The organism is Escherichia sp. E4385 (assembly GCF_963883145.1).
Lineage (GTDB): Bacteria > Pseudomonadota > Gammaproteobacteria > Enterobacterales > Enterobacteriaceae > Escherichia.
Genome location: NZ_CAWOOJ010000020.1, coordinates 1 through 57,671 on the forward strand (window position 1 = coordinate 1; position 57,671 = coordinate 57,671).

Below are 57,671 nucleotides of genomic sequence, written 5' to 3' on the forward strand. Positions count from 1 at the left end.
TTTCCGAATGCGCGTTTTTTATTCTTTATGCTTATTTCGACGCCGATCTGTTGGTTAATTGAGCGATTTCTCGGGCGAAATTCGCGACCTGCTCCCAATCGGTATAGACAACCTCTTTGCGCGTATCTGTTTCTCCGCCTGACATCTTCATAATCAGCTTGATCATAAAGCGGTCGTACCAACGATAGCGTGGATAACGCAGCGCCCCGGCAATAACGGCACAGCGATCGGGGCGCCATTGTGAACTCATCAGAAACTTTCGTGCGTAGCTGTTGGTCTGCACAGTCCGCTTCTCCGGCTTGCGTGCCACCAGGTTGACGGAGTAAAAGGCGCTCGGCATTGAGTTCAGCCGGGTGGCATGCTTTTTGACAAATGCCTGGAACGCAGAATGGTAATGACCGTAGCGAATAGAAGCGCCAATCACCACGCGATCGTAGTTTTCCCATTGTGGTTCTTCAATGCGGTGCACATTGGCGACATCCGCCTGGATCCCCAGTTCTTTCAGTTCCGAAGCCAGGTAGGAGGCAATCTCGCGCGTTTGTCCGTCCCTTGTTGAGAAAAGAATTAATGTTTTCACGTATTACTCCATCATTCACGCCAGAAAGTCGGGGTAAAGAGCACCAGCAATGTAAAGACCTCAAGACGACCAAACAGCATGTTGGCAATCAGGATCCATTTAGCCACCGGGTTCATGCTGGTAAAGTTATCAGCAACCACGCCAAGCCCTGGCCCCAGGTTATTCAATGTCGCAACAACCGAGGCAAAGGCAGAAAAGTCATCCACGCCAGTGGCGATTATCGCCAGCATACTGACAATAAACACCAATGCATAGGCGGAGAAAAATCCCCAAACGGCTTCGAGGATACGTTCCGGCAGTGCGCGATTCCCCAGCTTAATGCTATAGACGGCGTTCGGATGCACCAGTCGTTTCAGCTCACGGTTCCCCTGTTTGAACAGCAGCAGGATGCGGATCACTTTCAGGCCACCGCCCGTTGACCCGGCGCAACCGCCGATAAAAGCTGAACATAAAAGCAGTACCGGCAAAAAGAGCGGCCAGCGGGCAATGCTATCAGTCGTAAACCCGGCGGTTGTCGCCATCGACACCACCTGGAAAAATGCCTGGTTAATTGTCATCAGCGCCGAACTGTAGACATTATGAAACCACAGCACGAGGGTACAAATAACCACCAGCGTAAACTGTACGCCGATAAACATGCGAAATTCCGGATCGCGCCAGTAGACCTTCAGACTACGCCCACTTAACAGTGAAAAGTGCAGACCGTAGTTACAGCCGGAGATCAGCAGGAAGATAGCAATGATAGTGTTAATAGTCGGGCTATCGAAATAGCCAACGCTGGCATCATGCGTCGAAAAGCCGCCAATAGCGATTGTCGCAAAGCTATGACCGATGGCATCAAAGGCATCCATTCCAGCAAACCACAGCGCCAGTGCACAGGCGACGGTCAACAAGACATAAATCAACCACAGGGTTTTCGCCGTTTCCGCAATTCGCGGACGCATTTTGTTATCTTTCAGCGGGCCGGGCATTTCCGCGCGATAGAGCTGCATCCCACCAACGCCGAGGATAGGCAGTATCGCAACCGCCAACACGATGATCCCCATCCCGCCAAACCATTGCAGCATCTGGCGATAAAAGAGGATTGCGTGAGGGAGCGAATCCAGCCCCACCAGCGTAGTGGCCCCCGTGGTGGTCAGGCCGGAGAAAGATTCAAAAAACGCATCGGTGATCGTGAGGTTCGGGCTTTCCGAGAAGATAAAAGGGAGCGCACCGACGCTACCCAGCACGGTCCAGAACAGCACCACGATCAGAAACCCTTCACGGGATTTCAGTTCGCCCTTCTCTTTACGGTTAGGCCACCACAACATGGAGCCAATAGCGAGGGCGACAAAAAAGGTCTGGGTAAATGCGCGGCCCGCCCCATCCCGGTAGATGAGTGCTACCAGCCCAGGGATAATCATTGTCCCTGAGAATAAGATGACCAGTAGTCCAACGATTCGGGTAATGGCGCGAAAATGCATCTCTGCCGCTTCCTTAGTTCTGCAAAACGAAGTGGGGATTATTCTTCAATCGCTAACAATTGCAATGAACCACGGCTAAAATCCGCCAGCTTTGCGGAAAATTCAGCCAATTTCGCTGCTGGAAGCGCCACCCGCAGCAGAACGAATGCCTGATAATCACTGTTGATAATTTTGCCGTCACACTGCCCCAGCAACGCTTCAATGCCGGTTAACTGACTATATTCACATTGCAAAGTATATTCGGTTAATGGCGTCTTGCGTTGGGTCGTTAGCTGGCGCAACGCCTGATTCACGCCGCCGCCATACGCTTTCACTAACCCACCGGTGCCGAGCAATATGCCGCCGTAGTAGCGCACCACCACAGCGGTAATTTCCCCGACGCCGCTGCCCATCAGTTGGGCGAGCATCGGTTTACCTGCCGTTCCCGCCGGTTCCCCGTCGTCAGAGAAACCCAGCTGTTGAGAATCATCCGGCGCCCCCGCCACCCACGCCACACAATGGTGGCGGGCATCGGGGTGTTCTGCCCGCACCGATTCAACAAACGCTTTCGCCGCCTCAACGCCATCGGTATGCGCCAACATCGTTATGAAGCGGCTCTTTTTGATCTCTTCAACGACCGTGACCGGTGCCGCAGGAATTAACCAGCTTTCCATCACGCCAGTTTCAGATCCCGGGTCATGTTTTCCACGTTATTTTCGTGGATCACCACGTTGTCTTCGATACGAATGCCGCCGAACGGTTTCAGTGCTTCAATTTTCTGCCAGTTGAAGTGTTTGCTGAACTGCCCTTCACGCCACGGTGCCAGCAACGATTCGATGAAGTAGATACCCGGCTCAATGGTTAACACCATGCCCGGCTGGAGAATACGGGTGCAGCGCAGGTACGGATATTTTGCCGGTGCCGCGAGGTGCGTACCGCTATCATCCTGCATAAAACCTGCTACGTCATGCACCTGCAGGCCCAGCGGATGGCCGATACCGTGCGGCATAAACGGTCCGGTGAGATCGTTTTCGACCATCGCTTCTTCACTCATATCGGTGATGATTTGATGTTTACGCAGCAGTTTGGCAATGCGCTGATGGAACTGGATGTGGTAATCCACATAGCTGACGCCTGCTTTCATGGTGGCGATCAGCGCCAGTTGTTCATCATTAACGTCTTTCACCAGCTGTGCGTAGTCGTTGTCGCTTTTTGCCGACCAGGTTCGGGTCAGGTCAGCCGCATAGCCGTTATATTCTGCCCCGGCATCCAGCAGGAAGCTACGCATCTCTTCCGGTGCCTGATGGTCCAGTTTGGTGTAATGCAGCACCGAAGCGTGTTCGTTGAGCGCCACAATGTTGCTGTAAGGTACGTCGGTATCACGATGACCGGTCGCGGTCAGATAGGCAATGTTGATATCGAACTCGCTCATGCCAGAACGGAACGCTTCTTCTGCCGCGCGATGACCGTTGACCGCCATTTTCTGCGCTTCACGCATACAGGCCAGTTCGTACTCGGTTTTGAAGGAGCGGTAGTAATGCAGGTAGTCGATCACCCCTTTCGGGTTGATATTGCTGGCCTCAATGCCCAGTTGCAGCGCACGTTCCGGCACCGGACCGATATAACCAATATTGCCGCGCGCAGCAGGCAGCAGGCTACCAATGCCATCGGCTTTCGGCAGCGCGATCACGTCCACATCTTCAGTCCAGAAGGCGGTCGGCAGCGGTTCGACGTTGTGCCAGTAATCAACTGGCAGATAGAACCACAGTTTCGGCTTGTTCACGCCATCCACCAGCAACCAGCAGTTTGGCACCTGAGTTACCGGCACCCACGCTTTGAATTGCGGGTTCACTTTAAACGGATAGGGATGATCGTCGAGAAAAACATTGAACAGCTCGCCGGAGTGAATAAGTAATGCATCCAGCTTGAAGCGCGCCAGCGCATCGCGAGTCCGTTCTTGTAAGGTAGCTATATGATTTTTATAGAGCGAGGCCAGTGATTCCATTTTTTACCCTTCTGTTTTTTTGACCTTAAGTCTCCGCATCTTAGCACATCGTTCATCCAGAGCGTGATTTCTGCCGAGCGTGATCAGATCGGCATTTCTTTAATCTTTTGTTTGCATATTTTTAACACAAAATACACACTTCAATGCATCTGGTACGACCAGATCACCTTGCGGATTCAGGAGACTGACATGCTTTACAAAGGCGACACCCTGTACCTTGACTGGCTGGAAGATGGCATTGCCGAACTGGTATTTGATGCCCCAGGTTCAGTTAATAAACTCGACACTGCGACCGTCGCCAGCCTCGGCGAGGCCATCGGTGTACTGGAACAGCAATCAGATCTAAAAGGGCTGCTGCTGCGTTCGAACAAAGCAGCCTTTATCGTCGGTGCTGATATCACCGAATTTTTGTCCCTGTTCCTCGTTCCTGAAGAACAGTTAAGCCAGTGGCTGCATTTTGCCAATAGCGTGTTTAATCGCCTGGAAGATCTGCCGGTGCCGACCATTGCCGCCGTCAACGGCTATGCGCTGGGCGGTGGCTGCGAATGTGTACTGGCGACCGATTATCGTCTGGCGACGCCGGATCTGCGCATCGGTCTGCCGGAAACCAAACTGGGCATCATGCCGGGCTTTGGCGGTTCTGTACGTATGCCACGTATGCTGGGCGCTGACAGTGCGCTGGAAATCATTGCCGCCGGTAAAGATGTCGGCGCGGATCAGGCGCTGAAAATCGGTCTGGTGGATGGCGTAGTCAAAGCAGAAAAACTGATTGAAGGGGCGATGGCGATTTTACGCCAGGCCATTAACGGCGACCTCGACTGGAAAGCGAAACGTCAGCCGAAGCTAGAACCGCTAAAACTGAGCAAGATTGAAGCCACCATGAGCTTCACCATCGCTAAAGGGATGGTCGCACAAACGGCGGGGAAACATTATCCGGCACCCATCACCGCAGTAAAAACTATTGAAGCTGCGGCCCGTTTTGGTCGTGAAGAAGCATTAAATCTGGAAAACAAAAGTTTTGTCCCGCTGGCGCATACCAACGAAGCCCGCGCACTGGTCGGCATTTTCCTTAACGATCAATATGTAAAAGGCAAAGCGAAGAAACTCACCAAAGACGTTGAAACACCGAAACAGGCCGCTGTGCTGGGCGCAGGCATTATGGGGGGCGGCATTGCTTACCAGTCTGCGTGGAAAGGCGTGCCGGTTGTCATGAAAGATATCAACGACAAGTCGTTAACCCTCGGCATGATCGAAGCCGCGAAACTGCTGAACAAGCAGCTTGAGCGCGGCAAGATCGATGGTCTGAAACTGGCTGGCGTGATCTCCACGATCCACCCAACGCTCGACTACGCCGGGTTTGACCGCGTGGATGTTGTGGTAGAAGCGGTTGTCGAAAACCCGAAAGTGAAAAAAGCTGTACTGGCAGAAACCGAGCAGAAAGTACGACCGGATACCGTGCTGGCGTCTAACACTTCAACCATTCCTATCAGCGAACTGGCCAAAGCGCTGGATCGCCCGGAAAACTTCTGCGGAATGCACTTCTTTAACCCGGTACACCGGATGCCGTTGGTAGAAATTATTCGCGGCGAGAAAAGCTCCGACGAAACCATCGCGAAAGTCGTCGCCTGGGCGAGCAAGATGGGCAAAACGCCGATTGTGGTTAACGACTGCCCCGGATTCTTCGTTAACCGCGTGCTGTTCCCCTACTTCGCGGGTTTCAGCCAGTTGCTGCGCGACGGCGCGGATTTCCGCAAGATCGACAAAGTGATGGAAAAACAGTTTGGCTGGCCGATGGGTCCGGCATATCTGCTGGATGTCGTGGGCATTGACACCGCCCATCACGCCCAGGTGGTGATGGCTGCAGGTTTCCCGCAGCGGATGCAGAAAGATTATCGCGATGCCATCGACGCGCTGTTTGATGCCAACCGCTTTGGTCAGAAGAACGGCCTCGGTTTCTGGCGTTATAAAGAAGACAGCAAAGGTAAGCCGAAGAAAGAAGAAGACGCCGCCGTTGACGATCTGTTGGCAGAAGTCAGCCAGCCGAAGCGTGATTTTAGCGAGGAAGAGATTATCGCCCGCATGATGATCCCGATGGTCAACGAAGTGGTCCGCTGCCTGGAAGAGGGCATTATCGCCACTCCGGCAGAAGCGGATATGGCGCTGGTCTACGGCCTGGGCTTCCCTCCGTTCCACGGCGGTGCGTTCCGCTGGCTGGACACCCTCGGCAGCGCAAAATACCTCGATATGGCACAGCAATATCAGCACCTCGGCCCGCTGTACGAAGTGCCGGAAGGTCTGCGTAATAAAGCGCGTCATAACGAACCGTACTATCCTCCGGTTGAGCCAGCCCGTCCGGTTGGCGACCTGAAAACGGCTTAAGGAGTCACAATGGAACAGGTTGTCATTGTCGATGCAATTCGCACCCCGATGGGCCGTTCGAAGGGCGGTGCTTTTCGTAACGTACGTGCGGAAGATCTCTCCGCTCATTTAATGCGTAGCTTGCTGGCGCGTAATCCGGCGCTGGAAGCGGCGGCCCTCGACGATATTTACTGGGGCTGTGTGCAGCAGACGCTGGAGCAGGGTTTTAATATCGCCCGTAACGCGGCGCTGTTGGCTGAAGTACCACACTCTGTCCCGGCGGTTACCGTCAATCGCTTGTGTGGTTCATCCATGCAGGCACTGCATGATGCAGCACGAATGATCATGACTGGCGATGCACAGGCATGTCTGGTTGGCGGCGTGGAGCATATGGGCCATGTGCCGATGAGCCACGGCGTCGATTTTCACCCCGGCCTGAGCCGCAATGTCGCCAAAGCGGCGGGCATGATGGGCTTAACGGCAGAAATGCTGGCGCGTATGCACGGTATCAGCCGTGAAATGCAGGATGCCTTTGCCGCGCGGTCACACGCCCGCGCCTGGGCCGCCACGCAGTCGGGCGCATTTAAAAATGAAATCATCCCGACCGGTGGTCACGATGCCGACGGCGTATTGAAGCAGTTTAATTACGACGAAGTGATTCGCCCGGAAACCACCGTGGAAGCCCTCGCCACGCTGCGTCCGGCGTTTGATCCCGTCAGCGGTACGGTAACGGCGGGTACATCTTCTGCGCTTTCCGATGGTGCAGCTGCCATGTTGGTGATGAGTGAAAGCCGCGCCCGTGAATTAGGTCTTAAGCCGCGCGCCCGCGTGCGTTCGATGGCGGTCGTCGGTTGTGACCCGTCGATTATGGGTTACGGCCCGGTTCCGGCCTCAAAACTGGCGCTGAAAAAAGCGGGGCTTTCTGCCAGCGATATCGGTGTGTTTGAGATGAACGAAGCCTTTGCCGCGCAGATCCTGCCGTGCATTAAAGATCTGGGGCTGATGGAGCAGATCGACGAGAAGATCAACCTCAACGGTGGCGCGATCGCGCTGGGTCATCCGCTGGGCTGTTCAGGTGCTCGTATCAGTACCACGCTGCTGAATCTGATGGAGCGCAAAGATGCCCAGTTTGGTCTGGCGACGATGTGTATCGGTCTGGGTCAGGGTATTGCGACGGTGTTTGAGCGGGTTTAACCACTTGCCGGATGCGGCATAAACGCCTTATCCGGCCTACGGTTCAGGACTATTTGTAGGCACGATAAGACGCGCTAGCGTCGCATCGGGCATTGTTTGCCGGATGCGGCATAAACGCCTTATCCGGCCTACGGTTCAGGACTATTTGTAGGCACGATAAGACGCACCAGCGTCGCATCGGGCATTGTTTGCCGGATGCGGCATAAACGCCTTATCCGGCCCACGGTTCAGAACTATTTGTAGGCCTGATAAGACGCGCAAGCGTCGCATCAGGCATTGTTTTCCGGATGCGACATAGATCCAAATGCCACTGTATAAAGTTTTAGTTGCCGTTCTTCCCGCCTGTCAGGGGCGGGTTTTTTATGGCTTAGATAAACGCAAACGCATCGCCAAACAGGCGATCTTCCCGCGCATTACGCTCATTGCAGAACAGGTCACGGGCGATTTTCGCCATCTCAAAGCGGCCAGCGATATAGATATCATGCTCCGCCAGCGTACCGTGATCCTGCAATACCGCCGTTAACACGGTGCCAGTACGTCCACGCCAGCCCGCTTCCGGTTGTTCAACTACCGGCACCACACGCAAACCAGGATGCTTCAGAGAAAGCGCCTCAAGCTCGGACAGATCATAAAGATGTTGCTCTTCACGCCCGCCCCAGTAAATGGTGATATCGCGATTGGGATTACGTGCCAGCGCTGTCAGCAAAATCGAGCGCGCATAAGAGAACCCCGTGCCGCCCGCAATCAGAATCATCGGACGTTCTTCATCATCGCGCAGCCACGCTTCACCGTGGGGAATATCCACCACGATTTGATGATCTTTAAGGATGCGATCCATAACGGCTTTGGCGTAGAGATTGATCTCCGAAGCGCCAATGTGCAGCTCAATGAAACCTTGTTCATTCGGCGTCGAAGCCATTGAAAACGGGCGTTTGTCGCGCTCGTCCATCACCACCATCAAATACTGACCAGCACGAAAAGAAAAGGCCGCGTCTGGCACAATGCGGACACGATATACGGTATCCGTGATAGCTTCTACCGAGGTCACTTTACAGCTTAAGGTTGTCATGCGCTTTCTCTGTCGGATCGATAAATAGGGCAAAACAAACGCGCATCAGGCGCTTTTACCGTTGTTAAAAATAGCCAGTTCATCCCAGATGGCGTCAATATGCGCGACAACATCTGGATCTTTTTTGATGGGACGCCCCCATTCACGCTGGGTTTCCCCTGGCCATTTATTCGTGGCATCCAGCCCCATTTTTGAACCCAGCCCGGAGACGGGCGAGGCAAAATCCAGATAATCAATGGGCGTATTTTCTACCAACACCGTATCCCGCGCAGGGTCCATACGGGTGGTAATTGCCCAAATCACATCGTTCCAGTCGCGTGCGTTAACATCATCATCGCAGACGATCACGAACTTAGTGTACATAAACTGGCGTAAGAATGACCAGACCCCCATCATGACGCGCTTCGCATGTCCGGCGTACTGTTTTTTGATTGTCACTACCGCCAGGCGATAAGAACAGCCTTCCGGCGGCAGGTAAAAATCGACAATTTCCGGGAACTGTTTTTGCAGAATAGGCACGAACACTTCGTTCAACGCCACGCCCAGTACCGCTGGTTCATCTGGCGGACGCCCGGTATAGGTGGAATGGTAAATCGCATCTTCACGCTGGGTAATATGCGTCACGGTAAATACCGGGAAGCTATCGACTTCGTTATAGTAACCGGTGTGGTCGCCATACGGCCCTTCCGGCGCCGTTTCGCCTTGTTCGATATACCCTTCCAGCACAATCTCCGCACTGGCGGGCACTTCAAGGTCATTGGAGATACACTTCACCACTTCGGTCTTGGTGCCGCGCAGCAATCCGGCAAAGGCGTATTCCGACAATGTATCCGGGACTGGCGTCACTGCACCGAGAATCGTAGCGGGATCGGCACCCAGCGCCACAGAAACCGGGAAACGTTCGCCCGGATGCGCCGCGCACCACTCCTGATAATCCAGTGCGCCGCCACGATGCGACAGCCAGCGCATAATCAGTTTGTTTTTACCAATCAGCTGCTGGCGATAAATACCCAGATTCTGCCGCTCTTTATGCGGGCCGCGCGTTACGGTCAGCCCCCAGGTAATCAGCGGAGCGGCGTCTTCCGGCCAGCAGGTCATAATGGGAATGCGGTTAAGATCGACGTCATCACCAGAGACGATTTTTTGTTGGCAAGGCGCACCACGCAATCGCTTTGTCGGCATGTTTAACACCTGCTTAAACTGCGGCAGTTTATCAAACAGGTCGCGGAAACCTTTTGGCGGCTCCGGCTCTTTCAGAAACGCCAATAATTTACCGACTTCACGCAGCGCCGAAACATCTTCCTGGCCCATGCCCATCGCCACGCGCTTTGGCGTACCAAACAGGTTGCACAGCACCGGCATCGAATAACCTTTGGGGTTTTCAAACAACAACGCAGGCCCACCGGCACGCAGAGTGCGGTCAGCAATTTCAGTGATTTCCAGATGCGGATCCACCGGGAGCGTGATACGTTTTAGATCACCCTGCTGTTCAAGCAGCGTCAGGAAGTCGCGTAAATCGTTATATTTCATGGCGTCCATTGTAGCCTCTTAATCTTCGCCCATTATACGGCGTTCATCTTCGCGATGCTGTAAATTTGTTAAATTAGCGTGAACTCTGACGGCATAACGCAAACCGGGGAATATAATTAACTTAGCGTAAAGCTTTTGCTATCCTTGCGCCCCGATTAAACGGATAAGAGTCATTATGCAATCCTGGTATTTACTGTACTGCAAGCGCGGGCAACTTCAACGTGCCCAGGAACACCTCGAAAGACAGGCGGTGAATTGCCTGGCACCGATGATCACCCTGGAAAAAATCGTGCGAGGCAAACGTACCGCAGTCAGTGAACCATTGTTCCCCAACTACCTGTTTGTGGAATTTGACCCGGAAGTGATTCATACCACAACCATCAGTGCTACCCGCGGCGTCAGCCACTTTGTGCGCTTTGGCGCATCGCCGGCGATAGTCCCATCTGCGGTTATTCATCAACTGTCGGTGTATAAACCGGAAGACATTGTTGATCCGGCGACGCCATATCCTGGTGATAAGGTGATTATCACCGAAGGTGCTTTCGAAGGTTTTCAGGCTATTTTCACCGAACCCGACGGCGAGGCTCGCTCTATGCTATTGCTTAATCTTATCAATAAAGAGATTAAGCACAGTGTGAAGAACACCGAGTTCCGCAAACTCTAGAACGCAATCCCAAATAACTTTTTGACATTGGCATCCGTGGTGGCAGCCAGCCATGCGGCATCTTCCCCACGCCAGTGTGCAATACGTTGCAAAATATGGGGCAGATAGGCTGGCTCATTACGCCGTGACGATGGCTTCGGCGTGAGATCGCGCGGAAGCAAATACGGTGCGTCTGTCTCAACCAGCAATTGCTCCGCCGGAATAAATGGCAACAGTTCTCGCAGCTCCAGTCCGCGTCGTTCATCGCAAACCCAACCGGTAATGCCGATATAAATCCCTCGCGCCACGCACGCCTGCATCTCTTCGCGTGTGCCGGTAAAACAGTGCAACACCGCACCAGGTAGCTTATCCAGCCACGGTTCCAGCAACGTCATAAACCGCTCGTGGGCATCACGACAGTGCATAAATACCGGCATGTTTAACTCTGCGGCAATGCGTAGCTGGGCGACAAAAGCGCGTTCCTGCTCTTCCGGCGTCGAAAAGTTGCGGTTAAAGTCGAGGCCACACTCACCAATCGCCACCACTTCTGGCTGCGAGGCCAGCTCAATAATCGCTTCTTCAGTCACAGCTTGCCACTGGCTGCTGTCGTGAGGATGTACGCCCGCCGTTGACCAACAGGACGAATACTGACGCGCCAGCTTTTGCGCCTGCTGGCTTTCGCGCAGGTTAGTGCCGGTGATGAGTAGCCCATTAACTCCCGCAGCAAAAGCGCGCGCTACGACATCATCACGGTCTTTCGCAAATTGCGAACTGGTCAGATTAACGCCGATATCAAACATCCTGCACTCCATATGACAACCGCCCTGACGGGCGGTTGAGTTTATTCTTCAGTTTTTTCGCTTTCTGCTTCAGCGTCGTTTTCTTCTTCCCGGTTTCGGCCTTTACCAACGTAAAAGCGCGAGAAGAAGACGCCAATTTCAAACAGGCAGTACATCGGGATCGCCAGCAGCGTTTGCGAGAAGACATCCGGCGGCGTCAGCAGCATCCCGACGACGAATGCGCCAACCAGCACATACGGACGTTTTTTGCGTAAGTCTTCTGGCGAGGTAATCCCCATCCAGCACAGCAGCACAATCGCCACAGGCACTTCAAAGGAGATACCAAACGCCATAAACAGCGCCATCACGAAGCTCAAATAGCTGGCAATGTCGGTGGATACCTGCACCCCTTCAGGCGCGGTATTGGCAAGGAAACCAAACGCCAGCGGGAAGACCACGAAATAAGCGAACGCCATGCCGATATAAAACAGCAGAGAGCTGGAAACCAGCAGCGGCACCACCAGGCGACGTTCGTGCTTATAGAGTGCAGGAGCGATAAATGCCCACACCTGATAGAGAATCACCGGCGCTGACAGAATCAGCGACACCATAAAGGTCAGCTTGATTGGCGTAAAGAACGGCGAGGCCACATCGGTGGCGATCATCGTTGAACCTTGCGGCAACTGCTTGATCAATGGCGCGGATACCAGGTGATAAATGTCATTGGCGAAATAGACCAGACACAGAAATATCACGATCACCGCGATAATGCAGTTCAGCAGACGCTTACGCAGCTCAATCAGATGCGTGATAAGCGGTTGAGTATCTTCTACAGACATGTTTACGGTTTATCACTCGACGAAGGGGAATGTGCAGCGGTTTTCGGTTCAGCGTCCGCAGCAGGTTTTACCACCGGCTCTGGCGTGGTTTCTGGCTTCTGTTCCGGCGAACTGGCCTGCGTTTGTGCAGCGGCAGGCGTGACACCTTCATGCGCAGCCTCATTGTCTTTCACCACCGGGTTATGAATGGTGTGCGCTTCATCGCTCGCCTTTTCAGGGTCATTCGCAACGTAGGAACGCTTCATCGACTCCGCGGCCTGGCGCAGCTCATCCATTGACGCTTTCAGTTCGGGCGTCAGGTTGGTGAGACTCGCCTTTTCAACCTTTTTCAGGCTGTCCTGAAACTCCTGGAGTTTTAACTCCTGGGTCAGTTCGTTCTGCACCGTTGTTGCCAGTGAACGCAACGCGCGAATCCAGCCCGCAACCGTTTTTACCGCCACAGGCAGTCGTTGCGGCCCCAGAACTACGAGGCCGATGATGAACACCAATAGCAGTTCGCTAAAACCGATATCAAACACGGATTACACCTGCTCTTTATCGTGGCGCTTTGCGTCTTCTGTTTTAGCCTGTTCCTGATTCGCATCCGCCTGCTTATCGGCGATGGTTTTCGCAGTAAAATCAGCATCCTGACTGGTTTTATCCTGCTTTGGTTCATCATCGCTCATTGCTTTTTTAAAGCCTTTGATCGACGCACCAAGATCGGAACCGATGGAGCCGAGCTTTTTGGTGCCAAAAAGCAGTACAACGATGACGGCAATAATCAATAACTGCCAAATACTGATACCACCCATACATGTTCCTCTGTGGTAGATGATGATTAAACAAGGCCGCATTATACGTTACACGGCCCGCCTTGAGCGATGAAAAAATCAGCGTGTTTTGCACCAACCGACAAACCAGGCGATCAGACCGGCCGCCATTAACCAGCCGGGCATCAGCCCCCATTCCGGTCGGCTGACCAACAAGAATGTGCCGCTTAATACTAACGTCGCACCAATCCCCAATAAGTAACGAGATTGTCCCTGACGCACATGATTCGACTGTAACTCGCGCGCAATCTTATCAACACTATGCTGTAAATACTTGCCCTGGCGCAAACTGTCATAAACCAATTCAGGCAGTTCTGGCATTTTTTCGATCCAGAACGGCGCTTTTTCCTTAAATGCTCTCACCAGCGCGGGAATACCGACCTGATCTTTAATCCACGATTCAAGGAAAGGTTTTGCAGTTTTCCATAAATCGAGCTGCGGATAAAGCTGCCGTCCTACCCCTTCGATATAGAGCAAGGTTTTCTGAAGTAACACCAGTTGCGGCTGCACTTCCATATTGAAGCGACGCGCCGTATTAAACAGATTTAACAGCACATGTCCAAACGAAATTTCCGCCAGCGGTTTCTCAAAGATAGGTTCGCAAACGGTACGAATGGCAAATTCGAACTCTTCAACGTTGGTATCTGGCGGTACCCAGCCTGAATCGACATGCAGCTCTGCCACTTTGCGATAGTCGCGGTTAAAGAAGGCGATAAAGTTTTCCGCCAGATAGCGTTTATCTTCCTTGTTTAGCGAGCCGACTATCCCGCAATCAATGCCGATATATTTCGGGTTTTCCGGGTGCTCATAGCTTACGAAGATGTTGCCTGGATGCATATCGGCATGGAAAAAGCTGTCACGGAAAACCTGGGTGAAGAACACCTGCACACCGCGTTCTGCCAGCAATTTCATGTTAGTGCCGTTTTTCTCCAGCGCCGCGACATCAGAAACGGGAATGCCGTAAATGCGCTCCATCACCATCATCCCTTCGCTGCAATAGTCAGGGTAAACTTCCGGGATGTAGAGCATCGGGCTGTCTTCAAAATTGCGTCGTAACTGAATGGCGTTGGCAGATTCCCGCAGCAAATTCAATTCATCAATCAAGGTCTTTTCGTACTCGCGCACCACTTCAGTTGGGCGCAGACGGCGACCATCCGGCAGCAAACGCGGCACCCAGCGAGCCAAGCGGTAGATAAGTTTCAGATCCGCTTTAATCACCGGCAAAATGTCCGGACGGATGACTTTAATTACCACATCTTTGCCATTCGATTTCAATCGCGCGGTATGAACCTGGGCGATAGAGGCCGACGCCAGCGGCTCGATTTCAAAATCGTCAAACCACGCTTCCACCGGCAAACCGCCCATTGCAGCTTCAATCTGTTGCTTCGCCAGTCTGCCATCAAACGGTGCGACTTTGTCCTGCAATAACGCCAGCTGATCGGCAATATGCGGCGGGAAAAGGTCACGACGGGTAGACAACATCTGCCCGAACTTGATCCATACCGGCCCCAATTCTTGCAGCGCCAGTCGTAGTCGCTCACCTAATGGTTTGTCTTTGTGCCGATTCGGCATCCAGAATAATGAGTATCGCCATAACCGCAGCGGCAGGGTGATACGCATTTTAGGGATCAGTTCATCAAGTCCGTAGCTTAAAAAAGTGCGAATGATGAAATACAGGCGCCGTACTTCACCTGGCGTCATTAAACTGCCTCCAGTTTTTCCAGCCGTTTGATTAACGCATCAACGGCACGTTCAACAGCGGCTGTCTCTTCCGCAAACCAGGCCACTTCAAGCGGACCAGGCGCCATACGCCACTCTTCGGTAATGGCTTCTGCCACATAACGTTGCTGGCGTTTAATACCATGATGCAAGAATTTCGCACCGCCGCGCAGGGCTTTGCTGATGCCTTCAGCGGCGATATCACCGGTATAAGGGGCCAGCAGTTCCGCAGGGTCGAACTCTGCCAGATCTGCCAGCGCCACGAAATTCTGTACCACCTGAATATCGCCCTGCACTTCCAGCTCACCGCTACGAATTAGTGCGGCAAGCTGCTGGCGGTCACGAAGTTTCGGCAACACGCTGGCGTAGGCGATAACGGTGCAATCAGCATCGCCAGACCATTCGCCCAGCACATCGACCTGCCGTTCACTAAACACCAGAATTAGCGACGTCGAAAAGCCTTTTACCTCCACGCGCAATACTTTACCCAGCAGACGCGAGCGGGCTGTTTTCAGCGCGGGTGAGCGATACAGGAAAGTGTTGAGCAGACTTTCAATTCCTGCCGTCACTAAAGGTTTAAAAGGCATAGTCGTACTCCTGTCAGAACTTATAACCACGATGCAGCGCCACAACGCCAGCCGTCAGGTTGTAATAATCGACACTTTCGAATCCGGCATCCTGCATCATGGCTTTCAGCGTATCCTGATCGGGATGCATACGGATGGATTCGGCCAGATAGCGGTAGCTGTCGGCATCGTTCGCCACCAGCGAGCCAATACGTGGCAGCACATGGAAGGAGTAAGCGTCATAGGCTTTGCTTAACGGTTCGATAATCGGCTTCGAGAACTCAAGCACCAGCAGGCGGCCGCCCGGTTTCAGCACGCGATACATCGAACGCAGTGCTTTATCTTTGTCGGTAACGTTACGCAGACCAAACGAAATGGTGATGCAATCAAAGGTGTTATCCGGGAACGGCAGCGCCTCTGCGTTCGCCTGAACATACTCAACGTTGCCAATCACACCGATATTGCGCAGTTTCTCACGGCCCATCTTGAGCATGGATTCATTGATATCGGCGAGAACCACTTTGCCCGTTTCACCAACCAGGCGGGAGAATTTCGCCGTCAGATCGCCGGTACCGCCAGCCAGATCCAGTACGGTCTGCCCACGACGCACACCGCTGCAATCGATCGTGAATCGCTTCCACAAACGATGAATACCAAATGACATCAAATCATTCATGACATCATATTTCGATGCCACGGAATGGAAAACGTGGGCGACCATATCCGCTTTTTGTTCCTTCGCGACGGTCTGAAAACCAAAGTGCGTCGTTTCTTGTGACTTATCCACCATCTCAATGCCTGCTCATCAAAAAATTGTTCCAGAAGTGTAACAGATTGGGCGTCGATGCCCTAGATTTCTACCCGGCTTAACTACCCCTAATGGGCTAGCGCGACTGCTGATTATATTCATCATCGCGTTGATAAGCTTCATCATTCGGCTGCCCCGGAACCGACCGCAGTCGATACTCTTCATCCTGGCTCACCGCCTGTTCAGCCAAGTCCGGATTAATCTCGCGTTTAATTTCTACCCCTAAACCGCGAAACGCTTCTGCCTGCGCCAGCACATTTCCGCGACCTGAAGAGAGTTTTTTCATCGCCTGCCGATAATTATCCTGCGCTTTGTCCAGACTTTGACCAATCGCGGACATATCATCAATAAACAGACGCATCTTGTCGTACAGCTTGCTGGCACGATCGGCGATTTGCTGGGCGTTACGGCTTTGATGCTCATAACGCCACAGGTTGGCGATAGTACGCAACGCCACCAGCAGCGTGGTGGGACTAACCAGCATGATGTTGTTCTTTAACGCTTCGGTGATCAGCTCTGGCTGGCGATCAAGCGCCAGTAAAAACGCTGGTTCGACGGGAATAAACATCAGCACGTAATCCAGCGTTCGTAGCCCCGGCAGCTGTTGATAGTCTTTGCGTCCCAGCAAACGGATATGGTTACGCACCGACGCGATATGCTCCTGTAGCGCGCTTTCGCGGGTGTAGTCGTCTTCGGCGTTAAAATAGCGTTCATAGGCGACCAACGTCATTTTGGCATCGATCACCACATCTTTCCCCTGCGGCAGCCGCACGATGACATCCGGCTGCATCCGCGAGCGAGCATCATTTTCGATGCTTACCTGGGTTTCGTATTCATACCCTTCACGCAGTCCGGAAGCCTCCAGCACCCGCGTCAGTACCACTTCGCCCCAGTTCCCCTGGGTTTTGTTATCGCCTTTCAGCGCGCGCGTCAGGTTGATCGCTTCCTGGGCCATTTGCGCGTTGAGTTGCTGTAGATTACGAATTTCGTGGGTCAGGGTATGGCGTTCTTGTGCTTCTTTACCAAAGCTGTCCTGTACCTGTCGGCGAAAACCATCCAGTTGTTCACGCAGCGGCGATAACAAGTTGTTCAGACTCTGACGATTTTGTTCATCTACCCGGCGATTACTGTGCTCAAAAATACGGTTGGCGAGATTTTCAAATCGCTCGCTCAAACGCTGCTCGCTGTTGATCATCTGGCGGATTTTATCGTCAGCGTGTTGCTGTGCGGCTTCCATCCGCGTGGTTACTTCACGCAGATCCGCCTCCAGCGAAGTATTGATACTTTGCAGACTACGCACTTCGTTATTGAGCATTTCACACTCTGCGCGCCAGTGCTCACTTTGGGTAATCTGTTGTTTTGCCGCACTTAACTCCGCGACCATCTCTTCACGTTCGGCTAATTGCTCGGCTTTTTGCTGCGCATGTTGATAACTGGCAAACAGCCAACCGATGGCCACACTGACCAGCGCAATAATGGCATAAACAATGATTGAGAAATCCACAAAGCCTCCTGACGCAACAACTTACCCGCACAAAATAGAATTGTGCTGTACAAACGTCCAGTTTGAAAGAAGTTTCCTGCGAGGCGCTACGCAAAACGATCGTTTATTTTGCTTATTTTATCCCACAATATGAGACTAAGTTTATATTGTGGGACGCATCACCTTTTCCCCACTTTATTCTGTGAAACACTCGGCAATATCATCAGGAGACATCTATGGCAGAAACCTCTTCAACCACCGCTGGCGCACAAACGTTATTACGCGGACTGGCGGTTATTAATGCTGTTTATAACGGTTGCCATGACCTGAAAAGCATCGGCGAGTTCACCGGCACGACGCGGAGTACAACCCATCGTTTAGTCTCTGTTTTGGTGGAGCAACGCTATCTGCGCCATGTCCCAACTCAGGGCTACCAACTGGGCGCCAAACTGATCGAACTCGGCGCCAGAGCGCTGGAAAGCACTTCATTGTATGAAGTTGCACAGCCCGTTTTGCAACGTCTGGCCCGTTACACCCAGGACACCGTGCATCTGGGGATCGTTGAAGGCGACGAAGTGCTGTATCTGGAGAAGATCAACAGTCAGCGCGGGCTGGAAATGCGCTCACGCCCAGGCCATCGCATGCCACTGGCAATCACCGGCATCGGCAAGGCGTTGATCCTCAACCGAACAGAAGAAGAGTGGCGCACACTATTTTTAACTTGTGGTGATGAAACAAAACTGGGCGCATTTATACAAAACATGCGCCGTTATGCCGCCAGTGGTTTTGCTTTTGATCTGGAAGAGAACGAGCCCACTATCCGTTGCGTTGCAGCGCCGATTTACAACGCCCGGAATGAAATTGTGGCGGCCATTTCTGTCGCCAGTACCACCACGTATATGTCGCTGGCGCGCCTGGAAGAACTGGCACCTTACGTCAAATCCTGTGCAGAAGAGATCTCCGCTGAACTGGGCTGGGGTAAGCACGTCCGCAAAGATAATTAAACCATGATTAAAGGAAACGGCTAATGTCGAGAAATACCTCATTTATTGCCCTGGACTGGGGAACGTCATCGCTTCGGGCATGGCGTTTTGGTGACTCACCAGATCCACAAGAAAAACGTGAATTCCCCTGGGGAATCATGAAATTACCCTCCCAGGCAGCAACACGTGAGGACGCTTTCCACGATACATTTTTGCGTGTCTGTGGAGACTGGCTGGCACAATCCCCCTGCCCGGTTCTGGCTTGTGGCATGATCGGCAGTGCGCAAGGGTGGCAACCAGCAGCTTATTTACCTTGCCCGGTCACTCTCGATGGCCTGGCGAAGCAACTGACGCCGGTTATCCACCAGCAGCAGACAATGCTGCACATCATTCCCGGCGTGATTAAAGAAGGTGAAATGCCCGAAGTGATGCGTGGCGAAGAGACACAAATCTTCGGTGCCATCGCAATGGAACCTGCCCTGCAAGACGCAATCCGTAAGGGTGTGCCGGTGCTGATTGGCTTACCTGGCACTCATGCGAAATGGGCGGTGGTTGAAAATAACACCATTACCGATTTCCGAACCTTTATGACGGGCGAATTATTTGATGTTTTATCCCGCCATTCGATTCTTGGCGCCACCATGCATTCGGGAGATGAGCCGCACTGGGATGCCTTTGCCCAAGGACTGACAGCGGCACTGGAGCATCATCAGACCGGATTATTATCGACGCTGTTTTCGACCCGTTCGCGCTTGCTGACCGATAATCTTACGCCGTCCTCACAGGGCGATTATCTTTCCGGATTACTGATAGGCCATGAATTATGTGGTCTGGCATCCAGCTTGCTGCGTGATTTACCCGCCACAACGCCGATCGCCTTAATCGGTAGCGCCACCCTGAACAGCCGCTATTCACGGGCGTTCAGCCACGTTTTTCCCGACAGACAGCTTCACGCCATTCCTAATGCCACTGAACAGGGATTATGGCGAATCGCCCACGCTGCCGGGCTACTCTCCACCAACGCCAGGGAATGTACTCATGCCATTTAATACGCTTTTGCAAAAAACCGGGTTAGTCGCCATTTTACGCAGCGTGAAACCGGATGAGATTGTCGCCATCGGTGAAAAGCTGTACGCCGCCGGATTCCGCCTGATTGAGATTCCCATGAACTCGCCGGAGCCGTTGCAAAGTATCAGTATACTGCGCGACGCCCTGCCTAAGGACTGCCTGGTCGGAGCCGGAACTGTGCTTTCAGTAGAGCAGGTGGTCGCGGTTAAAGAGGCTGGAGGCCAGATTATCGTGATGCCGCATTGCGATACTGCGGTGATCCGTCGCGCCCGTGCGCTGGGTATGTATTGCGCGCCTGGCGTCGCTACGCCCACTGAAGCCTTTGCTGCCATTGAACACGGCGCCAATGCCATCAAGCTGTTCCCGGCCGAACAAATTACGCCAGAAGTCACCAAAGCCTGGCGTGCGGTTATTCCGCAATCCGTTCCGATGTTACCGGTTGGCGGTATCACACCGGAAACCATGGCGCGTTATCTGAGTTACGGCGCAAACGGCTTCGGCCTCGGTTCTGCGCTATATCGCCCCGGCATGACGCCAGAGCAGGTCTATGAAAATGCAGTGCTGTTTATGAACGCATGGAACAATTTAAATAATAACTAACTGATAAATAAGGATATAAAACCAATGATAAAACATCTTACCTTACCGAAAAAAATGGCTGCGATGGTACTTCTTGCAGGCGCTGCCCTCAGCACTGCACCCGTACAGGCGGCTTCCTGGCCAACCAAACAGATCGAGTTAGTCGTACCCTACGCTGCCGGAGGCGGTACGGATCTGGTTGCCCGAGCCTTTGCTGATGCCGCCAAAAACCATTTACCCGTCAGCATCGGGGTTATCAATAAACCTGGCGGTGGCGGCGCTATTGGCCTGAGCGAAATCGCCGCTGCCCGCCCTAACGGTTACAAAATCGGTTTAGGCACGGTTGAACTGACCACCCTTCCCAGCCTCGGAATGGTGCGTTTTACAACCAGCGACTTCAAACCCATCGCCCGTCTGAATGCGGATCCGGCGGCTATCACCGTCCGTGCCGATGCGCCGTGGAATAGCTATGAAGAATTTATGATTTACGCCAAAGCGAATCCCGGAAAAGTACGCATTGGTAACTCAGGCACCGGGGCTATCTGGCATCTGGCGGCGGCTGCTCTGGAAGACAAAACGGGCGCGAAGTTTTCTCATGTCCCTTATGACGGCGCAGCCCCTGCCATTACAGGTCTGTTAGGCGGGCACATTGAAGCGGTTTCTGTAAGCCCAGGTGAAGTTATCAACCATGTGAAAGGTGGCAAGCTGAAGACACTGGTGGTGATGGCGGATGAGCGTGTGAAAGCCATGCCTGACGTACCGACGTTAAAAGAGAAAAGCGTTGATCTCTCCATCGGCACCTGGCGCGGTCTGATTGTGTCGCAAAAAACGCCGCAGGATGTGGTGGATGTTCTGGCGAAGGCAGCAAAAGAGACGGCTGAAGAGCCTGTATTTCAGGATGCTCTGCAAAAGTTGAATCTCAACTATGCATGGCTTGATGGCGCCAGCTTCCAGACCCAAATCAGCGAGCAGGAACAGTATTTTGACGAGCTGCTAACTCGCCTGGGCCTGAAAAAATAATCCCGAGGTACGGTCGATGAACACAAAACAGTCTGTTGCTCAACTCGCCGTACCGCACCGCAAGCGCCTTTCATCCACCGTGGTGGTGGCGCTGTTACTTTGCGTAGTTGCTGGCACAGTGATGATTAATGCCGCTGATTTTCCAGCAACTGCCATTGAAACGGATCCCGGTGCAAGTGCCTTCCCTACCTTCTATGCCTGCGCCCTGATTGTGCTCGCTGTCTTGCTGGTGATACGCGATCTTTTGCTGGCAAAACCAGAATCTTGCGCCAACGCACAGGAAAAACCGGCATTCAGGAAAACGGCAACGGGAATTGCGGCAACCGCGTTTTATATTGTGGCGATGAGCTACTGCGGTTATCTCATTACTACTCCTGTTTTCCTCATCGTCATTATGACGTTGATGGGCTACAGGCGATGGGTACTCACACCGGGTATTGCGCTCTTGTTAACGGCAATCCTCTGGTTGCTGTTCGTCGAAGCGTTACAGGTGCCATTGCCTGTCGGCACATTTTTCGAATAACAGGGGCCGGCAATGTTTGAAAGTGAACTTTTAACTCAGGGTTTTTCGACATTACTCAGTAATCCTCAGGCGCTGCTGTTTGCCACGTTTGGGGTGATGCTGGGTATTGTGATTGGCGCCCTGCCCGGTTTAACAGCGACCATGGGGGTGGCGATTTTACTGCCTTTCACCTACGGCATGGAGCCTGTTTCTGGCTTGTTGATGATTTGCGGCGTCTTTTTTGGCGGCGTCTATGGCGGTTCTATCACCGCAATTTTGCTCAAAATTCCAGGCACACCCGCAGCCGCAGCCACCGCAATTGACGGTTATGAGCTGACGAAGCAGGGAAAAGCCGGGCTGGCGTTGAGTGCCGCCACGTTCTCTTCCTTTAGCGGCAGAACAATCAGCATTATTGTGCTGATGTTTCTCTCTCCGGTACTTGCCAGTTGGGCGTTGAAGTTTAGTGCTTCAGAGTCCTTCGCCCTGGCAACCTTCGGGCTGAGTATTATTGCCAGTATTTCCGGCGAGTCGTTGATTAAAGGACTGATTGCCGGAGTTGGCGGATTGCTGATCGCAACGATAGGCCTGGATCCAATGGGCGGTTTTCCACGGTTTACAGGTGGATTTGTGGAGCTGATGAATGTGCCATTTATCCCGGTGATGATTGGTTTATTTGCTGCTTCAGAGGCATTCCGCTCTATGGAGCAAAACCAGCAAATTCGTCAGGGCGCGAAGGTGGCTATCGGCAGTCTGTTACTGCCCTGGCAAACGCTACGTCGCATCGCATTAACCATTTTGCGCTCATCAGGATTAGGGGTTTTTATCGGCATGATCCCCGGTGCGGGAGCGGATATTGCAGCTTTTGTTGCCTATAACGAAACTCGTCGTTTCAGTAAGACGCCTGAAAACTTTGGTAAGGGTGAGATTAAGGCGGTGGCCTCCTGTGAGGCAGGCGCGAATGGCTGCACCGGTGGCGCCTTGTTACCTATGCTGACGCTAGGGATCCCTGGCGATGCGGTAACCGCCATCATGCTGGGCGCGTTAACGTTACAAGGGATGCAGCCAGGTCCACTGATGTTTACCGACCACGGCGATATGGTTTATACGCTGTTTGTCGGCATGATCTTCTGTTACTTCATGCTGCTAGTGCTTGGGCTGCTCTCTTTGAAAGTCATCGGCAACGTGGTGAAAATCCCCGGCAATATTCTCACGCCGATGATCCTCGCGCTTTGTGTTGTTGGGACTTATGCGCTGAACAATAGCCTGTTTGATGTCGGCATTATGCTGATTGCGGGCGTAGTGGGCTATTTCATGCAGAAAGGGGGATATCCGGCGTCGCCAGTGGTCCTGGCATTGATTATGGGGCCAATGGCAGAAAGTAATTTTCGCCGGGCGCTGTCGCTTTCGGGTGGGTCACTCGACTTTCTGTATACCCGACCGATCACCCTGGCATTGCTGACTCTGGCAGCCTTTACGCTGCTGACGCCAATAATCCGCAAAATTATGCGCTTACGGCGTCAGTAACAGATATCGCTCTCCGAAGTCGGGGAGTATGAGACTGATGACAAACGCTAAATTGCCTGATGCGCTGCGCTTATCAGGCCTACCACAGAAATGCAATATATTGAATTTGCATGCTTTTGTAGGCCCGGATAAGGCGTTCACGCCGCATCCGGCATGAACAAAGCACACGTTAACAACAATCGGAATGCTCCCCTAAGCCAGGGAGCATTTTTTTATTTCAGCAGACGACGCGCCGCTTCCACCACGATTTTCACCGCATGGCTTTCAGTTTGTTTCATCGTCTCAGCATTCGGGATCTCTTGCTGGGTGCGGTTAACGATAACGCCCGCCACCATACCTGCACGCAGGCCCTGGCTTGCGCACATGGTTAGCAACGTTGCAGATTCCATTTCATAGTTCATCACGCCCATCGCCTGCCACTCTTCCATAGAACCTTTAAAGTGACGGACTACGCGACCAGAGTATGTGTCATAACGTTCCTGGCCCGGGTAGAAGGTGTCAGAAGAAGCAGTCACACCAATGTGGGTGGTCGCGCCAATGGATTTCGCGGCTTCTACCAGTGCAGTAGTACATTCGAAATCAGCGACAGCCGGGAACTCCAGCGGAGCGAAGTGCAGGCTCGCGCCATCCAGACGAACAGACGCCGTGGTAACCAATACATCACCAACATTAATATGCGGCTGAATAGCACCCGTCGTACCGATACGCAGGAAGGTGCGAATGCCCAGCTGTGCCAGCTCTTCAACAGCAATAGAAGTAGACGGACCGCCGATACCGGTAGAGCAGACAATAACAGGTTTACCATCCAGCTCTGCGCGCCAGGTGGTGAATTCGCGGTGAGATGCCAGCTTAACCGGCTTATCCATCAGCGCGGCGATCTTTTCCACACGATCCGGGTCGCCAGGGACGATGGCAAGCGTAGCCCCTTGTAAATCGTTTTTAGTGAGGCCGAGATGAAAAACATCAGACTTGGACATATACAACTCCTCTGTGAATCGGTTTAGTCAGAAGAAGCAAAAAGACACTTTACCGAAGGATTTAACATTTTTTCGTGACACCCATCACCATGACGCAAATGTGTTGCATGCATTTACCTGATAAAAGTGATTTAAATCACATAAATAACTCTTTACCGTGTGTTGTTGCATAAAAGATGAGCCGATTCAGGCAATGTGATTTGTTGCATGCTGACTATAGTTAACATTGCGCAAAATTTTTATAAGGGTACGGAGAATACCATGGCAACAACACAACAATCTGGATTTGCACCTGCTGCATCGCCCCTCGCCTCGACCATCGTTCAGACCCCGGAAGATGCGATTGTGGCAGGGTTCACCTCTATCCCTTCACAAGGGGATAACATGCCTGCTTACCATGCTCGCCCAAAGCAGAGCGATGGCCCACTGCCAGTGGTCATTGTAGTGCAAGAAATTTTTGGCGTGCATGAACATATCCGCGATATTTGTCGCCGTCTGGCGCTGGAGGGGTATCTGGCTATCGCACCAGAACTCTATTTCCGCGAAGGCGATCCGAATGATTTCGCCGATATCCCAACGCTGCTAAGTGGTCTGGTGGCAAAAGTACCTGACTCACAGGTATTGGCCGATCTCGATCATGTCGCCAGTTGGGCGTCACGCAACGGCGGCGATGTCCATCGTTTAATGATCACCGGATTTTGCTGGGGCGGACGCATCACCTGGCTGTATGCCGCGCATAATCCACAGTTAAAAGCCGCAGTGGCGTGGTACGGCAAACTGACGGGCGATAAGTCACTGAATTCACCGAAACAACCTGTTGATATCGCAACCGATCTTAACGCTCCGGTTCTCGGCTTATATGGCGGCCAGGATAACAGCATTCCGCAGGAGAGCGTGGAAACGATGCGCCAGGCGCTGCGGGCAGCAAACGCGAAAGCAGAGATTATCGTTTACCCGGATGCCGGGCATGCATTCAACGCCGATTATCGTCCGAGCTATCATGCAGAATCTGCAAAAGACGGCTGGCAGCGAATGCTGGAATGGTTCAGGCAGTATGGTGGCAAGAAGTCGCTGTAATGAGAAAAGACCGGGTGGTATTACCACCCGGTTTGGATTTACCCCCGACGCAAATTCTGCGCCGCCTGCACCATGTTCGCCAGCGCGGCGCGGGTTTCTGGCCAGCCACGCGTTTTCAGGCCGCAGTCCGGGTTGACCCACAGACGCTCTGCCGGAATGCGTTTTGCCGCTTTCTTCAGCAAGGCTTCAATCCATTCCACACTCGGTACGTTTGGCGAGTGAATGTCATAGACGCCTGGGCCAATTTCATTCGGATAATCAAACTCTTCAAATGACTCCAGCAACTCCATGTCGGAACGCGAGGTTTCGATGGTGATGACGTCTGCATCCAGTGCCGCAATCGAATCCATGATGTCGTTGAACTCGCAATAACACATGTGAGTGTGGATTTGCGTTTCATCTTTCGCTACGGCGGCGTTGATACGGAAGGCCTCTACGCCCCACTGGAGATAAGCATCCCAGTCGCTGCGGCGCAGCGGTAAACCTTCGCGCAGTGCCGGTTCGTCAATCTGGATGATACCAATCCCTGCCGCTTCCAGGTCCGCCACTTCATCACGCAGCGCCAGCGCAATTTGTTTGGCGATGGTTTCACGGCTGACATCTTCACGCGGGAACGACCAGCAGAGAATCGTCACCGGGCCAGTCAGCATCCCTTTCACCGGTTTGTCGGTCAGCGATTGTGCATACTTCGCCCACTCTACGGTGATCGGTGCCGGGCGGCTAACGTCACCAATAACAATCGGTGGCTTCACGCAGCGGGAACCGTAGCTCTGTACCCAACCGTTTTGCGTAAAGACAAAACCGTCGAGATGCTCACCAAAGTATTCCACCATGTCGTTACGCTCGGCCTCGCCATGTACCAGCACATCCAGTCCCAAACGTTCCTGCTCAACAATGGCCTGCTTGATATGTTCCGCAATGCCCGTGCGGTAGTTATTGGCGTCAAGATTGCCCTTTTTGAAATCCAGACGCAGGGTACGAATTTCCGTGGTTTGCGGGAAGGAACCAATCGTGGTGGTCGGCCACGCGGGCAGTTTAAAACGCGCACGCTGGGCTTCGGCACGCACTTCATAGACATTAGCACGCTGACTGTCCTGGGCGGTGATCGCCGCCAGACGTTTTTCTACCGCCGGATTATGTACACGGGTAGAGTGGCGGCGCGCCTGAATCGGGGCGCTCCACTCTGCCAGAGCTGCCGTGTCACCACTGTTCAGCGCATCGCGCAGCAGCGCCAGTTCATGGCATTTTTGCAGGGCGAAGGCAAACCAGCTTTTCACTTCTGCATCAAGACGCGTTTCCACGCTCAGGTCGATGGGGCTGTGCAGCAGTGAGCAGGAAGATGCCACCCACAAATCACGTTTGCCAACAATGTCCTTAATTTGCGCATATTTCTCGGTAAGATCGGCGCGCCAGACGTTACGACCATTGATCAGACCAGCAGACAGCAGCCAGTCAGAAGGCAAACGCTTGTGCAGTTCAACAACGTCATCTTTGCCATGCACGAGGTCAACATGCAGCCCCTGAACAGGCAGCGCAGTAATCGTGTTGAGGTTTGGTGTGACGCCTTCAAAATAGGTAGTCAGCAGCAGTTTCACCTGCCCCTGGAGCGCGTCGTAAGCGGGTTTGTATGCGTCCAGCCACGCCTGCGGCAGTTCCAGTACCAGAGCTGGTTCGTCGATCTGTACCCACTCAATGCCGCGTTTTGCCAGTTCTGCCAGCACTTGCTGATAAACCGGCAGAATGTCGTTCAGCAGGCTCAGGCGGTCAAACTGTTCACCTTTCACTTTCCCCAGCCACAGGTAGGTAATCGGCCCCAGCAGCACAGGTTTCACCTTGTGGCCCAGCGCCAGCGCCTCGTCCACTTCCTCCAGCAGCTGCGTCCAGGTCAGTTTGAACTGTTGGCCTTTTACGAACTCCGGCACCATGTAGTGATAGTTGGTGTTAAACCATTTGGTCATTTCCGCTGCCGCCGCAGGTTCGCCAGTCGGCGCACGTCCACGACCAATACGGAACAGGGTGTCGATATCTACCGAACCATCTTTGTTCTGGTGACGCGCCGGAACATTACCCAGCAGCAGGCTGGTGGTCAGAACATGATCGTACCAGGCAAAATCGCCCACCGGCAGCAGGTCGATACCCGCTTGCTTTTGTTGATCCCAGTGACGAGCACGCAATTCACGCCCTACTGCCAGCAGTTCTTCACGCGTGGAGTTCCCCGCCCAATAACTTTCTTGCGCTTTTTTCAGCTCGCGACGCAGGCCAACGCGAGGAAAACCGAGGGTGTGATTAAGAATTGTCATTATATGCCCCTTGTGGAATTTTTAGTATTTAGACGTCCAGATGTTTACACATCCATATTTGCCAGTTACTGTATATTCCTCAAGCGCAAATTATTCATGCCGAAGTGAAGGACTTTCATGATCGAAGTAAAACACCTGAAAACGCTACAAGCGTTGCGGAACTGCGGCTCGCTCGCAGCCGCTGCGGCGACGTTGCATCAGACGCAATCCGCCCTGTCTCACCAGTTTAGCGATCTGGAACAACGCCTCGGCTTCCGGCTATTTGTGCGTAAAAGCCAGCCGCTTCGCTTTACACCGCAGGGAGAAATCCTGCTACAACTGGCAAACCAGGTACTGCCGCAAATCAGCCAGGCACTGCAAGCCTGTAATGAACCGCAGCAGACACGCCTGCGCATCGCCATCGAGTGCCACAGCTGTATTCAGTGGCTGACGCCCGCATTAGAAAATTTCCATAAGAACTGGCCGCAGGTGGAGATGGATTTTAAATCGGGCGTAACGTTTGATCCGCAGCCTGCGTTGCAACAGGGCGAGCTGGATCTGGTGATGACGTCCGATATTCTGCCGCGCAGTGGCCTGCATTATTCGCCGATGTTCGATTATGAAGTACGCCTGGTGTTAGCACCTGACCATCCACTGGCGGCAAAAACGCGTATTACACCGGAAGATCTCGCCAGCGAAACGCTGTTGATTTATCCGGTGCAGCGTAGCCGACTGGATGTCTGGCGGCATTTTCTTCAGCCAGCAGGCGTCAGCCCGTCACTGAAAAGCGTCGATAACACCTTATTGTTGATTCAGATGGTTGCCGCACGGATGGGTATTGCCGCACTACCGCATTGGGTAGTGGAGAGTTTTGAACGCCAGGGTCTGGTGGTCACCAAAACCCTGGGCGAAGGCTTGTGGAGCCGACTGTACGCCGCCGTGCGCGATGGCGAGCAGCGTCAGCCGATTACAGAAGCGTTTATTCGTTCAGCGCGCAATCACGCCTGCGATCATCTGCCGTTTGTGAAGAGCGCGGAGCGACCCACTTACGATGCACCCACAGTGAGGCCAGGATCACCAGCGCGCCTGTAATAAACGTTGGCCAGTGCGGCTGTTGGTGCCAGATAGCCAGGTTTACCAGCAGCCCTGCCGGAACGTGCATATTATTCATAATGCCCAGCGTTCCGGCGTCCACCTGCGTCGCGCCGTAGTTCCACATAAAGTAGCCAATCCCGGAAGCCACCACGCCAAGAAACACCAGAATGCCCCATTGCAACGTGGTTTGCGGCATTTTCTGCGCATTTCCCAGCAAGAACCATGCAATCACTGCCACCAGGAACGCGCCAAGATAGAACCACGCAAAGGCGTTATGCTGCGGCATCGGGCGAGTTTCCATCAGGCGTTTATAGCCCACCATACCAATGGCAAAAGTGATATTGGAGAGTTGTACCAGCAGCAGGCCCGTCCAGAAATGGTCGGTGACCTGATCGTAGCGAATAATTCCGGCGCCAATCACCGCCAGCAAGGCGCTAAAGGCATAGCCCCAGCGCAGGCGGCGCTTGCTCATGATGTCATAAATCAGCGTGATGTAGAGCGGCGTCAGCACGGTGAACAGCAACAGTTCGGAGACCGTCAGGTAGAGATAAGCACGGAAACTCAGCATATACATCACGCCAAGCTGCATCGCGCCCACCAGCATATACAGGCCGACCGTTTTCAGGCTATTGCCACGGGTACGCAGAAACGGCAGAAAAACGAGTGCCGCCAGGCCAACGCGCACCAGCACCGCAAAATAGCTATCGACGTGGCCCGCAAGGTACTCGCCATAAAAGCTAAAGGAGAAGGCCCACAGAATCGTGGTGATGATAAGTAGCGCCACAATGGAAAACTCTTTGATTAACGAGTATCCATTGTAGCGAAGTATCAGGTTGACAACTGACCAAATAAAGAACGATTACGATAAATAGAGCTTACGCAGATAATGCGGCACTGCGTCTTCGGCGTTAGTACCAATCACTTCCAGCTCTGGATGCAGATCTTTCAGCCGTTGATGTGCGCTGCCCATAATGCAGCCTTTACCCGCCATCGACAGCATTTCGGCATCGTTCATTCCATCGCCAAAGGCAATACAATCTTGCAGGCTGTAGCCCAGTTTCTTCGCTACCGCTTCCAGGGCATGGCCTTTTGAAACGCCGCCAGCCATGACTTCCAGGCAGGTTAAGGTAGAGAAACTGACATTGACGCGATCGCCCCAGCGAGCGTTAATCGCTTGCTCCAGTGGCAGAAGTTTTTCATGGGAATCACTGGTGAAGAACACTTTGCTGACACCTTCTGGTTCCAGCAACCCCGGCTCATATAGCGCATATTTGAATACCGCTTCTTTAAAAAAGCGCATCTCTTCCGGGCGGTGGCGATTCATAAACCATTCGTCGTCGCGATAAACGTTAGTAATGATGTCCGGATTGTCGTTGACTACGCCAAACAGGTCACTGGCAATGTCGCGATCCAGGTTATGAGCAAAAACCAGATTGCCATCCAGATCGTGAACGCGCGCGCCATTGGAGGTAATCATGTAAGACTTAATCTCCAGATTATCGCGAATTTGCCCCACATCAACGTGGTGGCGACCAGTCGCAAACACAAAGTTGATGCCGCGCGCGGTGAGCAGCTTCAGAGTTTCTTTGGCGTAAGGGGATAACGTATGGTCGGGAGAAAGTAACGTGCCATCTAAATCAGACGCAACAACCTGGTACATAAGAAATTTAAACCTCTGTAGAGCGGTTTCCGCTGGGTGAGTTATGCCTGTTGAAAAAATCAACGATGGCGTGGAGCGCGACTGAGCGCATTGCGTCCTTTTCAAAAAGGATCTCGTGGTACGCACCTTTAATTACCAACGGTCGACCTCCTTCTACAGGGTGGCCCGCGGCGGCGCGAAGTTCACAAAAACGGTCGTGCATGCGGTTATCCACCACGCGCTCTTCTTCAGCCTGCAAAAGCAGCGTTGGCGTGGCGTCATCACCTGCTCCGGCTAACACCTGTTCTCCGGCCAGAATACTTTCGCGTACCCAATGGTATGTCGGCCCGCCGACACGAATCGTTGGGTCATCAGCATAGAAGCGTAGATTGCGCCGATATCGCTGCCTGCTGTGGGTAAGCACGTTGATGGTAAACGGCAAGGCGCGCCAGCGCCCGGTGCCTATCGCATAGCCATCGCGAAAACGTGGGTGCGCTTCGGCCCAGTTTAGAATCTGCCGCGCCATAAATGACGGCATGCGAATCACAATGCCGAACATTGGCGCGGTCAGTGCAATGGCATCGCACACGCCAGGATGGCGTTGCAGGAACAGAGTGGAGATTGCGCCGCCCATCGAGTGGGCCAGTATATAGCGTTTACGCCACGGACCTGGCTGGACCTCTTGTTGCCAGAACGCCGCCAGATCATCAACATAATCATCAAAACGATTAACATGGCCAAGATGTGGATCGGCTAACAGACGACCGGAACGCCCTTGCCCGCGATGGTCGATGATTAATACATCAAACCCCAAATGGAACAGGTCGTAGGCCAGTTCCGCATATTTTACGTAGCTCTCAATGCGCCCTGGGCAGATGACGACCACCCGGTCATGGTGCTGTGCGCAAAAACGGACAAAGCGCACCGGAATGTCATCCACACCAGTAAACTCTGCTTCATCACGCTGACGCCAGAAATCAGTCAGCGGTCCCATGGTAAAAGCAGCAAACGCTTTTTCTCTTGTTTCCCAGTCTTTTTGCTGCTGAAACATCGGGTAATCTGCCTCTTAAACCACGTAAAATCGTTTTTTTAAGCGTGCCTGACACAACGCTGCGACAGTAGCGTATTGTGGCACAAAAATAGACACACCGGGAGTTCATCATGACTTTAGAATGGTGGTTTGCCTACCTGCTGACATCGATCATTTTAAGCTTGTCGCCAGGCTCTGGCGCAATCAATACCATGACCACTTCCCTTAACCACGGTTATCGTGGTGCAGTGGCGTCTATTGCTGGTTTACAAACCGGGCTGGCGATTCATATTGTGCTGGTTGGCGTGGGATTGGGGACGCTATTTTCCCGCTCAGTGATTGCGTTTGAAGTGTTGAAGTGGGCGGGAGCGGCTTACCTGATTTGGCTGGGGATCCAGCAGTGGCGCGCCGCTGGCGCAATTGACCTTAAATCGCTGACCCCGACCCAATCACGGCGTCATCTGTACCAACGGGCCGTGTTTGTGAATCTCACCAATCCCAAAAGTATTGTGTTTCTGGCAGCGCTATTTCCGCAATTCATCATGCCGCAGCAGCCGCAAGTTATGCAGTATATCGTGCTCGGCGTCACCACCATTGTGGTCGATATTATTGTGATGATCGGTTACGCCACCCTCGCCCAACGGATCGCGTTATGGATAAAAGGGCCGAAACAAATGAAGGCATTGAATAAGATTTTCGGCTCGCTGTTTATGCTGGTGGGAGCGCTGTTGGCATCGGCGAGACATGCTTAAAAAATAATGTCGGATGCGGCGTAAACGCCTTATCCGACTTACTCTGATGACGCGTCTGGCATCAACGCGAAATAATCAAATGAATGCCAAATCCGGCAAATAATGCCCCGGCAAAACCATCAATCCACTTCGCCAGACGTTGATAACCACGGCGCATTTGCGGCAGGGCAAACAGGCTGGCAACGACGGTAAACCATGCCAGCGTTTCGACAATAATCAGCGCGAAAATGCCCCAGCGTTCGGTGGTGCCGACGTTATCGCCGACAAACAGCGAGAACACCGAGCCAAAGTAGATAATCGCTTTCGGATTGGCGAGATTGGTCAGTAAACCTTTCAGGAAACTGCGCCCGCTTTTCGCCAGTTCTACCTGTGGCGCAGGTGCAGAAACAACCTCTTTTTTCAGTGCGCTACGTAGCATCTGGTAGCCCATCCAGCAGAGATACAGGCCACCACCTACCATAATCAGCGTATGCAGCCAGGCCATTTTTTCGATAATCAGATGCAGGCCAAGCAGCGCAATCCCAGCCCAAACCATTACGCCGCAGGTAATGCCCAGCACACCCATCATCGCTTCTTTACGGGAACGACTAACGGCAGTCTGAGAGACAAAAAAGAAATCGGGACCGGGGCTCATAAGCGCCACGATGTGCACCATGGCAACGGTGAGGAATAACATCAACATACAATTGACTCGCGGGGAAAACGTTTACGGAATCTTCATCCTGGCACTTTTTTATGCCGCTGACTACTCTTCGTCGTCGCCGTCAACATGCGCGCGGATAAGCGTCATAAACGGTTTACCAAAGCGTTCCAGCTTGCGCATCCCAACGCCGTTAACGCTGAGCATTTCGCTGGCGGTGATCGGCATCTGTTCCGCCATCTCAATTAAGGTTGCGTCGTTAAACACCACGTACGGCGGGACATTGCTTTCATCGGCAATCGATTTACGCAGTTTGCGTAATTTAGCGAACAGTTTACGGTCATAGTTGCCGCCGAACGATTTCTGCATCGCTTTCGGTTTGAGCGCCACAATACGCGGCACGGCAAGTTGCAAAGAGGATTCGCCACGCAGTACCGGGCGCGCGGCTTCTGTCAGCTGTAACGCGGAGTGCTGGGCAATATTTTGCGTCACCAGGCCGAGGTGAATCAGCTGGCGGATCACGCTCACCCAGTGCTCATGACTTTTATCGCGGCCCATGCCGTAGACTTTCAGTTTGTCATGACCATAGTCGCGAATACGCTGGTTATTGGCGCCGCGAATCACTTCCACCACATAGCCCATCCCAAACCGCTGATTCACACGACCAATGGTGGAAAGGGCAATCTGTGCATCGGTTGAACCATCGTACTGTTTCGGCGGATCGAGGCAGATATCGCAGTTACCACATGGTTCCTGACGACCTTCGCCAAAATAGTTCAGCAACACCAGACGACGGCAAGTTTGCGCTTCGGCAAATGCGCCCATCGCATTGAGTTTATGGCGCTCGATATCCTGCAACTGCCCCTGCGGCTTCTCTTCCAGGCAACGGCGCAGCCACGCCATATCCGCTGGATCGTAAAACAGCATCGCTTCCGCAGGCAGGCCATCACGCCCGGCGCGACCGGTTTCCTGATAATAGGATTCGATATTGCGCGGGATATCAAAGTGCACCACGAAGCGGACGTTAGGCTTGTTGATGCCCATACCAAACGCCACGGTCGCCACCACAATTTGCAGGTCATCGCGCTGAAATTTCTCCTGCACATCGGCGCGGACATCGTTTTCCAGGCCTGCATGATACGCCGCCGCGCTAATTCCTTTACTTTGCAGACGCGCGGCTGTGTCTTCTACTTTCGCCCGACTGTTGCAGTAGATAATGCCCGACTTTCCCCGCTGTTCCTGCACGTAACGCATCAACTGATCGAGCGGTTTGAACTTCTCCATCAGCATGTAGCGAATATTCGGACGGTCAAAACTGCTGATTTGAATTAGCGGATCGTTCAGCCCCAGCAGACGCACAATATCCTGCCGCGTGGTGTCGTCGGCGGTGGCGGTTAGCGCCATAAACGGCAGCGTCGGAAAACGCTGACGCAGCTGACCGAGCGCGGCATATTCCGGGCGGAAATCGTGGCCCCACTGGGAGATACAGTGCGCTTCATCAACGGCTAATAACACCGGATTCCAGTGCGCCAGATGCTCAAGGAAGTTATCCAGCATCAGGCGTTCCGGCGCGATATAGAGCAGACGAATTTGCCCGGTACGGCAGCCTGTCATCACTTCAAGTTGCTGCTCTCGGGTTTGCGTCGAGTTAAGGCACGCCGCCGCCACGCCGTTGGCTTGCAGTTGATCCACCTGATCTTTCATCAACGAAATCAGCGGTGAAACAACCACGGTAAGGCCGTTTAGCAATAAGGCAGGAATTTGATAGCAAAGGGATTTTCCGCCACCAGTGGGCATGACGACCAGGCAATCGCGACCAGAAAGTACGGTATCGATGATCTCTTCCTGACCAGGGCGAAACTGTTGGTAGCCAAAGGTTTCTTGTAAAACCTGCTTAGCTCCTGACTCCAGATTCAACACTTCCGCCTGCGCCACATTCACCCCGATTGCCTGAAATAAAAACAGGCGCTATTTTCAGCGCCTGCGCGAGAAACTGCAATGCTTTTAGTCTCTGAGAGGATAATCCTGGATGCTGGATTCCAGATTTGCCTTTCAATCAACTCGCATTAGAACAGGTCGTTTAGCATAACTCCCACACCGACGCGGGTCTGGTTAAAGTTATAGTCGATGAGCGATTCGCCATAGCCGCTGTAGACTTGGGTATAAAGACGCACATGTTTGGTGATCGGGTAGCTTAAGCCTAACTCCGCACCACCATAACCGGTGTTCCAGTTGTACTGCCCTTTCGCGCTCAGCACAGCATCACCGAGGTGATAACCAATTTTAAGCTGGTAGTAACCCATATATTTGGTGATGTCCGGGTTATCGTCCGTATTACCGACGACATACCACGGCTTCACTTCTACCAGCCAGTTACCGTTCTCTGCCATCAGGCGGGTGTAGATACGGTTCCAACTACGGGAAGTTGGGTCAGAACGTCCGTTAGAGTCGTGATTATAACCCATCTCTACATCGCGCAGCGTCCAGCCTGCAAAGCTGTAATCGGTGGCGAACCCGAGGAACAATTGCGGTTCATAGTTGGTTTCACGAAACGGTGATGACTCATCGCTATTAGAAAGCTGCCACCAGGATTTCTGTGTGTAGGAAGCGCCCAGTACAGAGTTTGGCCCCAAAATCCCCCGCCACAGCGGAAACGCCAGGCTCAACTGGAACTTTACTTCATCCTTACGCGCGTTTTCTGCCCAGTCGTAACTGGCAATAGCTTCTTTATTCAGATCGCTGGTTTGGGTGTAGATGATGTAGTTGGTGTCGTAAGGATAAAGGGTGAAAGGATTGTCATGCTCCTGCAACATATTGGCGATAATGCTGCCACGTACTGCTGGCGCGTCATGCACATCTTTCACCGTTGCCTCTTGCGCATTTGCCACTATCGGCAGCATACACATCGGCAACAAGCAGCCCAGTAGAGTCCGCATCGATCGTGTTCTCCATAACGAATTATTGATTAGATGAATATTTTTTCTGCGGGCTATTTTACATACTTAACTCAATTGCCGTTAGTTATCCCTTCCTAAAGTAGAAACCAACAACAAAGAAGCATAAAATCAACATTTCATTAACCAATGAAGTGTAAGGATGATATGTCTGCCGTACTGACCGCCGAACAAGCCCTGAAATTAGTGGGTGAAATGTTTGTTTATCACATGCCATTTAACCGCGCATTGGGGATGGAGCTGGAGCGTTACGAAAAAGAATTTGCACAGCTGGCCTTTAAAAATCAGCCGATGATGGTTGGTAACTGGGCGCAAAGCATTTTGCACGGTGGGGTCATTGCGTCGGCGCTGGACGTCGCTGCGGGTCTGGTGTGTGTAGGTAGCACCTTAACCCGCCACGAAACCATCAGTGAGGATGAACTGCGCCAGCGGCTATCGCGGATGGGGACAATTGATCTTCGCGTCGATTATCTACGTCCAGGCAGAGGCGAGCGTTTTACAGCTACCAGTAGCCTGCTGCGTGCGGGTAATAAAGTCGCCGTCGCCCGCGTTGAACTGCACAATGAAGAACAGCTTTATATTGCCAGTGCTACCGCCACCTATATGGTAGGTTGAATACATAAAAGCAGGTAAACTGCTGAGACTTATGACAAACGCAAAATTGCCTGATGCGCTACGCTTATCAGGCCTACCAGAGAAATGCAATATATTGAATTTGCATGGTTTTGTAGGCTGAATAAGGCGTTAACGCCGCATCCAGCATGAACAAAGCACACTTTGTCAGCAAACTGAGCAGGTCAACTGCTATCAACAACAAAAAATGAGTTTTCCAATGGATGCAAAACAAACGCGGCAGGGCGTATTACTCGCTCTTGCCGCTTATTTTATTTGGGGTATCGCCCCAGCGTACTTCAAGCTGATTTACTACGTGCCCGCCGATGAGATCCTGACGCATCGCGTGATCTGGTCGTTTTTCTTTATGGTGGTGCTGATGAGCATCTGCCGCCAGTGGTCCTATTTAAAAACGCTGATTCAGACGCCACAGAAAATTTTTATGCTGGCAGTCTCTGCCGTGCTGATTGGCGGCAACTGGCTACTGTTTATCTGGGCGGTGAACAATCACCATATGCTAGAAGCGAGCCTCGGGTACTTTATTAACCCGCTGGTGAACATTGTGCTGGGGATGATTTTCCTCGGCGAGCGATTCCGCCGGATGCAATGGCTGGCGGTGATTCTGGCGATATGTGGCGTGTTGGTCCAGCTGTGGACTTTTGGTTCGCTACCTATTATCGCGCTGGGGCTGGCGTTTAGTTTTGCCTTCTACGGCCTGGTACGCAAGAAAATTGCCGTTGAAGCGCAAACCGGCATGTTAATCGAAACCATGTGGTTGCTGCCCGTGGCGGCGATTTACCTGTTTGCTATTGCCGACAGCTCAACCAGCCATATGGGGCAAAACCCTATGTCGCTGAATTTACTGCTGATCGCCGCCGGTATTGTCACTACCGTACCGCTGTTGTGTTTTACCGCCGCTGCGACACGCCTGCGTCTCTCAACGTTAGGCTTTTTCCAGTACATTGGCCCGACGCTGATGTTCCTGCTGGCTGTGACGTTTTATGGTGAAAAACCGGGTGCCGATAAGATGGTGACTTTCGCCTTTATTTGGGTGGCGCTGGCAATTTTTGTGATGGATGCGATTTATACGCAGCGTAGAAAAAGTTAAGCATTAACATGGGTAGGCCATTTAAAAAGCCTACCCACTGACTTATCTATCTTTTTTTGAAAAAAATTAAGATAAGAAAAAGTACGATATTTGTTACAGGAAATATACCCAAAACTCCCCAGTACTTACTCCATCCTAGAGACATTGTATATCTACCAAGGATTTGACAAAACCCAAAACTTAACCCTATACCTAAACTTCTTAAATTTAATGTCGTAGTCAGGCTTAAAATAAATAGAACAAGGATGGTAATAGCCCACCACAATAACCACGCCTTAACAAAATCAGATTTTTTGCTGTAAGGTTCTTTACCCAAGAATAACTGCCAAAAGTTACCATTTCCCATATAGAATCCATTCACCCCAGATATTATTTATAGAATAAAAATACATTTCAATTATATTTAATTAAAATATACCCCATCAATAAAAACTTACACACTCTAAATTACTAATGTATAGTTATCAATACAAAGACTGCCATATTGCATAGATATAGCAACTTATATGAGCTAAATAATATATAAACTTCAATCCATCATATATATATATAACAATGTAAAAATTTTTAAATCATCCATCAGAAATATATTCTACCCATCCAGGCTTGAGCGCTTATCACGCTTGCAGTTCATAATCTATACATTAACATCATGGTCAATATTAATAACTTTGAATGATATCAACCTGGCTTTGAGTTTTATTCTGATCAACACTAATACATATGTGAATATCAACATCGGAGCTAAAAGAATAAGAGATACTGGATGTAAGGCAATCTACTTTGTATTGACTTCATTGGGTTTGACACTTTTTTCTATCATCTCTGCAGCAATTGAAGGGATGAGATGTGATTCATTAAGCGTCCAACTCAACGTGGCATGGATATTATTCACAACAATTATGTTATCTGTGATTCCCTCGGCTAAAATGTCGCTGTCAGCACACTAACTTACTCACAGCGACATCGTAAAGTTACAGCCAGTTCTTGCGCTTAAAGTACAGATACGGTGCCAGGCCCGCGAGGATCATAAAGATAATCGCTGCCGGGTAGCCGAAGCTCCACTTCAACTCTGGCATAAACTCAAAGTTCATCCCGTAGCTGGAAGCGACCAGCGTTGGCGGCAGGAACACGACGGACACCACCGAGAAGATTTTGATGATGCGGTTCTGCTCGATGTTGATAAAGCCCATCGCTGCCTGCATCAAGAAGTTCACCTTCTGGAACAAGGATTCGTTATGCGGCAGCAGGGACTCGATATCTCGCAGAATTTCACGCGCCTGCTCCAGTTGCCCACCCGGTAAGCGTGCTTTACGTACCAGGAAGTTGAGCGCGCGCTGGGTATCCATCAGACACAGGCGAACTTTCCAGCCGATATCTTCCAGTTCTGCCAATGTGGAGAGTGCCTCGTCGTACTCATCGCCCTGACGCCCTTCCATAATCACCCGGCTCAGTTGCTCCAGATCGCTGTAGATGTTTTCAATTTCATCCGCTAACTGTTCGATTTTGGTTTCGAACAGATCCAGCAGCAGCTCGTAAGCGTTACCGTCTACCATCGACTGGCTGCGGGCGCGCATACGATACAGACGGAATGCAGGCAGCTCGCGTTCACGCAGTGTAAACAGACGACCATCGCGGATGGTAAATGCTACAGTAGAGTTACCGGCGTGATCTTCCGCATCTTCAAAGAAGAAGAAGGAGTGAATATGCAGGCCGTCATCGTCTTCAAAGAAACGCGCCGATGCTTCGATGTCTTCCAGTTCCGGGCGAGTTGCCAGGCTCTGGCCAAGTTCAGATTGTACGCGCAGTCGCTCGTCGTCATCCGGTTCGACAAGATCAATCCATACTGCATTTACAAGGGGTTGTGACTCTTCGACTTCCAGCCGGGTCAGTCGGTTATTTTCCAGTTGAAATGCGCTCAGCATGACCGGGACTCCCAATGCTTAAAATATCGGACAGTTCGGTGGGCACACAGAAACAAATTGGGTTTCAGACCATTAAACAGCCTGACTCAGCGCGACGGGAAAATTGAGGTCGCTGACAACCGCTAAGGCTATCAGCAAAAGGGGATAGCCTTAGGAGTTGATCCTGGATGACAGGATAATGAGCCAGTATCTACTGGGTGTGTCCAAGGCGAATGTCCTCTTAGAGTGATCGTGCGCGCATGTTACGCCAGCAAAATTTTGCCGTCAACACGCAACAGAACACCACAGAACAATAGTTGAACTTCGCGCTTTTTGGTACTCGTCAAGGCCATTAACAGGATAAAAAAATCCCACATCCAGGACCTATAATGGCGCATCGGCTACTCATTGGTAAAGGAATGATCACCTTGAATCTCAAACGGATTTTTCTCGCTCTCACCTTGCTCCCCTTGTTTGCTGCTGCTGCTGATGACTGCGCGCTCTCTGACCCAACGCTGACTGTGCAGGCGTATACCGTTAATCCTCAAACCGAACGGGTGAAAATGTACTGGCAAAAAGCCAATGGCGAAGCGTGGGAAACGTTACATGCGCTGCTGGCTGATGTTAATAATCAGGATCAGGTTCAGATGGTGATGAACGGCGGCATCTATGATGAAAACTATGCGCCGCTCGGTTTGTACATCGAAAACGGTCAGCAGAAAGTGGCGTTAAATCTCGCCTCGGGGGAAGGTAATTTCTTTATCCGTCCTGGCGGCGTTTTTTATGTTGCGGGAAATAAAGTCGGCATCGTTCGTTTGGATGCCTTTAAAGCCAGTAAAGAGATTCAGTTTGCGGTGCAGTCAGGGCCAATGCTGATGGAAAATGGCGTAATTAATCCGCGTATTCATCCCAACGTCGCCTCACGCAAAATCCGTAACGGTGTGGGGATTAATAAACAAGGGAACGCTGTGTTTTTGTTGAGCCAGCAGGCGACAAATTTTTATGATTTTGCCTGTTATGCCAAAGCGAAACTGGACGTCGAGCAGCTGCTTTATCTTGATGGCACGATTTCACATATGTATGTGAAAGGCGGGGCAATCCCGTGGCAACGCTATCCTTTTGTTACCATGATTTCCGTCGAGCGGAAAAGTTAAGCATTGTACACTCGAGGAGGCCAAACAAACTGGGGCTGGCTACACAGCTGGAAAATCATCAGATAAATGAAGGGAAACAAAAATGAAAAAAATGCTCGCAACGTTATTTTTATTAACGTGTCTGGGATCATCGTCCGCTTATGCGGATAACGCTTTGATTTTACAAACGGATTTTAGCCTGAAAGATGGGGCCGTCTCGGCGATGAAAGGCGTCGCTTTCGGCGTTGACCATAATCTTAAAATCTTTGATTTAACCCACGAAATTCCACCGTATAACATCTGGGAAGGTGCTTATCGCCTGTATCAGACTGCCAGTTACTGGCCGCATGGTTCGGTGTTTGTCAGTGTGGTCGATCCGGGCGTAGGCACTGACCGTAAATCGGTGGTGCTGAAAACCAAAAACGGTCAGTACTTCGTTTCACCAGATAACGGTACGCTCACTTTGGTGGCGGAATCGCTGGGTATTGAGAGCGTCCGGCAAATCGATGAAAAAACCAACCGCCTGAAAGGTTCCGAAAAGTCATATACCTTCCATGGTCGCGATGTATATGCCTACACCGGTGCGCGTCTGGCTTCCGGAGCGATTTCCTTTGAGCAGGTGGGGCCTGAGCTTCCGGCAAAAGTTGTCGAACTGCCTTATCAGAAAGCGAAAGCGACAAAAGGTGAAGTGAAGGGCAATATCCCGATTCTTGATATTCAGTACGGTAACGTCTGGAGCAATATCAGCGACGAGTTGTTGAATCAGGCGGGGATCAAACTCAACGATACGTTATGTGTGACCATTTCCGAAGGTTCCCAGCAAAAGTACGCAGGGAAAATGCCGTATGTCGCCAGCTTCGGCGATGTGCCGGAAGGCCAGCCGATGGTGTATCTGAACAGCTTGTTGAATGTTTCCGTGGCGCTGAATATGGATAATTTCGCGCAGAAACATCAGGTTGCGTCTGGTGCTGACTGGAATATTGATGTGAAGAAGTGCGCTAAGTAAGGTGCTGATGCCGGATGCGGTGTGGCGCACCGCATCCGGCAACGTGATCGTAAATTACACCGTCTCCAGCCGGGCGTAAGCCGCCACCAGCCATTTGATTCCCTGGCCCTGGAACGCCACCTGCAAACGGCTATGTTCACCGCTGCCTTCCATATTGACGATGGTGCCTTCACCAAACTTGGCGTGGCGCACGCGCTGGCCGAGTTTGTAGCCGCTGTCATTCTCGACCATTGGCGTACCCATCCGCTGATGGCTGACCGGGCGACTTACCGTGGCGCGCAGGCGCACCTCTTCCACACACTCTTCCGGCAGCTCGCCAATAAAGCGCGACGGGCGATGGTAAACCTCTTTGCCATACAGACGGCGAGTTTCCGCGTAGGTCAGCGTCAGTTTCTGCATCGCGCGGGTTACGCCAACGTAGGCCAGACGGCGTTCTTCTTCCAGACGCCCGCCTTCATCCAGCGACATTTGGCTTGGGAACATGCCCTCTTCCATACCAACGATAAACACCTGCGGAAACTCCAGACCTTTCGCCGAGTGTAGCGTCATCAACTGCACCGCATCCTGCCAGGTATCCGCCTGCCCTTCACCTGCTTCCAGTGCCGCATGGGAGAGGAACGCCTGCAGCGGCATTAAATCTTCGTCTTCTTCGTTGTAGCTGAACTGGCGCGTTGCCGTCACCAGTTCCTCTAAGTTTTCGATACGCGTCTGGCCTTTTTCGCCCTTCTCCTGCTCGTACATGGTGCGCAGGCCGGAGTCTTTAATTACCCGGTCAGTCTGTACATGTAGAGGCATATCGGCAGTTTCCTGCGCTAAGGCGTCGATTAATTCCATAAACCGTTGCAAGGCGCTGGCTGCACGTCCGGCGAGGGCTTTTTCCTGCAACAGTTCACGGCACGCCTGCCAGAGTGTTAACTGGCGATCGCGCGATGTCTGACGTACCACGTCCAGCGTCCGGTCACCAATACCCCGTGTTGGTGTATTCACCACACGCTCAAAGGCCGCGTCGTCGTTGCGGTTGGCAATCAGGCGCAGATACGAGAGCGCATCTTTGATTTCCTGACGTTCGAAGAAGCGCATCCCGCCGTAAATACGGTACGGCATACTCGCCTGCAACAGTGCTTCTTCCAGCACACGAGACTGGGCGTTGCTGCGGTAGAGAATGGCGCACTCGGCAAGTGCCCCGCCGTTGTCCTGCCAGGTTTTGATGCGGTTAACCACAAAACGCGCTTCATCGAGTTCGTTAAAGGCACAATAGAGGGAAATAGGCTCACCGTCCGCGCCATCGGTCCACAGTTTTTTACCCAGACGCCCGTTGTTGTTTTCAATCAGGGCGTTGGCGGCGCTCAGAATATTGCTGGTTGAGCGGTAGTTCTGCTCCAGACGAATAGTTTCAGCACCGGGGAAATCATTAAGGAAACGCTGAATATTCTCTACCTGCGCCCCGCGCCAGCCGTAGATTGACTGGTCGTCATCACCGACGATCATCACCTTGCCAGTGTCGCCCGCCAGCAGGCGGATCCACGCGTACTGAATGTTGTTGGTATCCTGGAATTCGTCCACCAGGATGTTGGTAAAACGTTCGCGGTAGTGTTGCAGAATATGCGGCTTGTTAAGCCACAACTCGTGAGCGCGCAGCAGCAGCTCGGCGAAGTCCACCAGACCCGCGCGGTCACACGCTTCCTGATACGCCTGATACACCTTCTGCCAGGTCTGCTCCACCGGGTTACCATAGCTCTGAATGTGATGCGGGCGCAGCCCTTCATCTTTCTGGCTGTTGATGTACCACATTGCCTGGCGCGGTGGCCACTGCTTCTCGTCGAGGTTCATCGCCTTGATCAGACGCTTAAGCAGGCGCAGCTGGTCTTCACTATCGAGGATCTGGAAATCCTGCGGCAGGTTGGCGTCCATGTGGTGCGCACGCAGCAGGCGGTGCGCCAGCCCGTGGAAGGTGCCGACCCACATGCCGCCCTGGCTGGTGCCCATCAGTTGCCCGATACGATGACGCATTTCCGCCGCCGCTTTGTTGGTAAACGTCACCGCCATAATCGAGTATGGCGAGCAGTTTTCCACGCTCATCAGCCAGGCGATACGATGCACCAGTACGCGCGTCTTACCACTGCCCGCGCCCGCCAGCACCAGAAGGTTGCTGCGTGGCGCGGCCACCGCTTCGCGCTGTTTGTCATTAAGGCTATCGAGCAGGTAAGAAACGTCCATTGGCACCGCCGCGTAAAAATAGGTTGGGCGGAGAAGCGCAACGCCCTCCGCCAAAAAGCTGGGTATATATACAGATTTGCTGATTATATCAGCGAGGTCAGAGATGCCAACCGGGAAATTTCCAGATGCGGGAGTAAACGGCTGTCCCAGGTTTGCATCAGATCGCCATTTTCCGGTCTGATCCAACAGGCCTGCATTCCGCTGCGAATTGCCCCACCCACGTCAGTGGTGAGATCGTCCCCGACATGTAAGATCTCGCCGATCGGCACGTTGAGTTTTTCCGCCGCCAGGAAGTACATATCGCTGAACGGTTTTGAGCGCCCGTGCGGGCCAGCGCGCAGCACAAACTCAAAATAATCCCCCAAACCAAACAGCTCCGGCTGGGCGTTACCGTTGGTGATCGCCACCAGCGGCCATTTCTTCGCCAGCTGTTTTAAGGTGTCGTGGGTTTGCTGCGGGACGTCGATTCGGCTGCGCCATTTGGCAAAGTTGATCATTGCTGCGTGTGCGCCTGCACTGGCTTCTTCGGCACTCAGCCCGGCATCGAGCATCGCTTGTTCAATCGAACGAAAACGCCAGCGCGTCACGTCGTGATAAATCTCGGGTTCCGCTTCCCGTACCGCCTGGCGCAGGCGTTGCAGATCTTCATTCTGGAAGCTGCGCAGCGCCGGATGATAATTTTGCACAAAGGTAAGCGCCTCCTGCTCGGTGCGCAAAATCACCGGACGGTTATCATAAAGGGTATCATCCAGGTCAAAGGTGAGCGCCGAGATGCGCCCCAAAGGCCGGTAAAAACGCATTATTTCCCCCGTTTGGCGCGTGGATGCGCCGCATCGTACACCGAGGCAAGGTGTTGAAAATCAAGATGAGTATAGATTTGCGTGGTGGAGAGGTTGGCATGACCCAGCAGCTCCTGCACACCACGAAGATCACCGCTCGACTCCAGCATATGCGTGGCGAACGAGTGACGTAATTTATGCGGGTGAACGTGATTATTCAGCCCTTGTTTTATGCCCCATTCGGCAAAGCGTTTCTGCACATTACGCGCGGAGATACGCTTGCCCAGTTTCGACAGAAAAAGCGCGTCGTCTTCGCTACCAAACAGGTCGCGCAAATCAAGCCAGTGCTCAATCCACGCCACAGCGTTGCGACCAATTGGCAGGCGGCGCTCTTTACTGCCTTTCCCCATCACCCACACTTCGCCGGACTCCAGGTCGAGGTGTTTGATATCCAGCCCCACCAGTTCGGAAAGACGCAGACCCGCGCCGTACATCACTTCCAGCATTGCCCGATCGCGCACGGCGAGGGGATCGTTGATATCAATATCCAGCAGCCGATTCATATCATCGACGTCGATATTTTTTGGCAGATGACGCGGCGCTTTCGGTGCCGAAACACCTTTTGCCGGGTTGGCTTTGAGCTCGTTCTGGCTGACCAGCCAATCAAAAAAGCTACGTAGCGCAGAGAGTCGTAATGCGAGGCTTGCCGCGCCCAGCCCTTTACGGCGACTGCGTACAGCAAAATTGCGCACCATCGTCACATCACATTGCTGCCAGCTTTGCAGGCCATTTTCGCTGGCAAAATTGATGATCGCCTCAAGCTGGCGCTGGTAGTTAAGCAGGGTTATCGGGCTAAGCTGACGCTCCACGCTCAGATAACGTAGATAGCGTTCTACATCGGTATGTAAATCGGTCATACGCGTTCAATCCAACGCTCCAGAAGCTCCGGCATCATCAGCGCAATTTCATCAAGTAACTGCGTTCCCTGTCCTTGTTGATAGTGATTAGCATCGCGACTGGTGAACAGCACTACGCCTAAATCAGCATCGCTTCCCAGCATCGACATCGCCACCGATCCCACCGCTTTCGCTTCCGGTAGCACCACCAGCAACTCCGGCCCGTTAAGCGGCCCCAGATAATGCTGCTCCTGCCCCAGCCGCTGAATACGCAGTGGTTCAAAAGCCTGACGGCTTAATGCCAGATGAGTATGGTTCGACGGCGCACCTAAGCGCCAACGATCCGGAAACAGGCGCACACTCGCGCCCGCCAGCCCTAAATCACGCGCCCAGCGGTGAAAACGCATCAGCATATCGTCGAGACTGCTGGCGGCGGTGAGACTACGCTGCAAGTAGAGTAAGCGATAAAACAGGCCTTCGTTGGCGATAGCCTGTTCCATCAACAGCGACATGTTCTCTTCCAGAACATGAATATGGTTACGCGCGCGAGCCAGATGCCACTCGACCAGCGAAACGGTACCACGTACCGGATGCGGCACACGTATCGCTTCTACTGCGTGCGCATTGCGGATAAAAAACTCAGGATTTTTAATCAGATAATCGACAACCGCCCGGTCATCAAGCTCCGTGAGTGTTTCCTGTAGTTCTTCCCCTGGTTGCTTCATAGATGAATAAATCCGTCGTAAACATGTACTGCCGGACCCGTCATATATAACGGATGACCCGGACCTTTCCAGGCGATATCAAGACGACCGCCAGGGAGTTCCACACGTACTTCTTCGGCCAGCAAACCTTGCTGAATCCCTACCGCCACCGCCGCACACGCGCCGCTGCCGCAGGCCTGGGTTTCTCCTGCCCCACGCTCATAAACGCGTAAACGAATATGCTCGCGCTTAACCACTTGCATAAAACCGATATTGGCGCGCTCCGGGAAACGTTCGTGGCTTTCCAGAACAGGGCCAAGCGTTTCTACCGCCGCGGTATCGACATCATCGACCTGAATCACGCAGTGCGGATTTCCCATCGACACCACGCCACATAAGATTGTCTGCTCGGCGGCGCGCATAATATAGGTCTTTTCCGCTTTGTTAGCGCGAAACGGCACAGCGGAAGGTTCGAAGTTGGGCTCGCCCATATTTACGCGGACCAGATCATCATCGGTGACGGTCAGAACCATCCGCCCGTTGGCAGTGCTGACGCGGATATCGCGCTTATTGGTCAGCCCTTTCAGACGCACAAAACGGGCAAAGCAGCGCGCGCCGTTGCCGCACTGCGCCACTTCACTGCCATCAGCATTAAAAATGCGATAGTGAAAATCCAGTTCAGGATCGTAAGGCGGCTCAACCACCAGCAGCTGGTCAAACCCTACCCCCAGGTGCCGATCCGCCAGGCGACGAATCAGCTCCGGTGAAAAAAAGACATTCTGCGTTACCGCGTCGACGACCATAAAATCGTTGCCAAGGCCATGCATTTTCGAGAACTGCATCATTTACTCCAATCACGCGGGTACAGAAACTGACTTTTAGTAATTCACCTGGGATGGACCATCGCCTGTGGCGCGGTCGTTTTTATCCGGCAACGTGGATTGCGTTTGCGTCTCTACCGGTTTGGTCGGCGGCGGTGCGTTTTTATCTGCAGGCGGGAAATAGAGCGGACCTTTCAGACCGCAGCCCGTCAGGCTGAAGAGAGTAAGTAATACAGTGAGTGCCTTAAACACGTTTTTCATTATGGATTGCCTGTAAAGTTCATCGCTTTCTGCTTTCTATCATCGCAGGAGAAGGCGTAAAAGCAAGCATTTAGCGACTCTTTATGAAGTCTGAAAAGTGAGGAATTGCTGCGAGTATAACGCTTACACGCGGGGATTTATGTTTTGCTGGTAGTTTCGTGATCGGCACCTCGCGCCAGGATGGCTTTATGCACTATCGCAATGTGGCTTGTTTGTTGTCTTGTTCGTTGTTCTTATCGTCGGCATGGGGATGTAGGCTTCCCATGCCAGACCATCTCGCTTATCAAAAGCAAGGGCGTGGTGTGGCCTATGTCTTTAATAACTTTGAATCAACGCGCACTCTCTCTCAACTGCCAGAGGTCAATTTTCAGCTGCTGCGTCGGTTAGCCGATCTGTCAAAATCGCCGGATAAAGATCCCTACTGGAGATATCAGGAACCGCTTACCAATCTCGCCACTGACTATTACTCTGAGACGGTAAATGCCTCCATGATTCGCTCGTCTTATCATTCAGATGGTCGTTATATCCTTTGGGCGGGCGAAATTGTGCGTAATCCGCCAGATGTACCGCCAGTGGATGTAGCAACATTCCGCGTTTTTGGTCGCTTCGCCGCAGATAAAAACAGCCTTTATTTTGACGGCGTGCGTACCGAGGCAAACCGGGGGGTGGATATGGCTACGCTGGATGCGGTAGGCATCAGCGAGCCATGGTACGAGTACTACGATCCAGAGTTCGCAGATGTTCTGCGGGATAAAAATTATCTTTATCTGCGCGGTCATCGGGCGGATGACCCGGATAGTTTTACTATTCAGGCGCAAAAATCATGGGATCAGCGTGGTGCGTTTTCTCCCATAAACCCTTGCGCTGCCGGGCCTGTTGGTCCCTGGGATACGCTAGCGCGCACGACAAAACAAGTCATTATCAATGGTCATGCACTGGACGCCGACCCGACCACTTTCGCTGTTGTTCGCTGGATCCCTGGCACAAAATTCATTTACCGCGATAAAAACGGCACGAAGCATATCGACCTTAGTGAAAAGAATGTCGATCCCCCCGAACACGTTTTGGCTAGTAAGGATTGTTCAGCCAATTTCAATATGCTGGAAGATAAGGTGACCTGGCGTCAGAGCTGGAACGACGACAGTTGCATTATGGAAATGATTCCCGGCCTCGATCCCGAGCAGTTTCATGTTCTCAATAGAAGTACGGCGCAGTATCAGGATCGCCTTTACACCGTAAAAATATCTGAGTTTGGCGAACGATCGCTTGAAGTGATTACGCTTGATGATCCCAACCTGATTATTAACCGTCGTTTTAACGCCGGTAAGCGCCACGGTTATTTGCTTACGACAGAGGGGAAAGTTGAGGTGTTTGAATCCGCAGGCCCCCTGGTACTGCTGGATGAACACATTCCACGGGAACGGGAAGCGCATACCGAAGACGCACAATACAATCCCAACTGGTTTGCCCGCGATGATCGCTATGTTTACGTATTTACGGGTACACAGCTTTATCGTTATGCCACGTCGTGGCCGCAATATGCGCATGTTGTCGGGCAACATTACAAAAGCGGATATGGTTCAGCGAAATCCTGGACAGGTGGCGTCCTCGTCACCCTGGAAGGGAAATATGCAAATGCTTATTTCTCACCAAAGAAAAATCAATAACCGCGGGGTGACATGATGTCAGGAAAACATATATTCGTTCTCGCCTCATTATTGTGGGGTATCTCAACAGCGCAGGCCGCAGCTCCCCGGAGTTATGATCAAAGCTACGGTAAGAGAGACGAGGTAGTCTACAGAAGCTTTTCCTGGATTAATCATTCGTATGAATGGGTAGTTTATGCCACTCTCTCCGGTATAAATAAGGAGAATCTGCGCGAAGCGGCGGATTTAAATGGTAAGCAAGAAGAATACTTTGACAGCGACAGATCCGATATTGATGACGAACATTTTCATTGGGTAACCGATGGTCACGTTATGCTCTGGCGCGGCAACCGGGTGATTAACCCGCCAGGCACACCGGTTATCGATATCGCCAGCTTTCGTGCATACGATCGTTTTGCCGTCGATAAAAACAGTATTTACTTTGACGGCAAACGCGTCGCCAGTAATAACGGAGTCGACCTGGCAACGCTCAAAATGAATAGTGGCAGGAACTCCACCACATTAACGGATAAAAATACTCTCTATTTAAAAGGTATACCGCAGGGTTCCGCCAGCGGTATGACACTGTTGGGAGAAAAATCCTGGGATCGAAGCCCTGAATTTGACAGGCATTATAAGCGTGATAATTCCTCAGATATTCTTATTCGCTTTGCCAATAAAATTTATCTTAATGGCGACCCTATTAACGCTGATGCGGACAGTTTCCAGTTAATTCGCTGGTATCCCGACTCATTGCTTATTTATCGCGATAAGCGCGGAATGAAACGTTTATCATTTGGTCGCGGAGCCGGAAGGCTGCCAAAAGTCGACTGTGCAACGTTTATGCTCAATGAAGACAATGTTCAATGGAGCAATACATATAATCGCAGTAATGATTGTGTGAAAGAGACACTGCCCGGTGTAGATCCGGAACAATTTCATCTTTTGACCGAGAGAATTGCTCAGTACCAGGACCGCCTGTACGTGGTAAAAATGTCATTCTTTGGCGAAGAAGATCTGGAAATCATCAAGCTGGATACCCCGGATTTGCAGATAGATAGCCGACTCAGCGCCGGGGAAAAGCACGGTTATTTTATTCATTTGTATAAGCCAGGAAGCGTGCAAGTCTTTGAAACCTTTGGGAAAATGCATGTCGACAAGAAGCTGGGCTGGGACGATCGTTATGTTTATACCTGGGATGGCGATCAGCTTTATCGACATGCCAGTGACTGCCCGGCACAGGCTTACTATAAAGAAACAGAGCGGGAGCGAAAACTGGTGCTTCCGGACAAGTGTGACCAATAAAATGATGGTTAAATAACCGAAGAGGCCAACCTGAATAGAGTTATGGGATCGGATTTCATGATGACAAACGTATTCGGGTTGCGGATCAGGATTTACTCGGGGATTTGTGGATGAGATTCCCCGCCAGGATGGCTTTATGCGCTATCGCAATGTGGTTTGTTTGTTGTCTTGTTCGTTGTTCTTATCATCGGCATGGGGATGTCGGCTTGATGAGCCTGAACATAATATTTACCAGAAACAGGGAAAAGGCGTGGTGTACCTGCGCCCTTATCAGGAAACAAATCTTTCTCTACCTGACGTGAATTACAAGAGTTTGCGTCGTTTACCTAATTTATTAATAGACCCAACAACACTAGACGAATGGGATAAAGAACCGCCTCTGACTGATTTGACAACCGACTACCTCTATGAGGGCGCACAGGCCTGGTATCCTCATTATTCCTGGCATAGCGATGGTCGCAATATCCTCTACGCGGGTGAAGTTGTGCAAAACCCGCCAGACAAACCTCCCGTCGATGTCGCCTCGTTCAAGGCATGGGGTGATTTTGCCGCAGATAAACACAGTCTCTATTTCGAAGGCAAGCGCACCGATGACAATGGTGGAGAAAATAGTTTAGATATCAAAACGCTGCATCAGGTGAAATTCCGTTCCCCCTGGAAACCTGACTTTCTGGGGCTGATATTACGTGACGCTAATTTCTTATATGTTGATGGGCATCGCCTCGCTGACCCCGAGAGTTTCCGCGTACTGGCGCAGAAGTCCTGGGATCAGCGAGGAAAGTTTTCCACCACGTTTAACCCCTGCGTTGCCGTGCCATTTGGCCCCTGGGATACATTAGCCCGTACACGGACCAAAATCATAATCAATGGCGAACAGCTTAAAGCCGACCCAGAGACATTTACTGTCGTGCGCTGGATGCCGGGGTCGTTATTGAGCTGGCGAGATAAAAGCGGCCTGCACCGGAAGGTGCTGAATCAGGGAAATCTGGACAAAGATAGGGCAAATAGCTGCGCAGCGTTCAATTTACAGGAACACTACGTTTCATGGCGCAAAGGGCCAGAATGCCAGCAAGAAGTCCTACCCGGCCTCGATCCAGAACAATTTCACCCTCTTAGCAAGACTGTCGCGCATTATCAGGACAAGCTGTACACCATTAATAAGACAGAATTTGGCGAAAATAGGCTGGATATCATCACGCTGGATAATCCTGATTTAGTGATTGATAAACGCTTTAACGCGGGAAGAACTCACGGCTATTTACTGACCAAATTACCAGTTGATGGCGAAGAAGAAGATGGTCTCCAGGTATTCGAGTCTTCCGGGCCGCTTATCCTGATGGATTATCGTGTTCCTGATGAGCGTGAGTCTCACCTTAACGATAGCCCCCATTACAAGAAATGGTATGCACACGACGATCGTTATGTTTACGCATTCGATGGCTCACAGCTGTGGCGCTACCCAACACCCAATACTAAAACCGTGCGGGTGACATGGAAAACCGAACATTCAGGTTATGGCTACTGGGCAGACTACCGTAGTGGAGAGTTGGACGGCAGACTTCTTGAGGATGGTGCGTTTATTCCAACGGGAATCCCCTATAACTCATCCGTTAACATTGCTCAATACTCTGATGGCGAAAGCTCTTTTCTCGTCGGCGAAACCGATGTTAGCTGGCGTAAGCTTCGCTCTACAGACCAGCAATGGAGTCAATGGGAGAAACTCCCCGATATTGACCCAAAAGCATTTCATCCCATCACCGATCGTGTCGCGCAGTACAAAAATCATCTGTACATTGCGAAATTGTCTCCTTTTGGTGAAGACACCCTGGAAATCATAACACTTGACTCTTCTGCACCTTTCCTGAAACAACGTATTAACGCCGGGAAAGACCATGGCTACTTTATGCGCTCTTCCCGTTTACGCGATGATATTCAAATTTTTGCTATTGATGGACCATTGAAGACCAGCGAACGTTTCGCTTATGACAATCGCTATGTTTATACCTGGATCGGTAGCCAACTTTATCGAACCGCATCGCCCTGTCCGGCCAGGACAGGTAATCTGGATCAGAACATGTTTTCATCCAATAATGACATCATCATCCTGAAGACGGAGGAAGAGTGCCGCAAAACACCAGACATTGAGCAACCTTTGAAGCCCTGACCCCATGCCGCTATACTGCCGCCATCACTTAAAAACAGGATACAACAATGAACGACAGTGAATTTCATCGCCTGGCTGACCAACTGTGGCTAACCATTGAAGAGCATCTGGACGACTGGGATGGCGACAGCGATATTGACTGCGAAATCAACGGTGGCGTGCTGACCATTACCTTTGAGAACGGCAGCAAAATCATTATCAACCGCCAGGAACCGCTGCACCAGGTATGGCTGGCAACCAAACAGGGCGGCTACCATTTTGATCTGAAAGGCGATGAGTGGATTTGCGACCGTAGCGGTGAAACCTTCTGGGATTTGCTGGAACAGGCGGCAACGCAGCAAGCGGGGGAAACAGTCAGTTTCCGCTAAGATTGCATGCCGGATAAGCCTCGCTTTCCGGCTAGCTCATCACGAAAAATACTGCTGTAATAGCGGCGTATCGTTGTCCTGATTGGCAGGCGGCATGTTGCCAATAGATTTGGTTCGGAACGGAATCACCTGTTCGCGACCATCGACCTTCACAATCTGATAGAACTGCGGCAGGTTGAAGTTAATGAAGCTTGAGCCGTAGGTAAAACGGTCGTGCGATGACGAGTAGAAGCGGCTGACGTCACGCACCAGCTCCTCTTTGCTACCTTCGCAGTGGTGATACACCTCAACCCGGTTGCTTTCGTCGAGAATGTAGATATTAAAGCCATTCTCGTCTTGCGTTTCTTCGAAGAAGAACTGGATGATCCCTTCGCTGGCAAAGCCGTCCACCACCGCCGGTAATTTGACGTGATTGGTTTCAACCTGCACTGACAGGCCGTGCAGTTTGTTATGCGAAATAGCACCATAAAACTCGATGGCGTTCTCCAGTTTCTGTACCGATACATTCAGGCGTTCGAAGAACAAACCCCAGGTTTGACCAGAAACGCGCAGTGCCTTGAAGCGCCCAGTTTCCTGGCGGGTGCTGGAAAGACGCAGTTCAATACACTCAGAAACCAGTTGCTGCACGCGGGTGCGAATTAAACCGCGCAGATGCTGGCTGTAGCAGAAGACTTCCACGCTATCGGGCGGTGCGGCGTCCTGATGCATTTTGCCGAGAATGGTTTTCAGGGCTTCAATCATCGACTGCTCACCGTTGAAGTGCAGCGTACGCACTTCGTTCCACGAGTTGCGGTACAGCAAGTCAACACTACCCACCAGGCATTTTTGCTCTTCACCAAAGCTGAAAACATCCAGCTTACGAAAATCGAAATGTACTACCTGGTTACGGAATGCCGTCGTCGGGTCATATTCCAGATTAACAATTATTGCCAGATGGCGAATTTCACATGGACTGTAGAGCGCTTTTGGCGTCGGTGCGGGCAGACGCAATGGGAAGTGATGCGACACATCGGCCACCATCTCTTGCAACTTCGGCAGATCAACAATGCCATTGCCCTTAATGTACAAGCGTGTACGTGAAGTCAACAGGCCGTTAAACCACGCCCAGGCCACTAGCTTATTCAGGTAACGGTTATATTCCAGCGGCTGATGGCTGATGATCGACTCAATATTTGGCGCACGGTTATACAGATACCAACCTGAACGGTTAGCACGGCCCGGCGGTACATAAATAAAGGTCAGATTCGGTTCCGAGAGATCAGGTGAAATCTGCGGATTTACCAGCGTCACTTTACCCGGTAATGCTTCAAACGCGGCGTACAGTTTACGCGTCAGCACGCCGATATCCTGCGGGCTGGCGGAGACGCTAAGGTTATTGCGGCGCGCAAAGCGGATCAGATTACGGTAGCTCTGCATCATTGCGTCGAGCAGCTCGTTGTGCGCCTCACGTACCTGATCAATCTTCCAGTTAGCGCGGTTATCGAGCATTGCCAGACGAGCATCGTCCCATTCCCACTCTTTCACCAACTGGCTTAACACTTCACGACGCCAGCCTACGCAGGCGCGTTCACGGCTGAGTTTTTCGCACACTTTTAAATAGAAGCAGCGGCGTACTAAATCCAGACGGGTGAAATCTTCAATCGCCGTCAGGTATTCAGTAACACGCTCCAGCATCATGCAGTACGGATCGAGGCCAAACGACACAATCTCGCCGTCGTGCAAACGCTGTTTGATATCTTTCGCCAGCAGGCGTGGATTCGGATATTCCCAGGAATAGGCTTCCAGCAGCAGTGTCTTCAGCACCGCTTTGTACGGGGAATCGATACTTTTGTAGAGTTGCCAAAGGCTGGCACCAAAGTACTCTTCAGCGGAAAGCGAGCTTAAGCCGCCGAGATCCAGCCATTCATTTGGCGTCAGCACGCCCTGCGCGTAGAGCGTCATTACGTAGTCATCGTAATGCTCTTCTTCGTCGCAAGGCACCATATTCCACAGAATACGCTTACCGGCGAGACGCACGGCGGTACGGTAAAATTCATCAAGAAGCAGTATATGCTGGGTGGAGCCGCAATCTTCGCCCCCCAGACTGCCACTCTCGTTGTGACGGAAACGGTTTTCATCAATCAGGAAGAAGCTAACTTCCACCCCGAGCGAGGCGGCCCAGCTTTCCAGCAGGCTACATTTACGTTGTAGTAACTGGCGCTCTTCGCTATCGAGCCAGGATTGATGACAGACCCAGATATCCAGGTCAGAGGAACAACTTTGCCCTACCGACGAAGTACTGCCCATGGTGTATACACCAGTAATCGGAAGCTCGCCTTTCGGCGGGTCCTGTACTGACATTCCACGATACAGTTCAAGTTCGTTCAGGTAGTGGCGTTGGGTTTCATCAGGCGTGTAAAGGCAAATGCCTTTGGGAACGTTACCATCAAGGTAACCCGGCATTAGCGGATGGTGATAGTGCAACAATGTCGGCAGCAGACTGTAAACCTGTTGGAATGCAGGCCCCATGGCAGCAAGCGCGCGATCCACGCGCAATTGATTTATGGCATCCAGTCTCTGTTTCAGAGTCTCAATATAGAGGTACAAGACGTATCGCCTGATTTGCTACCCGTCATGTCTGTGATTCCGGCAACATCAACGGAAACACGCGGCATTCGGGATATTTCGTATGTCAAAGGTAACTGTTACCACTTTCCGCGCCTGGTTTTTTTAGTTTCACGACGAAAAAATGGTCTAAAACGTGATCAATTTAACACCTTGCTGATTGACCGTAAAGAAAGATGCGCTACATACAAGTGTAGCACCGTTTATTCTCTGTAAATTCCTTATTACGACGGCTTGAAGCGCCTGTCAGGATTCAATTTACGTTTTGCATTAACGTCAACGTTTCACCACAACACTGACATCGCTCCAGCAAGGATGTTAGGATGGACCACGGATGATAATGACGGTAACAAGCATGTTAGACAATGTTTTAAGAATTGCCACACGCCAAAGCCCACTTGCACTCTGGCAGGCACACTATGTCAAAGACAAGTTGATGGCGAGCCATCCGGGATTAGTCGTTGAACTAGTACCGATGGTGACGCGCGGCGATGTAATTCTTGATACGCCGCTGGCGAAAGTAGGCGGAAAAGGCTTATTTGTTAAAGAGCTGGAAGTCGCGCTTCTGGAAAACCGCGCCGATATCGCCGTACATTCGATGAAAGATGTGCCGGTTGAATTCCCGCAAGGTCTGGGGCTGGTCACCATTTGCGAACGCGAGGATCCGCGTGATGCCTTTGTGTCCAATAATTATGACAATCTGGATGCGTTACCGGCTGGCAGTATCGTCGGGACTTCCAGCTTACGTCGCCAGTGCCAACTGGCGGAACGCCGCCCGGACCTGATTATCCGCTCTCTGCGTGGGAACGTTGGAACACGCCTTAGCAAGCTGGATAACGGCGAATACGATGCCATTATTCTTGCCGTGGCTGGATTAAAACGTTTAGGGCTGGAGTCCCGCATTCGCGCTGCGCTGCCCCCAGAAATTTCTCTTCCGGCAGTCGGACAAGGTGCCGTAGGTATTGAATGCCGCCTTGATGATACGCGTACCCGCGAGCTTCTTGCCGCACTTAATCACCATGAAACCGCGCTACGCGTCACCGCTGAACGTGCGATGAATACCCGTCTGGAAGGGGGTTGTCAGGTGCCGATTGGCAGCTATGCCGAACTTGTCGACGGCAAAATCTGGTTGCGTGCGCTGGTCGGTGCGCCGGACGGTTCGCAGATTATTCGTGGTGAACGCCGCGGTGCGCCGCAGGATGCCGAGCAAATGGGGATTTCACTGGCGGAAGAGCTACTGAATAACGGCGCACGGGAGATTCTCGCTGAAGTCTACAACGGAGACGCGCCAGCATGAGTATCCTGGTCACCCGCCCATCTCCAGCTGGAGAAGAGTTAGTGAGCCGTCTGCGCACACTGGGGCAGGTGGCCTGGCATTTTCCGCTGATAGAGTTTTCCCCGGGTCGGCAATTACCACAACTTGCCGACCAGCTATCAGCACTTGGTAAAGGCGATCTATTGTTTGCCCTTTCGCAACACGCCGTTGCTTTTGCCCAATCACAACTGCATCAGCAAGCTCTTAAATGGCCATTACTTGCTGGTTATTTCGCCATCGGCCGCACCACTGCGCTGGCGCTGCATACCGTGAGCGGGCACCAGGTTCGTTATCCGCAGGATCGGGAAATCAGTGAAGTCTTGCTACAATTACCGGAATTACAAAGTATTGCGGGCAAACGTGCGCTGATATTACGTGGCAACGGCGGTCGTGAGCTGATAGGAGAAACTCTGACGGCACGCGGTGCTGAAGTCACTTTTTGTGAATGTTATCAACGGTGCGCCATTCATTATGACGGTGCAGAAGAGGCGATGCGTTGGCAATCCCGCGAGGTGACGACCGTCGTTGTTACCAGCGGTGAAATGTTGCATCAACTCTGGTCATTGATCCCACAATGGTATCGTGAGCACTGGTTACTACGCTGTCGGCTTTTGGTCGTCAGTGAGCGTTTGGCGAAACTCGCCCGGGAACTGGGCTGGAATGACATTAAGGTCGCCGATAACGCTGACAACGATGCGCTTTTACGGGCATTACAATAACTCTCATAACAGGAAGCCATAATGACGGAACAAGAAAAAACCTCCGCCGTGGTTGAAGATACCAGGGAGGCCGTGGACACCACGCCACAACCTGTCGTTGCAGAAAAGAAGAGTAAGAATAGTACCGCTCTGATTCTCAGTGCGGTGGCTATCGCCATTGCTCTGGCAG

55 protein-coding genes (1 of these 55 running past the window's edge) are annotated in these 57,671 nt (G+C 52.1%); 23 read left to right on the plus strand and 32 right to left on the minus strand.

Going from position 1 to position 57,671, the window contains the following annotated elements:
* Positions 1–31: 31 nt before the first annotated feature.
* From hemG to pepQ, 4 genes are read right to left on the minus strand one after another with little or no spacing between them, the layout of a single operon-like run.
* The gene (hemG, locus tag AACS80_RS20545) at positions 32–577 is read right to left on the minus strand and encodes a menaquinone-dependent protoporphyrinogen IX dehydrogenase (RefSeq protein ID WP_130209490.1); all 546 of its coding nucleotides are present in this window, start codon (positions 575–577) and stop codon (positions 32–34) included.
* A gap of 11 nt (positions 578–588) precedes the next feature.
* Positions 589–2,040 (minus strand): Trk system potassium transporter TrkH, encoded by a 1,452-nt coding sequence (gene trkH, locus AACS80_RS20550; protein ID WP_000545680.1) that lies wholly within the window; start codon positions 2,038–2,040, stop codon positions 589–591.
* A 38-nt stretch (positions 2,041–2,078) separates the two neighbouring features.
* Positions 2,079–2,693: an IMPACT family protein gene (locus tag AACS80_RS20555; RefSeq protein WP_135408375.1), complete on the minus strand. Its 615-nt coding sequence runs from the start codon at positions 2,691–2,693 to the stop codon at positions 2,079–2,081.
* Positions 2,693–4,024, minus strand: coding sequence for a Xaa-Pro dipeptidase (gene pepQ / locus AACS80_RS20560; RefSeq protein ID WP_130261222.1), 1,332 nt, complete (start codon positions 4,022–4,024; stop codon positions 2,693–2,695). The genes AACS80_RS20555 and pepQ overlap by 1 nt, the downstream gene beginning before the upstream one ends.
* A 189-nt stretch (positions 4,025–4,213) precedes the next feature.
* On the opposite strand from pepQ, the gene fadB reads away from it, so the two are divergent.
* Positions 4,214–6,403, plus strand: coding sequence for a fatty acid oxidation complex subunit alpha FadB (gene fadB, locus AACS80_RS20565; RefSeq protein WP_135410626.1), 2,190 nt, complete (start codon positions 4,214–4,216; stop codon positions 6,401–6,403).
* 9 nt (positions 6,404–6,412) lie between these two features.
* Positions 6,413–7,576, plus strand: coding sequence for an acetyl-CoA C-acyltransferase FadA (gene fadA, locus AACS80_RS20570; protein WP_130209482.1), 1,164 nt, complete (start codon positions 6,413–6,415; stop codon positions 7,574–7,576).
* A 367-nt stretch (positions 7,577–7,943) separates the two neighbouring features.
* On the opposite strand, the gene fre is transcribed toward fadA, so the two are convergent.
* Together fre and ubiD are read right to left on the minus strand one after the other, a co-directional pair.
* Positions 7,944–8,645, minus strand: coding sequence for an NAD(P)H-flavin reductase (gene fre, locus AACS80_RS20575; protein ID WP_130209480.1), 702 nt, complete (start codon positions 8,643–8,645; stop codon positions 7,944–7,946).
* Positions 8,646–8,690: 45 nt separating this feature from the next.
* Complete coding sequence (gene ubiD, locus AACS80_RS20580; protein ID WP_135410625.1) at positions 8,691–10,184, minus strand: 4-hydroxy-3-polyprenylbenzoate decarboxylase; 1,494 nt, start codon at positions 10,182–10,184, stop codon at positions 8,691–8,693.
* Positions 10,185–10,350: 166 nt separating this feature from the next.
* Here ubiD and rfaH point away from each other — a divergent pair, with 166 nt between their 5' ends.
* Positions 10,351–10,839 (plus strand): transcription/translation regulatory transformer protein RfaH, encoded by a 489-nt coding sequence (gene rfaH / locus AACS80_RS20585; protein WP_130209478.1) that lies wholly within the window; start codon positions 10,351–10,353, stop codon positions 10,837–10,839.
* Here rfaH and tatD read toward each other — a convergent pair.
* The 8 genes from tatD to rmuC form a co-directional block, all read right to left on the minus strand.
* Positions 10,836–11,618 (minus strand): 3'-5' ssDNA/RNA exonuclease TatD, encoded by a 783-nt coding sequence (gene tatD / locus AACS80_RS20590; RefSeq protein WP_135410624.1) that lies wholly within the window; start codon positions 11,616–11,618, stop codon positions 10,836–10,838. The genes rfaH and tatD overlap by 4 nt on opposite strands.
* Positions 11,619–11,659: 41 nt before the next feature.
* The gene (gene tatC, locus AACS80_RS20595) at positions 11,660–12,436 is read right to left on the minus strand and encodes a Sec-independent protein translocase subunit TatC (RefSeq protein ID WP_000109937.1); all 777 of its coding nucleotides are present in this window, start codon (positions 12,434–12,436) and stop codon (positions 11,660–11,662) included.
* 2 nt (positions 12,437–12,438) lie between these two features.
* Complete coding sequence (gene tatB / locus AACS80_RS20600) at positions 12,439–12,954, minus strand: Sec-independent protein translocase protein TatB (protein WP_130209474.1); 516 nt, start codon at positions 12,952–12,954, stop codon at positions 12,439–12,441.
* Positions 12,955–12,957: 3 nt separating this feature from the next.
* Positions 12,958–13,227, minus strand: a complete 270-nt coding sequence (gene tatA, locus AACS80_RS20605; RefSeq protein ID WP_130209472.1) for a Sec-independent protein translocase subunit TatA — start codon at positions 13,225–13,227, stop codon at positions 12,958–12,960.
* Between the two features lie 78 nt (positions 13,228–13,305).
* Positions 13,306–14,946: a ubiquinone biosynthesis regulatory protein kinase UbiB gene (gene ubiB / locus AACS80_RS20610; RefSeq protein WP_130209470.1), complete on the minus strand. Its 1,641-nt coding sequence runs from the start codon at positions 14,944–14,946 to the stop codon at positions 13,306–13,308.
* On the minus strand, positions 14,946–15,551 hold the full coding sequence (gene ubiJ / locus AACS80_RS20615; RefSeq protein ID WP_130261219.1) for a ubiquinone biosynthesis protein UbiJ: 606 nt from the start codon (positions 15,549–15,551) through the stop codon (positions 14,946–14,948). The genes ubiB and ubiJ overlap by 1 nt, the downstream gene beginning before the upstream one ends.
* 13 nt (positions 15,552–15,564) lie before the next feature.
* A complete protein-coding gene (gene ubiE / locus AACS80_RS20620; RefSeq protein WP_000227958.1) occupies positions 15,565–16,320 on the minus strand; it encodes a bifunctional demethylmenaquinone methyltransferase/2-methoxy-6-polyprenyl-1,4-benzoquinol methylase UbiE in 756 nt (251 codons plus the stop codon).
* A gap of 94 nt (positions 16,321–16,414) precedes the next feature.
* Positions 16,415–17,842: a DNA recombination protein RmuC gene (rmuC, locus tag AACS80_RS20625; RefSeq protein WP_135410623.1), complete on the minus strand. Its 1,428-nt coding sequence runs from the start codon at positions 17,840–17,842 to the stop codon at positions 16,415–16,417.
* A 215-nt stretch (positions 17,843–18,057) separates the two neighbouring features.
* Here rmuC and AACS80_RS20630 point away from each other — a divergent pair, with 215 nt between their 5' ends.
* From AACS80_RS20630 to AACS80_RS20655, 6 genes are read left to right on the plus strand one after another with little or no spacing between them, the layout of a single operon-like run.
* Entirely contained in the window at positions 18,058–18,825 is a 768-nt protein-coding gene (locus AACS80_RS20630; protein WP_135410622.1) for an IclR family transcriptional regulator, read from the plus strand.
* A gap of 23 nt (positions 18,826–18,848) precedes the next feature.
* Positions 18,849–19,853: a 2-dehydro-3-deoxygalactonokinase gene (locus tag AACS80_RS20635; RefSeq protein ID WP_135410621.1), complete on the plus strand. Its 1,005-nt coding sequence runs from the start codon at positions 18,849–18,851 to the stop codon at positions 19,851–19,853.
* A complete protein-coding gene (locus tag AACS80_RS20640) occupies positions 19,843–20,472 on the plus strand; it encodes a 2-dehydro-3-deoxy-6-phosphogalactonate aldolase (RefSeq protein ID WP_135410620.1) in 630 nt (209 codons plus the stop codon). The genes AACS80_RS20635 and AACS80_RS20640 overlap by 11 nt, the downstream gene beginning before the upstream one ends.
* A gap of 24 nt (positions 20,473–20,496) precedes the next feature.
* Positions 20,497–21,471, plus strand: coding sequence for a Bug family tripartite tricarboxylate transporter substrate binding protein (locus tag AACS80_RS20645; protein WP_138183973.1), 975 nt, complete (start codon positions 20,497–20,499; stop codon positions 21,469–21,471).
* 16 nt (positions 21,472–21,487) lie between these two features.
* On the plus strand, positions 21,488–21,994 hold the full coding sequence (locus AACS80_RS20650) for a tripartite tricarboxylate transporter TctB family protein (RefSeq protein WP_130209456.1): 507 nt from the start codon (positions 21,488–21,490) through the stop codon (positions 21,992–21,994).
* Positions 21,995–22,006: 12 nt separating this feature from the next.
* Positions 22,007–23,497: a tripartite tricarboxylate transporter permease gene (locus AACS80_RS20655; RefSeq protein WP_138183974.1), complete on the plus strand. Its 1,491-nt coding sequence runs from the start codon at positions 22,007–22,009 to the stop codon at positions 23,495–23,497.
* A gap of 212 nt (positions 23,498–23,709) precedes the next feature.
* On the opposite strand, the gene udp is transcribed toward AACS80_RS20655, so the two are convergent.
* Positions 23,710–24,474 (minus strand): uridine phosphorylase, encoded by a 765-nt coding sequence (gene udp, locus AACS80_RS20660; protein ID WP_130209452.1) that lies wholly within the window; start codon positions 24,472–24,474, stop codon positions 23,710–23,712.
* A 261-nt stretch (positions 24,475–24,735) separates the two neighbouring features.
* Between udp and AACS80_RS20665 the strand changes: the two genes are divergently transcribed.
* Entirely contained in the window at positions 24,736–25,551 is an 816-nt protein-coding gene (locus tag AACS80_RS20665; protein ID WP_130209450.1) for a dienelactone hydrolase family protein, read from the plus strand.
* A gap of 38 nt (positions 25,552–25,589) precedes the next feature.
* Here AACS80_RS20665 and metE read toward each other — a convergent pair whose 3' ends face one another.
* The gene (gene metE / locus AACS80_RS20670) at positions 25,590–27,851 is read right to left on the minus strand and encodes a 5-methyltetrahydropteroyltriglutamate--homocysteine S-methyltransferase (RefSeq protein ID WP_138183976.1); all 2,262 of its coding nucleotides are present in this window, start codon (positions 27,849–27,851) and stop codon (positions 25,590–25,592) included.
* 117 nt (positions 27,852–27,968) lie between these two features.
* Between metE and metR the strand changes: the two genes are divergently transcribed.
* Positions 27,969–28,922, plus strand: coding sequence for an HTH-type transcriptional regulator MetR (metR, locus tag AACS80_RS20675; RefSeq protein ID WP_000573618.1), 954 nt, complete (start codon positions 27,969–27,971; stop codon positions 28,920–28,922).
* Here metR and bioP read toward each other — a convergent pair.
* From bioP to pldB, 3 genes are all read right to left on the minus strand, one after another.
* The gene (gene bioP, locus AACS80_RS20680) at positions 28,810–29,709 is read right to left on the minus strand and encodes a biotin transporter (protein ID WP_001196237.1); all 900 of its coding nucleotides are present in this window, start codon (positions 29,707–29,709) and stop codon (positions 28,810–28,812) included. The two genes, metR and bioP, sit on opposite strands and share 113 nt — an antisense overlap.
* A 75-nt stretch (positions 29,710–29,784) precedes the next feature.
* Positions 29,785–30,585 carry a sugar/pyridoxal phosphate phosphatase YigL gene (yigL, locus tag AACS80_RS20685; protein WP_130209446.1) on the minus strand — a complete coding sequence of 267 codons (801 nt, stop codon included), beginning with the start codon at positions 30,583–30,585 and terminating at the stop codon, positions 29,785–29,787.
* A 7-nt stretch (positions 30,586–30,592) separates the two neighbouring features.
* Complete coding sequence (gene pldB, locus AACS80_RS20690) at positions 30,593–31,615, minus strand: lysophospholipase L2 (protein WP_135410619.1); 1,023 nt, start codon at positions 31,613–31,615, stop codon at positions 30,593–30,595.
* Positions 31,616–31,725: 110 nt separating this feature from the next.
* On the opposite strand from pldB, the gene rhtB reads away from it, so the two are divergent.
* The gene (gene rhtB / locus AACS80_RS20695) at positions 31,726–32,346 is read left to right on the plus strand and encodes a homoserine/homoserine lactone efflux protein (RefSeq protein WP_130219502.1); all 621 of its coding nucleotides are present in this window, start codon (positions 31,726–31,728) and stop codon (positions 32,344–32,346) included.
* A gap of 61 nt (positions 32,347–32,407) precedes the next feature.
* Here rhtB and rhtC read toward each other — a convergent pair whose 3' ends face one another.
* The 3 genes from rhtC to pldA all read right to left on the minus strand — a co-directional run bounded on the left by rhtC (position 32,408) and on the right by pldA (position 35,922).
* Entirely contained in the window at positions 32,408–33,028 is a 621-nt protein-coding gene (rhtC, locus tag AACS80_RS20700; protein WP_000928845.1) for a threonine export protein RhtC, read from the minus strand.
* Between the two features lie 63 nt (positions 33,029–33,091).
* On the minus strand, positions 33,092–34,921 hold the full coding sequence (recQ, locus tag AACS80_RS20705; protein ID WP_130209494.1) for an ATP-dependent DNA helicase RecQ: 1,830 nt from the start codon (positions 34,919–34,921) through the stop codon (positions 33,092–33,094).
* Positions 34,922–35,052: 131 nt separating this feature from the next.
* A complete protein-coding gene (gene pldA, locus AACS80_RS20710; protein WP_130223375.1) occupies positions 35,053–35,922 on the minus strand; it encodes a phospholipase A in 870 nt (289 codons plus the stop codon).
* Between the two features lie 165 nt (positions 35,923–36,087).
* Here pldA and yigI point away from each other — a divergent pair, with 165 nt between their 5' ends.
* Both yigI and rarD read left to right on the plus strand, forming a co-directional pair.
* The gene (yigI, locus tag AACS80_RS20715; protein WP_001277142.1) at positions 36,088–36,555 is read left to right on the plus strand and encodes an acyl-CoA thioesterase YigI; all 468 of its coding nucleotides are present in this window, start codon (positions 36,088–36,090) and stop codon (positions 36,553–36,555) included.
* Positions 36,556–36,772: 217 nt separating this feature from the next.
* The gene (rarD, locus tag AACS80_RS20720) at positions 36,773–37,660 is read left to right on the plus strand and encodes an EamA family transporter RarD (RefSeq protein ID WP_000339103.1); all 888 of its coding nucleotides are present in this window, start codon (positions 36,773–36,775) and stop codon (positions 37,658–37,660) included.
* A gap of 46 nt (positions 37,661–37,706) precedes the next feature.
* Here the strand turns inward: rarD and AACS80_RS20725 are convergent, their stop codons facing one another.
* The 3 genes from AACS80_RS20725 to ysgD all read right to left on the minus strand — a co-directional run bounded on the left by AACS80_RS20725 (position 37,707) and on the right by ysgD (position 39,792).
* Positions 37,707–38,006 carry a hypothetical protein gene (locus AACS80_RS20725; protein ID WP_138183977.1) on the minus strand — a complete coding sequence of 100 codons (300 nt, stop codon included), beginning with the start codon at positions 38,004–38,006 and terminating at the stop codon, positions 37,707–37,709.
* Positions 38,007–38,634: 628 nt separating this feature from the next.
* Positions 38,635–39,585 carry a magnesium/cobalt transporter CorA gene (gene corA / locus AACS80_RS20730; RefSeq protein WP_130209436.1) on the minus strand — a complete coding sequence of 317 codons (951 nt, stop codon included), beginning with the start codon at positions 39,583–39,585 and terminating at the stop codon, positions 38,635–38,637.
* A gap of 150 nt (positions 39,586–39,735) precedes the next feature.
* Positions 39,736–39,792 carry a YsgD/CorL family protein gene (gene ysgD, locus AACS80_RS20735; RefSeq protein WP_212723238.1) on the minus strand — a complete coding sequence of 19 codons (57 nt, stop codon included), beginning with the start codon at positions 39,790–39,792 and terminating at the stop codon, positions 39,736–39,738.
* Between the two features lie 161 nt (positions 39,793–39,953).
* Here ysgD and AACS80_RS20740 point away from each other — a divergent pair, with 161 nt between their 5' ends.
* Both AACS80_RS20740 and AACS80_RS20745 read left to right on the plus strand, forming a co-directional pair.
* On the plus strand, positions 39,954–40,718 hold the full coding sequence (locus tag AACS80_RS20740; RefSeq protein WP_138183978.1) for a phosphodiester glycosidase family protein: 765 nt from the start codon (positions 39,954–39,956) through the stop codon (positions 40,716–40,718).
* Positions 40,719–40,800: 82 nt separating this feature from the next.
* Complete coding sequence (locus AACS80_RS20745; RefSeq protein ID WP_135410617.1) at positions 40,801–41,703, plus strand: SAM hydrolase/SAM-dependent halogenase family protein; 903 nt, start codon at positions 40,801–40,803, stop codon at positions 41,701–41,703.
* A gap of 54 nt (positions 41,704–41,757) precedes the next feature.
* Here AACS80_RS20745 and uvrD read toward each other — a convergent pair whose 3' ends face one another.
* The 6 genes from uvrD to lptM all read right to left on the minus strand — a co-directional run bounded on the left by uvrD (position 41,758) and on the right by lptM (position 47,381).
* The gene (gene uvrD / locus AACS80_RS20750; RefSeq protein WP_000383407.1) at positions 41,758–43,920 is read right to left on the minus strand and encodes a DNA helicase II; all 2,163 of its coding nucleotides are present in this window, start codon (positions 43,918–43,920) and stop codon (positions 41,758–41,760) included.
* A gap of 83 nt (positions 43,921–44,003) precedes the next feature.
* Complete coding sequence (yigB, locus tag AACS80_RS20755; protein ID WP_001213567.1) at positions 44,004–44,720, minus strand: 5-amino-6-(5-phospho-D-ribitylamino)uracil phosphatase YigB; 717 nt, start codon at positions 44,718–44,720, stop codon at positions 44,004–44,006.
* On the minus strand, positions 44,720–45,616 hold the full coding sequence (gene xerC, locus AACS80_RS20760) for a tyrosine recombinase XerC (RefSeq protein WP_000130691.1): 897 nt from the start codon (positions 45,614–45,616) through the stop codon (positions 44,720–44,722). The genes yigB and xerC overlap by 1 nt, the downstream gene beginning before the upstream one ends.
* Positions 45,613–46,320, minus strand: a complete 708-nt coding sequence (locus AACS80_RS20765; RefSeq protein ID WP_130209426.1) for a DUF484 domain-containing protein — start codon at positions 46,318–46,320, stop codon at positions 45,613–45,615. The genes xerC and AACS80_RS20765 overlap by 4 nt, the downstream gene beginning before the upstream one ends.
* Positions 46,317–47,141 (minus strand): diaminopimelate epimerase, encoded by an 825-nt coding sequence (gene dapF, locus AACS80_RS20770; RefSeq protein ID WP_001160654.1) that lies wholly within the window; start codon positions 47,139–47,141, stop codon positions 46,317–46,319. The genes AACS80_RS20765 and dapF overlap by 4 nt, the downstream gene beginning before the upstream one ends.
* A gap of 36 nt (positions 47,142–47,177) precedes the next feature.
* Positions 47,178–47,381 (minus strand): LPS translocon maturation chaperone LptM, encoded by a 204-nt coding sequence (lptM, locus tag AACS80_RS20775; RefSeq protein ID WP_021581201.1) that lies wholly within the window; start codon positions 47,379–47,381, stop codon positions 47,178–47,180.
* A 158-nt stretch (positions 47,382–47,539) separates the two neighbouring features.
* On the opposite strand from lptM, the gene AACS80_RS20780 reads away from it, so the two are divergent.
* From AACS80_RS20780 to cyaY, 4 genes are all read left to right on the plus strand, one after another.
* Positions 47,540–49,048, plus strand: a complete 1,509-nt coding sequence (locus AACS80_RS20780) for a DKNYY family protein (RefSeq protein ID WP_171021451.1) — start codon at positions 47,540–47,542, stop codon at positions 49,046–49,048.
* Positions 49,049–49,060: 12 nt separating this feature from the next.
* Complete coding sequence (locus AACS80_RS20785; RefSeq protein ID WP_135410616.1) at positions 49,061–50,332, plus strand: DKNYY domain-containing protein; 1,272 nt, start codon at positions 49,061–49,063, stop codon at positions 50,330–50,332.
* A gap of 136 nt (positions 50,333–50,468) precedes the next feature.
* On the plus strand, positions 50,469–52,496 hold the full coding sequence (locus AACS80_RS20790) for a hypothetical protein (RefSeq protein WP_135410615.1): 2,028 nt from the start codon (positions 50,469–50,471) through the stop codon (positions 52,494–52,496).
* 47 nt (positions 52,497–52,543) lie between these two features.
* Positions 52,544–52,864 (plus strand): iron donor protein CyaY, encoded by a 321-nt coding sequence (cyaY, locus tag AACS80_RS20795; protein ID WP_000999936.1) that lies wholly within the window; start codon positions 52,544–52,546, stop codon positions 52,862–52,864.
* A gap of 39 nt (positions 52,865–52,903) precedes the next feature.
* Here cyaY and cyaA read toward each other — a convergent pair whose 3' ends face one another.
* Complete coding sequence (gene cyaA, locus AACS80_RS20800; protein WP_131162276.1) at positions 52,904–55,450, minus strand: class I adenylate cyclase; 2,547 nt, start codon at positions 55,448–55,450, stop codon at positions 52,904–52,906.
* A 373-nt stretch (positions 55,451–55,823) separates the two neighbouring features.
* On the opposite strand from cyaA, the gene hemC reads away from it, so the two are divergent.
* The 3 genes in view from hemC to hemX are tightly spaced (at most 21 nt apart) and all read left to right on the plus strand, a layout consistent with a single transcriptional unit that may run on beyond the window.
* Positions 55,824–56,765, plus strand: coding sequence for a hydroxymethylbilane synthase (hemC, locus tag AACS80_RS20805; protein WP_130209422.1), 942 nt, complete (start codon positions 55,824–55,826; stop codon positions 56,763–56,765).
* Positions 56,762–57,502 carry a uroporphyrinogen-III synthase gene (hemD, locus tag AACS80_RS20810; RefSeq protein WP_130261206.1) on the plus strand — a complete coding sequence of 247 codons (741 nt, stop codon included), beginning with the start codon at positions 56,762–56,764 and terminating at the stop codon, positions 57,500–57,502. The genes hemC and hemD overlap by 4 nt, the downstream gene beginning before the upstream one ends.
* Positions 57,503–57,523: 21 nt before the next feature.
* Positions 57,524–57,671 carry the start of a uroporphyrinogen-III C-methyltransferase gene (gene hemX, locus AACS80_RS20815; RefSeq protein ID WP_138183980.1) on the plus strand. It continues 1,040 nt past the right edge of the window, so 148 of the gene's 1,188 nt are visible here — the first part of the coding sequence; the start codon lies at positions 57,524–57,526; its stop codon lies beyond the right edge, outside the window.

Bases quoted from the DNA above. Each gene is read 5' to 3' on its own strand.
- trkH (WP_000545680.1), bottom strand. From the start codon at position 2,040: ATGCATTTTCGCGCCATTACCCGAATCGTTGGACTACTGGTCATCTTA.
- AACS80_RS20555 (WP_135408375.1), bottom strand. From the start codon at position 2,693: ATGGAAAGCTGGTTAATTCCTGCGGCACCGGTCACGGTCGTTGAAGAG.
- pepQ (WP_130261222.1), bottom strand. From the start codon at position 4,024: ATGGAATCACTGGCCTCGCTCTATAAAAATCATATAGCTACCTTACAA.
- fadB (WP_135410626.1), top strand. From the start codon at position 4,214: ATGCTTTACAAAGGCGACACCCTGTACCTTGACTGGCTGGAAGATGGC.
- fadA (WP_130209482.1), top strand. From the start codon at position 6,413: ATGGAACAGGTTGTCATTGTCGATGCAATTCGCACCCCGATGGGCCGT.
- fre (WP_130209480.1), bottom strand. From the start codon at position 8,645: ATGACAACCTTAAGCTGTAAAGTGACCTCGGTAGAAGCTATCACGGAT.
- ubiD (WP_135410625.1), bottom strand. From the start codon at position 10,184: ATGGACGCCATGAAATATAACGATTTACGCGACTTCCTGACGCTGCTT.
- rfaH (WP_130209478.1), top strand. From the start codon at position 10,351: ATGCAATCCTGGTATTTACTGTACTGCAAGCGCGGGCAACTTCAACGT.
- tatD (WP_135410624.1), bottom strand. From the start codon at position 11,618: ATGTTTGATATCGGCGTTAATCTGACCAGTTCGCAATTTGCGAAAGAC.
- tatC (WP_000109937.1), bottom strand. From the start codon at position 12,436: ATGTCTGTAGAAGATACTCAACCGCTTATCACGCATCTGATTGAGCTG.
- tatA (WP_130209472.1), bottom strand. From the start codon at position 13,227: ATGGGTGGTATCAGTATTTGGCAGTTATTGATTATTGCCGTCATCGTT.
- ubiB (WP_130209470.1), bottom strand. From the start codon at position 14,946: ATGACGCCAGGTGAAGTACGGCGCCTGTATTTCATCATTCGCACTTTT.
- ubiJ (WP_130261219.1), bottom strand. From the start codon at position 15,551: ATGCCTTTTAAACCTTTAGTGACGGCAGGAATTGAAAGTCTGCTCAAC.
- ubiE (WP_000227958.1), bottom strand. From the start codon at position 16,320: ATGGTGGATAAGTCACAAGAAACGACGCACTTTGGTTTTCAGACCGTC.
- AACS80_RS20630 (WP_135410622.1), top strand. From the start codon at position 18,058: ATGGCAGAAACCTCTTCAACCACCGCTGGCGCACAAACGTTATTACGC.
- AACS80_RS20635 (WP_135410621.1), top strand. From the start codon at position 18,849: ATGTCGAGAAATACCTCATTTATTGCCCTGGACTGGGGAACGTCATCG.
- AACS80_RS20640 (WP_135410620.1), top strand. From the start codon at position 19,843: ATGCCATTTAATACGCTTTTGCAAAAAACCGGGTTAGTCGCCATTTTA.
- AACS80_RS20645 (WP_138183973.1), top strand. From the start codon at position 20,497: ATGATAAAACATCTTACCTTACCGAAAAAAATGGCTGCGATGGTACTT.
- AACS80_RS20650 (WP_130209456.1), top strand. From the start codon at position 21,488: ATGAACACAAAACAGTCTGTTGCTCAACTCGCCGTACCGCACCGCAAG.
- AACS80_RS20655 (WP_138183974.1), top strand. From the start codon at position 22,007: ATGTTTGAAAGTGAACTTTTAACTCAGGGTTTTTCGACATTACTCAGT.
- udp (WP_130209452.1), bottom strand. From the start codon at position 24,474: ATGTCCAAGTCTGATGTTTTTCATCTCGGCCTCACTAAAAACGATTTA.
- AACS80_RS20665 (WP_130209450.1), top strand. From the start codon at position 24,736: ATGGCAACAACACAACAATCTGGATTTGCACCTGCTGCATCGCCCCTC.
- metE (WP_138183976.1), bottom strand. From the start codon at position 27,851: ATGACAATTCTTAATCACACCCTCGGTTTTCCTCGCGTTGGCCTGCGT.
- metR (WP_000573618.1), top strand. From the start codon at position 27,969: ATGATCGAAGTAAAACACCTGAAAACGCTACAAGCGTTGCGGAACTGC.
- yigL (WP_130209446.1), bottom strand. From the start codon at position 30,585: ATGTACCAGGTTGTTGCGTCTGATTTAGATGGCACGTTACTTTCTCCC.
- pldB (WP_135410619.1), bottom strand. From the start codon at position 31,615: ATGTTTCAGCAGCAAAAAGACTGGGAAACAAGAGAAAAAGCGTTTGCT.
- rhtB (WP_130219502.1), top strand. From the start codon at position 31,726: ATGACTTTAGAATGGTGGTTTGCCTACCTGCTGACATCGATCATTTTA.
- rhtC (WP_000928845.1), bottom strand. From the start codon at position 33,028: ATGTTGATGTTATTCCTCACCGTTGCCATGGTGCACATCGTGGCGCTT.
- pldA (WP_130223375.1), bottom strand. From the start codon at position 35,922: ATGCGGACTCTACTGGGCTGCTTGTTGCCGATGTGTATGCTGCCGATA.
- yigI (WP_001277142.1), top strand. From the start codon at position 36,088: ATGTCTGCCGTACTGACCGCCGAACAAGCCCTGAAATTAGTGGGTGAA.
- rarD (WP_000339103.1), top strand. From the start codon at position 36,773: ATGGATGCAAAACAAACGCGGCAGGGCGTATTACTCGCTCTTGCCGCT.
- AACS80_RS20725 (WP_138183977.1), bottom strand. From the start codon at position 38,006: ATGGGAAATGGTAACTTTTGGCAGTTATTCTTGGGTAAAGAACCTTAC.
- corA (WP_130209436.1), bottom strand. From the start codon at position 39,585: ATGCTGAGCGCATTTCAACTGGAAAATAACCGACTGACCCGGCTGGAA.
- AACS80_RS20740 (WP_138183978.1), top strand. From the start codon at position 39,954: ATGGCGCATCGGCTACTCATTGGTAAAGGAATGATCACCTTGAATCTC.
- AACS80_RS20745 (WP_135410617.1), top strand. From the start codon at position 40,801: ATGAAAAAAATGCTCGCAACGTTATTTTTATTAACGTGTCTGGGATCA.
- uvrD (WP_000383407.1), bottom strand. From the start codon at position 43,920: ATGGACGTTTCTTACCTGCTCGATAGCCTTAATGACAAACAGCGCGAA.
- yigB (WP_001213567.1), bottom strand. From the start codon at position 44,720: ATGCGTTTTTACCGGCCTTTGGGGCGCATCTCGGCGCTCACCTTTGAC.
- xerC (WP_000130691.1), bottom strand. From the start codon at position 45,616: ATGACCGATTTACATACCGATGTAGAACGCTATCTACGTTATCTGAGC.
- AACS80_RS20765 (WP_130209426.1), bottom strand. From the start codon at position 46,320: ATGAAGCAACCAGGGGAAGAACTACAGGAAACACTCACGGAGCTTGAT.
- dapF (WP_001160654.1), bottom strand. From the start codon at position 47,141: ATGCAGTTCTCGAAAATGCATGGCCTTGGCAACGATTTTATGGTCGTC.
- lptM (WP_021581201.1), bottom strand. From the start codon at position 47,381: ATGAAAAACGTGTTTAAGGCACTCACTGTATTACTTACTCTCTTCAGC.
- AACS80_RS20785 (WP_135410616.1), top strand. From the start codon at position 49,061: ATGATGTCAGGAAAACATATATTCGTTCTCGCCTCATTATTGTGGGGT.
- AACS80_RS20790 (WP_135410615.1), top strand. From the start codon at position 50,469: ATGCGCTATCGCAATGTGGTTTGTTTGTTGTCTTGTTCGTTGTTCTTA.
- cyaY (WP_000999936.1), top strand. From the start codon at position 52,544: ATGAACGACAGTGAATTTCATCGCCTGGCTGACCAACTGTGGCTAACC.
- hemC (WP_130209422.1), top strand. From the start codon at position 55,824: ATGTTAGACAATGTTTTAAGAATTGCCACACGCCAAAGCCCACTTGCA.
- hemD (WP_130261206.1), top strand. From the start codon at position 56,762: ATGAGTATCCTGGTCACCCGCCCATCTCCAGCTGGAGAAGAGTTAGTG.